Origin of the sequence: Curtobacterium sp. MCLR17_059 (assembly GCF_003234665.1) — a bacterium.
GTDB lineage: Bacteria > Actinomycetota > Actinomycetes > Actinomycetales > Microbacteriaceae > Curtobacterium > Curtobacterium flaccumfaciens.
The window spans coordinates 1-57,671 of record NZ_QKSU01000004.1 but is presented as its reverse complement, the minus strand read 5'-3'; the positions used below and the strand labels follow the sequence as shown (position 1 = coordinate 57,671).

At 71.8% G+C, this 57,671-nt stretch carries 44 protein-coding genes and 2 tRNA genes; 31 read left to right on the top strand and 15 right to left on the bottom strand.

The window, feature by feature from the left end; all coding sequences use genetic code 11:
- The first annotated feature begins 105 nt into the window (after positions 1 to 105).
- Together DEJ12_RS07515 and DEJ12_RS07510 are read left to right on the top strand one after the other, a co-directional pair.
- Positions 106 to 3,261: a UrvD/REP family ATP-dependent DNA helicase gene (locus tag DEJ12_RS07515; protein WP_181433045.1), complete on the top strand. Its 3,156-nt coding sequence runs from the start codon at positions 106 to 108 to the stop codon at positions 3,259 to 3,261.
- Positions 3,258 to 6,539, top strand: coding sequence for an ATP-dependent DNA helicase (locus DEJ12_RS07510; RefSeq protein WP_258370503.1), 3,282 nt, complete (start codon positions 3,258 to 3,260; stop codon positions 6,537 to 6,539). Before DEJ12_RS07515 ends, DEJ12_RS07510 begins: the two co-directional genes overlap by 4 nt.
- Positions 6,540 to 6,744: 205 nt before the next feature.
- Here DEJ12_RS07510 and DEJ12_RS07505 read toward each other — a convergent pair whose 3' ends face one another.
- Positions 6,745 to 7,743 (bottom strand): phosphotransferase, encoded by a 999-nt coding sequence (locus tag DEJ12_RS07505; RefSeq protein ID WP_111029543.1) that lies wholly within the window; start codon positions 7,741 to 7,743, stop codon positions 6,745 to 6,747.
- 116 nt (positions 7,744 to 7,859) lie between these two features.
- Here DEJ12_RS07505 and nudC point away from each other — a divergent pair, with 116 nt between their 5' ends.
- Complete coding sequence (gene nudC / locus DEJ12_RS07500) at positions 7,860 to 8,795, top strand: NAD(+) diphosphatase (RefSeq protein WP_071405456.1); 936 nt, start codon at positions 7,860 to 7,862, stop codon at positions 8,793 to 8,795.
- On the top strand, positions 8,792 to 10,558 hold the full coding sequence (locus DEJ12_RS07495) for an ATP-dependent helicase (protein WP_181433046.1): 1,767 nt from the start codon (positions 8,792 to 8,794) through the stop codon (positions 10,556 to 10,558). The genes nudC and DEJ12_RS07495 overlap by 4 nt, the downstream gene beginning before the upstream one ends.
- Here DEJ12_RS07495 and DEJ12_RS07490 read toward each other — a convergent pair.
- Together DEJ12_RS07490 and DEJ12_RS07485 are read right to left on the bottom strand one after the other, a co-directional pair.
- Positions 10,449 to 11,306 (bottom strand): TOMM precursor leader peptide-binding protein, encoded by an 858-nt coding sequence (locus DEJ12_RS07490; protein ID WP_111029542.1) that lies wholly within the window; start codon positions 11,304 to 11,306, stop codon positions 10,449 to 10,451. The two genes, DEJ12_RS07495 and DEJ12_RS07490, sit on opposite strands and share 110 nt — an antisense overlap.
- Before the next feature lie 60 nt (positions 11,307 to 11,366).
- A complete protein-coding gene (locus DEJ12_RS07485; protein WP_111029541.1) occupies positions 11,367 to 12,785 on the bottom strand; it encodes a zinc-dependent metalloprotease in 1,419 nt (472 codons plus the stop codon).
- A 152-nt stretch (positions 12,786 to 12,937) separates the two neighbouring features.
- Here DEJ12_RS07485 and DEJ12_RS07480 point away from each other — a divergent pair, with 152 nt between their 5' ends.
- The 4 genes from DEJ12_RS07480 (at position 12,938) to DEJ12_RS07465 (ending at position 18,359) form a co-directional block, all read left to right on the top strand.
- Positions 12,938 to 14,047: a PDZ domain-containing protein gene (locus tag DEJ12_RS07480; RefSeq protein WP_111029540.1), complete on the top strand. Its 1,110-nt coding sequence runs from the start codon at positions 12,938 to 12,940 to the stop codon at positions 14,045 to 14,047.
- A 165-nt stretch (positions 14,048 to 14,212) separates the two neighbouring features.
- Entirely contained in the window at positions 14,213 to 17,203 is a 2,991-nt protein-coding gene (locus DEJ12_RS07475) for a UPF0182 family protein (protein WP_181433047.1), read from the top strand.
- 63 nt (positions 17,204 to 17,266) lie between these two features.
- A tRNA-Met gene (locus tag DEJ12_RS07470) sits at positions 17,267 to 17,343 on the top strand.
- Between the two features lie 176 nt (positions 17,344 to 17,519).
- Positions 17,520 to 18,359 carry a carbon-nitrogen hydrolase family protein gene (locus tag DEJ12_RS07465; protein WP_181433048.1) on the top strand — a complete coding sequence of 280 codons (840 nt, stop codon included), beginning with the start codon at positions 17,520 to 17,522 and terminating at the stop codon, positions 18,357 to 18,359.
- Positions 18,360 to 18,391: 32 nt separating this feature from the next.
- Here DEJ12_RS07465 and DEJ12_RS07460 read toward each other — a convergent pair whose 3' ends face one another.
- A complete protein-coding gene (locus DEJ12_RS07460) occupies positions 18,392 to 19,600 on the bottom strand; it encodes an aminotransferase class I/II-fold pyridoxal phosphate-dependent enzyme (protein ID WP_111029538.1) in 1,209 nt (402 codons plus the stop codon).
- A 191-nt stretch (positions 19,601 to 19,791) separates the two neighbouring features.
- On the opposite strand from DEJ12_RS07460, the gene DEJ12_RS07455 reads away from it, so the two are divergent.
- The 5 genes from DEJ12_RS07455 (at position 19,792) to DEJ12_RS07435 (ending at position 25,994) form a co-directional block, all read left to right on the top strand.
- On the top strand, positions 19,792 to 21,747 hold the full coding sequence (locus DEJ12_RS07455; protein WP_258370504.1) for a S1C family serine protease: 1,956 nt from the start codon (positions 19,792 to 19,794) through the stop codon (positions 21,745 to 21,747).
- Between the two features lie 182 nt (positions 21,748 to 21,929).
- Complete coding sequence (locus DEJ12_RS07450) at positions 21,930 to 22,973, top strand: glycosyltransferase family 2 protein (protein ID WP_111029537.1); 1,044 nt, start codon at positions 21,930 to 21,932, stop codon at positions 22,971 to 22,973.
- Between the two features lie 4 nt (positions 22,974 to 22,977).
- The gene (locus DEJ12_RS07445; RefSeq protein ID WP_110864465.1) at positions 22,978 to 23,799 is read left to right on the top strand and encodes a CDP-alcohol phosphatidyltransferase family protein; all 822 of its coding nucleotides are present in this window, start codon (positions 22,978 to 22,980) and stop codon (positions 23,797 to 23,799) included.
- A 44-nt stretch (positions 23,800 to 23,843) separates the two neighbouring features.
- Positions 23,844 to 24,719, top strand: a complete 876-nt coding sequence (locus DEJ12_RS07440) for a glycosyltransferase family 2 protein (protein ID WP_111029647.1) — start codon at positions 23,844 to 23,846, stop codon at positions 24,717 to 24,719.
- Between the two features lie 42 nt (positions 24,720 to 24,761).
- A complete protein-coding gene (locus DEJ12_RS07435) occupies positions 24,762 to 25,994 on the top strand; it encodes a CDP-glycerol glycerophosphotransferase family protein (RefSeq protein WP_111029536.1) in 1,233 nt (410 codons plus the stop codon).
- 47 nt (positions 25,995 to 26,041) lie between these two features.
- Here the strand turns inward: DEJ12_RS07435 and DEJ12_RS07430 are convergent, their stop codons facing one another.
- The 4 genes from DEJ12_RS07430 to DEJ12_RS07415 form a co-directional block, all read right to left on the bottom strand.
- Positions 26,042 to 26,344 (bottom strand): hypothetical protein, encoded by a 303-nt coding sequence (locus DEJ12_RS07430; protein WP_071405447.1) that lies wholly within the window; start codon positions 26,342 to 26,344, stop codon positions 26,042 to 26,044.
- 116 nt (positions 26,345 to 26,460) lie between these two features.
- On the bottom strand, positions 26,461 to 27,231 hold the full coding sequence (locus tag DEJ12_RS07425; RefSeq protein ID WP_111029535.1) for an ABC transporter ATP-binding protein: 771 nt from the start codon (positions 27,229 to 27,231) through the stop codon (positions 26,461 to 26,463).
- Positions 27,231 to 28,055 carry an ABC transporter permease gene (locus tag DEJ12_RS07420; protein ID WP_258370505.1) on the bottom strand — a complete coding sequence of 275 codons (825 nt, stop codon included), beginning with the start codon at positions 28,053 to 28,055 and terminating at the stop codon, positions 27,231 to 27,233. The genes DEJ12_RS07425 and DEJ12_RS07420 overlap by 1 nt, the downstream gene beginning before the upstream one ends.
- 44 nt (positions 28,056 to 28,099) lie before the next feature.
- A complete protein-coding gene (locus DEJ12_RS07415; RefSeq protein ID WP_017887019.1) occupies positions 28,100 to 28,795 on the bottom strand; it encodes an NTP transferase domain-containing protein in 696 nt (231 codons plus the stop codon).
- Positions 28,796 to 29,092: 297 nt separating this feature from the next.
- Between DEJ12_RS07415 and DEJ12_RS07410 the strand changes: the two genes are divergently transcribed.
- The 3 genes from DEJ12_RS07410 to DEJ12_RS07400 all read left to right on the top strand — a co-directional run bounded on the left by DEJ12_RS07410 (position 29,093) and on the right by DEJ12_RS07400 (position 32,301).
- Positions 29,093 to 30,364: an ABC transporter ATP-binding protein gene (locus DEJ12_RS07410; protein WP_258370506.1), complete on the top strand. Its 1,272-nt coding sequence runs from the start codon at positions 29,093 to 29,095 to the stop codon at positions 30,362 to 30,364.
- A complete protein-coding gene (locus DEJ12_RS07405; RefSeq protein WP_111029533.1) occupies positions 30,340 to 31,911 on the top strand; it encodes an ABC transporter permease in 1,572 nt (523 codons plus the stop codon). The genes DEJ12_RS07410 and DEJ12_RS07405 overlap by 25 nt, the downstream gene beginning before the upstream one ends.
- A gap of 129 nt (positions 31,912 to 32,040) precedes the next feature.
- On the top strand, positions 32,041 to 32,301 hold the full coding sequence (locus DEJ12_RS07400; protein ID WP_099051947.1) for a DUF3039 domain-containing protein: 261 nt from the start codon (positions 32,041 to 32,043) through the stop codon (positions 32,299 to 32,301).
- A gap of 170 nt (positions 32,302 to 32,471) precedes the next feature.
- Here the strand turns inward: DEJ12_RS07400 and DEJ12_RS07395 are convergent, their stop codons facing one another.
- The gene (locus tag DEJ12_RS07395; RefSeq protein WP_111029532.1) at positions 32,472 to 33,761 is read right to left on the bottom strand and encodes a nicotinate phosphoribosyltransferase; all 1,290 of its coding nucleotides are present in this window, start codon (positions 33,759 to 33,761) and stop codon (positions 32,472 to 32,474) included.
- Positions 33,762 to 33,876: 115 nt separating this feature from the next.
- On the opposite strand from DEJ12_RS07395, the gene murI reads away from it, so the two are divergent.
- From murI to rdgB, 3 genes are read left to right on the top strand one after another with little or no spacing between them, the layout of a single operon-like run.
- Positions 33,877 to 34,722, top strand: a complete 846-nt coding sequence (gene murI, locus DEJ12_RS07390) for a glutamate racemase (protein WP_111022679.1) — start codon at positions 33,877 to 33,879, stop codon at positions 34,720 to 34,722.
- Positions 34,719 to 35,456 carry a ribonuclease PH gene (gene rph, locus DEJ12_RS07385; RefSeq protein WP_027464601.1) on the top strand — a complete coding sequence of 246 codons (738 nt, stop codon included), beginning with the start codon at positions 34,719 to 34,721 and terminating at the stop codon, positions 35,454 to 35,456. Before murI ends, rph begins: the two co-directional genes overlap by 4 nt.
- Positions 35,453 to 36,046: an RdgB/HAM1 family non-canonical purine NTP pyrophosphatase gene (gene rdgB / locus DEJ12_RS07380; RefSeq protein WP_027464602.1), complete on the top strand. Its 594-nt coding sequence runs from the start codon at positions 35,453 to 35,455 to the stop codon at positions 36,044 to 36,046. Before rph ends, rdgB begins: the two co-directional genes overlap by 4 nt.
- A 95-nt stretch (positions 36,047 to 36,141) precedes the next feature.
- Here rdgB and DEJ12_RS07375 read toward each other — a convergent pair whose 3' ends face one another.
- The 3 genes from DEJ12_RS07375 to DEJ12_RS07365 all read right to left on the bottom strand — a co-directional run bounded on the left by DEJ12_RS07375 (position 36,142) and on the right by DEJ12_RS07365 (position 38,536).
- Positions 36,142 to 36,849 (bottom strand): DedA family protein, encoded by a 708-nt coding sequence (locus tag DEJ12_RS07375; RefSeq protein ID WP_027464603.1) that lies wholly within the window; start codon positions 36,847 to 36,849, stop codon positions 36,142 to 36,144.
- 144 nt (positions 36,850 to 36,993) lie between these two features.
- Positions 36,994 to 37,074, bottom strand: a tRNA-Leu gene (locus tag DEJ12_RS07370).
- Between the two features lie 154 nt (positions 37,075 to 37,228).
- Positions 37,229 to 38,536 carry an MFS transporter gene (locus tag DEJ12_RS07365; protein ID WP_111029531.1) on the bottom strand — a complete coding sequence of 436 codons (1,308 nt, stop codon included), beginning with the start codon at positions 38,534 to 38,536 and terminating at the stop codon, positions 37,229 to 37,231.
- Positions 38,537 to 38,592: 56 nt separating this feature from the next.
- On the opposite strand from DEJ12_RS07365, the gene mnmA reads away from it, so the two are divergent.
- The 9 genes from mnmA (at position 38,593) to DEJ12_RS07320 (ending at position 51,858) form a co-directional block, all read left to right on the top strand.
- Positions 38,593 to 39,699 (top strand): tRNA 2-thiouridine(34) synthase MnmA, encoded by a 1,107-nt coding sequence (mnmA, locus tag DEJ12_RS07360; protein WP_031259645.1) that lies wholly within the window; start codon positions 38,593 to 38,595, stop codon positions 39,697 to 39,699.
- Between the two features lie 66 nt (positions 39,700 to 39,765).
- Positions 39,766 to 42,096 (top strand): NAD-dependent DNA ligase LigA, encoded by a 2,331-nt coding sequence (gene ligA / locus DEJ12_RS07355; protein WP_111029530.1) that lies wholly within the window; start codon positions 39,766 to 39,768, stop codon positions 42,094 to 42,096.
- A gap of 192 nt (positions 42,097 to 42,288) precedes the next feature.
- Entirely contained in the window at positions 42,289 to 43,707 is a 1,419-nt protein-coding gene (locus tag DEJ12_RS07350) for an alpha/beta hydrolase (RefSeq protein WP_111029529.1), read from the top strand.
- Positions 43,708 to 43,967: 260 nt separating this feature from the next.
- The gene (locus DEJ12_RS07345; protein WP_111029528.1) at positions 43,968 to 46,316 is read left to right on the top strand and encodes a transglycosylase domain-containing protein; all 2,349 of its coding nucleotides are present in this window, start codon (positions 43,968 to 43,970) and stop codon (positions 46,314 to 46,316) included.
- Between the two features lie 138 nt (positions 46,317 to 46,454).
- Positions 46,455 to 46,754: an Asp-tRNA(Asn)/Glu-tRNA(Gln) amidotransferase subunit GatC gene (gene gatC, locus DEJ12_RS07340; RefSeq protein WP_017887005.1), complete on the top strand. Its 300-nt coding sequence runs from the start codon at positions 46,455 to 46,457 to the stop codon at positions 46,752 to 46,754.
- Positions 46,755 to 46,765: 11 nt separating this feature from the next.
- Positions 46,766 to 48,313, top strand: a complete 1,548-nt coding sequence (gene gatA / locus DEJ12_RS07335) for an Asp-tRNA(Asn)/Glu-tRNA(Gln) amidotransferase subunit GatA (RefSeq protein WP_111022649.1) — start codon at positions 46,766 to 46,768, stop codon at positions 48,311 to 48,313.
- Positions 48,313 to 49,818, top strand: a complete 1,506-nt coding sequence (gene gatB, locus DEJ12_RS07330; protein WP_035807593.1) for an Asp-tRNA(Asn)/Glu-tRNA(Gln) amidotransferase subunit GatB — start codon at positions 48,313 to 48,315, stop codon at positions 49,816 to 49,818. Before gatA ends, gatB begins: the two co-directional genes overlap by 1 nt.
- Positions 49,819 to 49,927: 109 nt before the next feature.
- Complete coding sequence (locus DEJ12_RS07325; RefSeq protein WP_111029527.1) at positions 49,928 to 51,139, top strand: type III polyketide synthase; 1,212 nt, start codon at positions 49,928 to 49,930, stop codon at positions 51,137 to 51,139.
- Complete coding sequence (locus DEJ12_RS07320; protein WP_111029526.1) at positions 51,136 to 51,858, top strand: methyltransferase domain-containing protein; 723 nt, start codon at positions 51,136 to 51,138, stop codon at positions 51,856 to 51,858. Before DEJ12_RS07325 ends, DEJ12_RS07320 begins: the two co-directional genes overlap by 4 nt.
- 108 nt (positions 51,859 to 51,966) lie before the next feature.
- On the opposite strand, the gene DEJ12_RS07315 is transcribed toward DEJ12_RS07320, so the two are convergent.
- Positions 51,967 to 53,016: a zinc-dependent alcohol dehydrogenase family protein gene (locus DEJ12_RS07315; protein ID WP_111029525.1), complete on the bottom strand. Its 1,050-nt coding sequence runs from the start codon at positions 53,014 to 53,016 to the stop codon at positions 51,967 to 51,969.
- 80 nt (positions 53,017 to 53,096) lie between these two features.
- On the opposite strand from DEJ12_RS07315, the gene DEJ12_RS07310 reads away from it, so the two are divergent.
- The gene (locus tag DEJ12_RS07310; RefSeq protein ID WP_111029524.1) at positions 53,097 to 54,065 is read left to right on the top strand and encodes a DUF3097 domain-containing protein; all 969 of its coding nucleotides are present in this window, start codon (positions 53,097 to 53,099) and stop codon (positions 54,063 to 54,065) included.
- Between the two features lie 70 nt (positions 54,066 to 54,135).
- The gene (locus DEJ12_RS07305) at positions 54,136 to 54,789 is read left to right on the top strand and encodes a hypothetical protein (protein WP_017886998.1); all 654 of its coding nucleotides are present in this window, start codon (positions 54,136 to 54,138) and stop codon (positions 54,787 to 54,789) included.
- Positions 54,790 to 54,923: 134 nt separating this feature from the next.
- Here DEJ12_RS07305 and DEJ12_RS07300 read toward each other — a convergent pair whose 3' ends face one another.
- Positions 54,924 to 55,937 (bottom strand): LacI family DNA-binding transcriptional regulator, encoded by a 1,014-nt coding sequence (locus DEJ12_RS07300; RefSeq protein WP_111022654.1) that lies wholly within the window; start codon positions 55,935 to 55,937, stop codon positions 54,924 to 54,926.
- On the bottom strand, positions 55,934 to 56,356 hold the full coding sequence (locus DEJ12_RS07295) for a DUF3054 domain-containing protein (RefSeq protein ID WP_258367055.1): 423 nt from the start codon (positions 56,354 to 56,356) through the stop codon (positions 55,934 to 55,936). Before DEJ12_RS07295 ends, DEJ12_RS07300 begins: the two co-directional genes overlap by 4 nt.
- A 115-nt stretch (positions 56,357 to 56,471) precedes the next feature.
- Here DEJ12_RS07295 and DEJ12_RS07290 point away from each other — a divergent pair, with 115 nt between their 5' ends.
- On the top strand, positions 56,472 to 57,422 hold the full coding sequence (locus DEJ12_RS07290; RefSeq protein WP_111029522.1) for a hypothetical protein: 951 nt from the start codon (positions 56,472 to 56,474) through the stop codon (positions 57,420 to 57,422).
- Positions 57,423 to 57,671: the final 249 nt, after the last annotated feature.

Below are 57,671 nucleotides of genomic sequence, written 5' to 3'. Positions count from 1 at the left end.
CCCGTGCGGCATCGGGCGTTCGCCGCGGGCGCACTCGACGGCGTGACGACCGGTGCCCCGCGCGTCCGCAGCGGTGCTGTCGGCGGTCCTGGGTACCGTACGAGCGTGCCGCAGACCACGCTGATGCCCGCTCCCGAGGACACCGGGTTCGCGCGCGCACTGGTCGACGACCCCTCGCAGGCCGCGGTGCTCGCGTTGCCGGACGGCCGTCACGCCGCGGTGATCGGTGCGCCCGGCAGCGGCAAGACGACCACGCTCGCGCGGCTCGTCGCCGACCGGCTGACCCGACCCGACGCGATCACCCCCGACGGCCACGCGACGGTGCTCGCCCTGACCTCGGCGCGGACGGCCGCGACGGCGCTGCGCGACCGGCTCGCTCGGGCGGTCGACCGGGTCGTGCCGGGTGCCCTTGCACGCACCGTGAACTCGCTGGCGTTCCAGATCGTCACCCACGCGGCGTCGGTGCAGGGGCAGGAACCCCCGACGCTGCTGACCGGCGGGGAGCAGGACCGGATCATCGCCGACCTGCTCGCCGGCCACGAACTCGACGGAGCCGGACCGACCTGGCCCGACCCCATCACCGCCGTCGTCCGGGAGCGAGCGGGGTTCCGAACCGCCCTGCGCGACGTCATGATGCGTGCCGTGGCAGCCGGCGTCGAGCCCGACGACATGCGGGAACTCGGCGACGAGCTCGGACGGCCCGAGTGGCGGGCCGTCGGGGACTTCGTGGACGACTACCGGGCATCGGTCACCGCGTTCCGGCCGACCGGGCTCGACTCCGGCGAACTCGTGGCGTACGCCACCGCCGCGGTGCTGCGGCACGAGCTCCCCGCGAGCATCGCCGCCCTGCGCCTGGTCGTGGTCGACGACACGCAGGAACTGGTGGAGGGTGAGATCGCGCTCCTCGGGGCACTCGCGCGCTCCGGCGTGCAGGTGGTGGCCTTCGGCGACCCGGACATCGCCGCCTCGGCGTTCCGCGGCGCCGAACCGGACGTGCTCGGTCGGCTGGCCGTGCGACTCGGGGTGGACCGCGTCGACGAGCTGTTCCTCGGCGCCGTGCACCGGCACCCCGCCCCGATCCGTGCCCTGATCACCGGCGTCACGGGTCGCATCGGCACCGCGGCGGCCGGTCGGCAGCGCAGCGCGTCGGCGGGCGACCAGGATGCGCGGCCCGACGCCGTCGTGCACCTCGAAGCCGCCAGCCGGTCCGCGCTCGTCGTGGCGATCGCCCGTCGACTGCGCGAACACCGCCTGCTCGACGGTGTGCCGTGGCACCGGATGGCCGTGGTCACCCGCAGCGGTGCTGCCATCCCCGAACTCGTCCGGGCACTCTCCGTGGCCGAGGTCCCGGCGACCGCCGGTGCCGCGCCCGTCCGTCCGCGCGACGACTCCGCGGCGCGGGCGCTGCTCGACGCGGCCGCGGTGGCGCTCGACGTCCTGCCGCTCGACGCCGCCCTGGCCACCGCGTTCGCCACCGGGCCCCTCGGAGGCCTCGACACCCTGGCGATGCGTCGGCTCCGGCTCGCCCTGCGGCGCGAGGAACTCGCGGGCGACGGCAGCCGCACCGCCGACGAACTGCTGGTCGATGCCCTGGGCGCACCGGAGCGCCTGGCGACGGTGGACGCCGGGTTCGCACGACGAGCGACCCGGCTGGCCCGGAGCCTGGTGCAGGCGCGTGCCGACGCCCAGGCGGGATCGAGCATCGAGGAGATCCTCTGGGGCCTCTGGGAACGCAGCGGTCTCGCGAAGTCATGGGGCGCCCAGTCCGCCGCCGGTGGGGTCGGCGCCGGGGAAGCCGACCGGCACCTGGACGCCGTCGTCGGCCTGTTCACCGCCGCCAAGCGCTTCGTCGAGCGCACGCCGGACGCCCCCGCGCGGGTCTTCGTCGACGACCTGCTCGGCGCCGACCTACCGGAGGACTCGATCGGCCCCGACCGGACCGCCGGCCGGGTGCGGGTGCTGACGCCCTCGGCGACGATCGGGCTCGAGTGCGACGTGGTCGTGGTGCTCGGTCTGCAGGACGGCGTCTGGCCGAACACCCGGGTGCGCGGCAGTCTGCTCGACCCGGACGGCCTGGTCCGCGCCGCTGCCGGGGTCGAGCGATCACCCATCGACGACCGAGCCGCCGTGGTCGCCGACGAACTGCGGCTGTTCGCCCGGGCCGTTTCTCGGGCCACCACTCAGGTCGTCATCGGCACGGTCGCGAACGACGACGAGTCGCCGTCACCCTTCGTCCGGCTCGTCCCGGTGCCGCCGGACCGTCAGCCGACCGTCCACCCGCTGTCCCTGCGTGGGCTCGCCGGGTCGCTGCGCCGCCGCGTGGTGGGCTCCGGCGACCACGAGGCCGCGTCCGCGCTGGCCCGCCTGGCCGAGGCCGAGGTCCCCGGGGCGGACCCGGACGAGTGGTACGGGCTCGCCGAGCCGACCACGGACGACCCCCTGGTCGACCTCGACGCCGAGCCCGCGCCCGAGGTCGAGGGCGGCGAACCCGTCGCTCCGGCAGTATCCGTGTCGCCGTCGCGGATCGGCACCTTCGAGGAGTGCCCGGTGCACTGGTTCGCGCAGACCTTCGGCGGCGGTGCCCCGAGCCCGGCGATGGGCATCGGCACGATCGTGCACGAAGCGATGGAGCACGCCACCGAGATCGACGTCGAGTCGCTGTGGGAGCGGGTCGAGGCGCGGTGGGACGAGCTCACGTTCGAGTCGCCCTGGGTCGCCGACCGCGAACGTGCCCGGACCCGGCGGATGATCGAGGGGCTGAGCGACTACCTCCGCACCTTCGCCAGCGCCGGCCGTCGACTGCTCGGCGCCGAGACCTCGTTCGCGCTCGTGACCGGGCCCGCCCGGATCCGGGGGAGCATCGACCGCATCGAGGTCGACCCCGAGGGGCGCGTGAGCGTCGTCGACCTGAAGACCGGCCGTTCAATGCCCAGCGAGAAGAACGACATGCCGGAACACCCGCAGCTCGGCGCCTACCAACTCGCGGTCGAGGACGGCGCGGTCGAGGGCGTGCCGGCGGGGTCGCCGATGACCGACGCCCGGCTGGTCTTCGTCCAGAACCCCCGCGGCGGACAGGCGTACTCCGAGCGGACCCAGCACGCGTTCGACGCCGAGGCGTGCGAGGCCTACCGCGAGCGGTTGCACGGAGTGGCGCGGGGCATGGCCGGCCGGACCTTCGTGGCGAACGTGGACGACCACTGCGAGAAGGCCCGGACCGGGGTCGAGTGCCGGATCCACGTGGTGGCGGAGGTGACCTGGTGAGCGACACGGCGGACACGACCGACACGGCGGGCACGACCGACACAGCGGGCACGACCGACACGGCTGCCGCTGCACCGCCCGTCATCCGGCACGGCGCCGACGCCATCGCCGACGCTCTCGGCCGCCCCCGTCCCACCGCCCAGCAGCGCGCCGTCATCGAGTCACCGCTCGTGCCGGCGCTGGTCGTCGCCGGTGCCGGCAGCGGGAAGACCGAGACGATGGCCTCGCGCGTCGTCTGGCTGCTGGCCAACGGACTCGTCCGCCCCGACGAGGTCCTCGGCCTGACCTTCACCCGCAAGGCCGCCGGCGAGCTCTCCGTCCGCATCAACGACCGCATCCGTGCGCTCGAGGACGTGGGCTTGATCACCCCCGGGGACGCCTTCGAGGCACCCACGGTCTCGACGTACAACGCCTTCGCCAACGCGGTCTTCCGCGAGAACGCCCTGCTCGTCGGGCGTGACGGCGAGTCCCAGGTGCTGACCGAACCGTCGGCCTGGCAGCTCGCCCGTCGGGTGGTGGTGGCCGCCCGCGACGACCGGCTCGCCGGCCTCGACCGCGACGTCGACACCCTGACCGCAGCCGTGGTCGCGCTCGCCGGTGCCACCTCGGAGCACCTCGTCGAACCGGAGGACCTGCGCCGGTTCGCGATCGAGTTCTCGGAGCTGCTCGAACTCCCCGGCAACCGCGGCAAGCCGTACAAGGCGATCACCGACGCGGTCGCCGCGATCAGCGCCCTCGAACCCCTGGCCGACCTGGTCGCCGAGTTCCGACGACAGAAGGTCGACCGCGGGTTCGTGGAGTTCTCCGACCAGATCGCCCTCGCGCTCGCCGCGGCCGAGTCGGCCCCACGCGTCGTCACGGACCTGCGGAGCCGGTACGGGGTGGTGCTCCTCGACGAGTACCAGGACACCTCGGTCGTGCAGACCCGGTTCCTCGCCCGGCTGTTCCGCGGGCACTCGGTGATGGCGGTCGGCGACCCGCACCAGTCGATCTACGGGTTCCGTGGTGCGAGTGCCGCGAACCTCGCCCGGTTCCCGCACGACTTCGGCGGCGACGAACCCGGCGTGGCCGAACCCGTCACCTTCGCGCTGTCGACCAGCTGGCGGAACCCGGTGGACGTGCTCGCGGGGGCGAACGCGATCGTGTCACCGCTGTCCGAGGCGTCCGAGGTCGACGTCGAACGGCTCTCGCCCCGGCCGGGTGCGGACGCCGGCACCGTGCGGGTGGTGTTCCCCGAGACTCTGCCGGAAGAGGCCGACGAGGTCGCGGCGTGGTTCCAGGACCACCGCAGGCAGAACCCGGCGGGCTCGATGGCGCTGCTGCTGCGGGCTCGGAAGGACCTCGCGGCGTTCACGGCGGCGCTCGGTGCCCGTGGGGTGCCGTACCACGTGCTCGGCACCGGCGGACTGCTCCAGCGTCCGGAGATCGTCGACCTGGTGGCGTGCCTGCGCGTCCTGCACGACCCGGCGGCCGGCAACGACCTGATCCGGCTGCTCGCGGGTGCACGGTGGCGGGTCGGGGCGGCGGACATCGTCGCCCTGCACCAGCTCGCCCGGTGGCTGTTCCAGCGCGACCACACCCAGCAGCGCCTCGACGACGACCTGACCGCGGCCTTCCGTGCATCGGTTGCTGCCGGGGAGCACGGGTCGATCGTCGACGCGCTCGACTTCGTCGCGACCGCACCCGACGAGCACGGCGCGCTCGAGGGCATCACCCCCGCGGGTCGCAGCCGGATGCGTGCGCTCGGCGGGCAGCTCGCGATGCTCCGCTCACGCGCGGGGAGCGACCTGGTCGACTTCGTGACGCTCGTCGTGCAGGAGATGCGACTCGACATCGAGGTCGCCGCGCACGAACAGGGCAGCGGCGCGTACCTCGACGCCTTCATCGACGAGCTCGCCGGTTTCGTGTCGACCGACGACCGCGCCGACCTCGGTTCGTTCCTCGGGTGGATCGACGCCGCAGCCCGACGGGACGACATGGGCCCGCGGTCCGAGGAGCCCGAGGCCGGCACCGTGCAGATCCTGACGATCCACGGGTCCAAGGGGCTCGAGTGGGACGCCGTCGCGGTGCCCCGGATGGTCGAGGGCGGCCTGCCGGCGCGTCCGCAGGAGGGCTCGTCCGGTTGGCTCGGGTTCGGCCGACTGCCGTACGAGTTCCGTGGGGACGCCGCTGAGCTGCCGCGACTCGCATGGCGCGGGCAGGAGACCCAGAAGGACGTCACCGCGGCGATCGACGCCTTCAAGGAACAGGTGAAGGCCCGCAACGAGGACGAGGAGCGCCGGCTGACCTACGTCGCCCTGACCCGTGCCAAGCACGACCTGCTGGTGTCCGGCTCGTTCTGGGCCGGCGGGGTCCGACCCACCGAGCCGAGCCGCTACCTGCGCGACCTGGTGGACGCCGGCGTCATCGACGGTGCGGCGATCCCGGAGACGACGGTGCACGACGAGAACCCGATGGGGGAGAGCGGCGCGACCCAGACCTGGCCGCACGTGCCGTTCGGGCAGCGCGCGCCGCGGGTCCTGGCTGCCGCCGAGCGGGTGCGGAACGCGAACCCCGGTGCTGCGGGGCGCTTCGCAGCCGACATCGACCTGCTGCTCGCCGAACGGCACGCCACCCGGAACGCGAAGCACGCGGTCGCCGTCCCGCACCGGGTCCCGGCGTCGGGCTTCAAGGACTACCTGACCGAACCCGACTCCGTGGCCGAGCGGCTCCGCCGGCCGATGCCGGAGCGCCCGTACCGCGCCACCCGGCTCGGCACGCTGTTCCACCAGTGGGTGGAACAGCGGGCACGGAGCGGCGGCGCGCTCGAGACGCTCGACGTGTGGGACGGCGAGCTCGACCTCGATGCCGACGACCTCGTCGACGCATCGCCGGACGCCGTGGTCACCGACGACGACGCCCGTCGACTCGCGGACTTCCAGGCGACGTTCGACGGCTCACGGTGGGCCGGGCTGACGCCGATCGAGGTCGAGCGCGAGATCCACATCCCGTTCCTCGGCCACAGCGTGGTCTGCAAGCTCGACGCCGTGTACGAGATCGACGGGCGCGCCGAGGTGGTCGACTGGAAGACGGGCAAGGCGCCGTCGGGGGCGGACGACCTGGCCCGCCGAACCCTGCAGCTCGCGTTGTACCGCGTCGCCTACGCCGAGTTCACCGGGCGACCGCTCGACCAGGTCGACGCGGTGTTCTACTTCGTCGCCGACGACTTGGAGGTCCGTCCGACCGAGCTGCTCGACCGCGCCGGACTCGAGCGTGCGTGGTCCGAGGCCATCGGCTGACGTCCTACGGGCGCGCTGCGCCCGTCGCGCGCGCTGCGCCCGTGTCGCGCTGCGCCCGTGTCGCGCTCCGCCCTGGAGGCCCGGTGCCGGTCCGCCGGACCCGCGCCGGGCCTCCAGGCGGTCGCGTCCACGACTCCTGCCGCACTTCGTGAGCAGGAATGGTCGGGTGCGCCGCAGCGACCCGACCATTCCTGCTCACGAAGCGTCAGCCGTGGCGGCGTTCGGTGGAGGACAACAGCTGCTCCACCTCGCCGATCTCCATCGTCTCGGGTGACACGGACTGCAGTGGTTCCGCACTCGGGGCGTGCACCGCGTCGACCAGGCGGTGCATCATCGCGACGGCGTCGTCGACGACCTCGGTGCTCTTCGCCTGGACGCCGTGCAGCAGCCAGTGCGCCGTCTCGAGTTCGTGGTGCACGCGTGCACGCTGTGCGAGCTGGCGGTCGCGTCCGCCGCCGTTCGCCTCGTAGGCGCTGAGGACGGTGTCGAAGGCGTCGCGGCGGCCGGCGAGCACCCAGGCGAGGTCCTTCGCCGGGTCGCCGAGCCGCAGCTCGCCCCAGTCGAGGACCCCGGTCACCGCGTCGCCGTCGACGAGCAGGGCGCCGGTGCCGAGCGAACCGTGCACGACGGTCGGCGTGAACTGCCAGAGCTGCTGGTCGCGGGCGGCACCCTCCCAGCGTTCGACGAGCGCGGCGGGGACGAGCTTGGTCGCCACGGCGCGGTCCATCACCGAGACGGCGGACCGGAGCACCTCGAACGGCGTGAGCGACGGCAGGCCGGCGTCGGAGACGAAGCTCGTCGGCAGCTGGTGGATCGCGGCGAGGGCACGGCCGACGCTGGTGGCGAGGTCGGGGCGCTCGACGAGCGACGCGAGGGTCGGGTGAGCCCCGGCCAGCCGCGTCGTGACGATGGCGCGCGTCGACCCGATCGGCGCCTGGCCGCGGTACTCGGCGACGCCGAACGGCAGGCGTGTGCGGATGCCGGCGCTCAGCGCGCGGATGGCGACGAGGTCGGCCGACTGCCGCGCCTCGGCACGCTGGTTCCGGGGGCGGCGGATGACGATCTCGGTGCCGTCGGCGTCGCGGAGGAGCGCCGACTCGTAGTCGCCGGCCGCGGCCGAGCCGAGCGTGCGCGTTCCCGTGACGAGGAGACCTGGAACGGCCGTCGTCGCCAACGCGGCTAGAGTGAACTGGGATCCCGCCATGCCCCTCAGGGTAGGCGCGTGACGCGTGCACGGCTGCACGCCACGCTGTTCGGCGGCCCGCACGCCCACCGCACGTCTCCTGCACGTCCGCACCCGATCCGAGGAGCTCTCCCGCCGTGACCGTCGAGTTCGCCGCCCGGCTCCCGCTCTCCCGCAACGAACTCGACCGCGACGCCGAGTTCCGCACGACCGACGACGTCGAGCGTGTCCTGCGCGAGGACGAGCACACCCGGTACCTGCCGGTGCGCGGTGCCGAGATGCTCCGGAACGCCGACGGCACCCTGCGCTTCGTGACCGCGACGGAGATCCCGGTCGACACCGTGACCCTGTACCTCGGCCGTGCGGTGTCGGACGCCGCCGATGCCCCGGCGGGTACCCGCTTCGTCGCCGCCCTGATCGACAGCGCGACGGCCACCGCCATCGAACCCGACGACGACGCCTGGCAGAGCCTCCGGATGTTCGGCACCGAGCTCTCGCCGCGCGACCAGGGCCTGGCGGTCGAAGCCGTCGCGATGGCCAACTGGCACGCCGTGCACGGCTTCTCGCCGCGCACCGGCTCACCCACTGCCGTCGTGAGCGGCGGATGGGTCCGGCGCGACCCCGAGGGGCACGACCTCTTCCCGCGCACGGACGCGGCGATCATCGTCGGGGTCGTCGACGCCGACGACCGGATCCTGCTCGGTTCCAACGCCGCGTGGGACGCCGACCGGTACTCGCTGCTGGCCGGGTTCGTCGAGCCGGGGGAGTCGCTCGAGGACGCCGTCCGCCGCGAGGTCTGGGAGGAGTCCGGCGTCCGTGTCGAGGAGCCCGAGTACCTCGGCTCGCAGCCGTGGCCGTTCCCGGCGTCGCTGATGGTGGGCTTCCGTGCCCGCGCAGCCGGCGGTGACCCGACGACCGCCCGCCCCGACGGCGTGGAGATCCTGGACGTCCGGTGGTTCTCGCGCGACGAGATCCGCGAGCGCGCCGGCGACACCCTGCTGCTGCCGGGACGCACCTCGATCGCCCGCGCCATCATCGAGGAGTGGTACGGCGGGCCGCTGGACCTGCCGTGAGCGTCACGGGTCCGCGCGGTGCAACGGGTGCCGGGGCAGTCGAGCCCCGGCCGCCGTCGCCCGACGAACTGCTCGCCGCGCTCGACGCCGAGCAGCGGACTGTCGCCCGCACCCTGCTCGGTCCGGTCGCCGTGCTCGCCGGCGCCGGGACGGGCAAGACCCGTGCGATCACGCACCGGATCGCCTACGGCGTCGCCACCGGGACCTACGCGCCGAACCACGTCCTCGCGCTGACCTTCACGACCCGTGCCGCAGGCGAACTGCGGTCGCGCCTGCGCGCGCTCGGGGCCGGGACGGTCCAGGCGCGCACCTTCCACGCCGCGGCGATGGCGCAGCTCAGCTACTTCTGGCCGGACACCGTCGGCGGGCACGCCCCCAAGATCGTCGAGTCCAAGGGGCGGATGATCGCCCACGCCGCGGACACGGTCGGCATGAACGTCGACACCCCGGTGCTCCGCGACCTGGCCGCCGAGGTCGAGTGGCGCAAGGTGCAGATGCTCTCGCTCGACGAGTACGAGGCCGCCGCCGCCGACCGGGTGATGCCGCGGGACACCACACCGCGCCGGGTCATCGACCTGATGAAGGCGTACGAGCGACTGAAGGACGACCGGCGGCAGCTGGACTTCGAGGACGTCCTGCTGGCGACCCTCGGCATGGTCGAGTCCGAGCCCCGCGTGGCGTCGTACGTGCGGCAGCAGTACCGGTTCTTCGTCGTCGACGAGTACCAGGACGTCTCGCCCGTGCAGCACGACCTGCTGCGGGCCTGGCTGGGCGGCCGTGACGACCTGTGCGTCGTCGGTGACGCCAGTCAGACCATCTACTCGTTCGCCGGCGCATCGAGCGACTACCTGCTCGGGTTCGGGTCGGAGTTCCCGCGCGGGTCGGTCCTGCGCCTCGAGCGGAACTACCGCTCCACCCGCGAGGTCGTGTCCGCTGCCAACACGCTGATGCGCGGCCAGCCCGGCGCGCTCGACCTGGTGGCCCAGAGCCAGGAACCGGGCCCGGAACCGGTCGTGCTGGCCTGCGTCCACGACGGCGACGAGGCACAGACCATCGCCCGGCGCATCGCCGAGCTCGTCGGGGCCGGAGCGTCCTACGGGGACTGCGCCGTGCTCTTCCGAGTCGGAGCGCAGTCCGCTGCGCTCGAGTCCGCGCTCGGACGGAACGGCATCCCCTACCGCGTGCAGGGCGGGACCCGGTTCTTCAACCGCCCGGAGGTCAAGCTCGCCGTCCACCACATGCGCGGCGAGGCGATCCGGCAGACCGACGACGAGCTGACCCGACGGGTCCGGCTGGTGCTGCAGGTCAGCGGCTGGACGGAGACGCCGCCGGAGGGCACCGGCGCAGTCCGCGAGCAGTGGGAAGCGCTGCAGGCGATCATGGGCCTGGCCGAGGACGCCCCCGCGGGTACGACGATGCAGCAGTTCACCCAGGACCTGGTGGACCGTGCGGCGACGCACCACGAGCCCGAGGTCGACGCCGTCACGCTCGCGACGCTGCACTCGTCGAAGGGTCTGGAGTGGCCGCACGTGGTCATCGCCGGCGCCGCCGAGGGGCTCCTGCCGATCTCGCACGCGTCGACCGACACCGAGGTGGACGAGGAACGACGCCTGTTCTACGTCGGGCTGACACGCGCCCGCCGTTCCGTCACGATCACGTGGTCGCAACAGGGCTCCACGCGTGGGGGAGCCCGGGCTCCGAGTCGGTTCCTGGCAGCGCTCGGCACGCGCACCGCGGATGGGGCCGGACCGGCGAACGGCTGACCGACAGGTCGTCGCGCTCGAAGACGAGCTGGTCGGGGTCGGCTCGTTGCGTCCGGAGCGGGAGTCGTTCCAGCAGCATCCGCGTCGTGGCAGCGGCCACCGCCGCCGCCCGCCACGGGGACAGCGGTGTCGGGTGCCGCCCCCACACCTGGGCGGCGATGGCCGGCCAGGCCGGGTCGTCGTCGACGCGTGCGTACTCAGCACACTGGAGGCACGGCCCGGCTCCCGGCACGACGAACGGACCGAGACGGACGCGTCCGTCGCCGACGACGACCGCCAGGTGCGGCACACCCCGGCGGGTCCACGCGGCGCGGAGCGCCGGGTCGACGACGTGGTCGGCCACCACCACGGCCAGGCGTGGTTCGGGCTCGGGCAGCACGATCGGCCCTCCGGCGGGCGCGGTGGTGCGGCTGACCGTCACGCCCTCGCCGGACAGGAACGTCGCCACGGCGTCGGCGAGGACACCGGTGCCGTGCACCTCGATGCGTTCGAGCGGCTCGGGCAGGACCTCGACCACCGCGGGCGACGCGGCACCGAGCACACCCGCAGCACGTTCCGGCGAGCACCCCGACGCGGCCGCCAGGCCTGCCAGCACGTCGTGGCCGGTCTCGCGTCGCAGACCGTTGAGGAACCGTTCTTCCCCCGTGCTGGGCACCGCGACGACGGCGCGTGGAGGATCGACCCCGAGCTGGACCGTGGCGGGGTCACGCCAGACGAACTCGAGCGTCGGATCGATGCGGATGCCCATGACCCCACGGTGCCGGAGTGCGCGGCACGCGTGGGGTCACCAGGGGGATCTGTGGAGAACTCAGCGGGGCTGGTCGCCCGTGTCGTTCCCGGGCTCGTCGCCCGCTCCACCCTCGGGGTCGTCGGCCACGCGGCCGGACTCGTCCTCGTGCGGACGCGCACCGGTCGAGTCGTTCAGCAGGTCCTCGAGGGCCTTGTCGAACGCGTCGTCCTCGTCGGTCTGGGACGGGTTCCGCAGCCGTGCGACGAGGGCGTCGGGTGCGTCGACGTCGTCCGAGGTCGGCACCAGGTCGAAGTGCGACCAGAGGGCGTCACGCTCTTCGGCGCCGAGCTCGTCGGTCACCCGCTGCCACATCGCGGCGGCTTCACGCAGACGACGCGGACGCAGCTCGAGGCCGACGAGTGTCGCGAACGCCGACTCGGCCGGGCCGCCGGCCGCACGGCGACGGCGCACCATCTCGGCGATCGCTCCGGCCTTGGGGAGACGGACCGTGGCCGCGGCGGTGACCGTGTCCACCCAGCCCTCGACCAGGGCGAGCATCGTCTCGAGTCGGGCGAGCGCGGCGTCCTGCTCGGCGGTCCGCGGCGGGATGAGGGCACCCGAGGCGAGTGCGTCGCGCAGCTGCTCCTGGTTGGTCGGGTCGATGTCGGCCGCGAGTTCCTCGACGCGGTCGAAGGGGATGTGGATGCCCCGCGCGTAGTCCGTGATGGACGAGATGATGTGCAGGCGGAGCCACCGTGCCGACCGGAAGAGCCGGGCGTGGGCGAGTTCGCGGACCGCGAGGTAGATGCGGACCTCGTCCTCGGAGACGTCGAGGCCCTCGGCGAACTCGGCGACGTTCTGGGGCAGGAGTGCCGCGACCTGCTCGTCGAGGAGCGGTACGCCGACGTCACCGCCGGACACGACCTCCTTCGACAGCTGCCCGACGACCTGGCCGAGCTGGATCGCGAACAGTGCCCCGCCGATGCCGCGCATCGCCTTCGAGACGTCGCCGAGCATCGCCTTGAGCTGCTCGGGAGCACGCTGGTCGATCGCCTCGGTCAGGGCATCGGCGATGCTGAAGGCCACCGGCTCGGCGATCTGCGTCCACACCGGGACGGTCGCCTTGGCCCACTGCTCACGCGTGTAGAGACTCGGGGTCGCGGTCAGCTCGGCGACGGTCGTGACCTCGTCGAGCCACAGCGCGGCGACCTGGAACGCCTGGTCGGCCGCCTGCGAGGTGGCCGGGTCGACGGGGTGGCCGCCGTCCCGAGCGATCGCGCTGGCGCGTTCCGCGGTGGCCGAGAAGTCGATGCCGTCACCGCCGGACTGCGCGGCACGCTGGAGCTGGCTCATCAGGTTCGCCACGGATGCCGGGTCGTTCGGCAGACCGGCGGCACCGGCGAGCTGCGACGGGTCGATCTGCCCCTCGCCCGAGAGCAGCTTGCGCAGCATCTCCTGGAAGTCGTCGTCCGGCCCCGGCTGTGGTTCATCAGGCATGCCGACTACGCTAATCGCTGCTCACGGGGCCGTACCTGGGATGCCCCCGTGGGAACGCCCGAAGCGCTGCGCCCAGGGCGAACAGCCCCGTCGCGAGACGCGGGCGACCACCCTGCCTCCAGGCGCGGGTGCCCACCTCGGAAGGACCCCGCGTGACCCTCTTCGCCCCCGCGCCCCGTCGTCGCTCGCGTGCCCGGACCGTCGGGTGGGCGTTCCTGATCGGCGCGGTCGTGCTGGGACTGCTGGCGAGCCTGCTGCCCAGCCCGTACCTCATCGAGGTCCCCGGGCCGGTCTACAACACGATCGGCACCCAGGAGCAGGGGACGGGCAAGGACGCGAAGGACGTCAAGCTCATCCAGGTGTCCGGCCACGAGACGTACCCGACGGCCGGCGCCCTCGACATGCTCACCGTTGGCATCCAGGGCGACGCCACGAACCGCCCGTCGTGGACCAGCGTGATCCGCGCGATCTTCACCAGGTCGCAGGCGGTGATCCCGGTCGAGGCGATCTACCCGAGCGGCACCACGACCGAGCAGGTGAACGAGCAGGACTCCGCCGACATGCAGGCGTCGCAGCAGTCAGCCGTCGCCGCCGCGCTCATCCAGCAGGGGAACGACCTGCCCACGGAACTCGAGGTCAGCGCCGTGCAGGAGGGCTCAGCGGCCGACGGCACGATCGAGAAGGGCGACGTCATCACGGCGTTCGACGGCAAGTCGCTCACGACCAACGCCGACGCGGTGAGCCTGCGCGAAGCCGTCGCGCAGCACGGCACCTCGAGCCCCGCGACCGTCACCGTCGAACGGGACGGCGCGACGAAGGACGTCCGGGTGACGCCGCGCAGCGAGCAGGGCACGGCGCTGCTCGGGGTCGGCGTCACCGAGCGCTACGAGTTCCCCTTCAAGGTGTCGATCCGCCTGCAGGACGTCGGCGGTCCGTCCGCCGGCATGATGTTCGCGCTCGGGATCATCGACGAGATCACGCCGGGCAAGCTGAACGGCGGCAAGCACGTCGCGGGCACCGGCACGATCACGGCGGCCGGCGAGGTCGGCCCCATCGGCGGGATCCGGCAGAAGCTCTACGGTGCCGCGGACGCGGGCGCCACGGTGTTCCTCGCCCCCGCGGACAACTGCGACGAGGTCGTCGGGCACGTGCCGGACGGGCTCGACGTCTACAGCGTCTCCACGCTCGACCAGGCCGTCACCGACCTGCAGACGATCGCCGACGGCGGGAGCACCGCGAAGCTCGCCCGCTGCGGGTCCTGACCCGGTCCTGAGCCCCCGTACAGGTTCACGCTCGGTCCGGTCCCATAGGATCAGTGTCACTGACGGCCCGCCGCGAGCCGGGCCCGCCGGTCCGACACGTCTGGAGCACATCAAGTGACGACAACCTCGTCCACCTCGGGGCGGCGTTCGCCGCGGGTCCCCATCGTGGTCACGATCATCGTGCTGGCCGCACTGGTGATCGCCTTCTTCATCTTCGCCAGCCTGTACACCGACTACGCGTGGTTCGCGCAGCTCGGGTTCCAGCAGGTCCTCACCACCCGGTGGATCGCCGGGACCCTGATGTTCCTGGCGGGATTCCTCGGCATGGCGGTCCCGGTCTTCGTGAGCATCGCGCTCGCGTTCCGGTTCCGGCCGGTCTACGCGAAGCTCAACTCGCAGCTCGACCGCTACCAGCAGGTCATCGAGCCGCTGCGGCGCGCCGTGATGATCGGCATCCCCGTGGTCCTCGGCATCTTCGCCGGGCTCTCGACCGCGGGCCGCTGGAGCATGGTCCTCGAGTACTTCAACCGCACGCCGTTCGGCAAGACCGACCCGCAGTTCGGACTGGACATCGGGTTCTACGTGTTCGAGCTGCCGTTCTGGCGCTCGATCGTGGCCTACTCGTCGGCCGTCGTCCTCATCGCCGGCCTCGCCGCGCTCGCTGCGAGCTACCTCTACGGTGCGCTCCGCTTCGGTGGTCGCGAGGTCCGGATCTCCCGTGCCGCGCGCATCCAGCTGGCGGTCACGGCGGCGCTCTACATCGCGCTGCAGGCCGTCAGCCTCTGGCTCGACCAGTACGCGGCGCTGACGAAGTCGAACTCACTCATCACCGGTGCCCAGTACACCGACGTCAACGCGGTCATCCCGGGCCGCGAGATCATGGCGGGCATCGCGGCGATCGTCGCGCTGCTCTTCATCGTCACGGCGGTCATCGGCCGCTGGCGCATCTCGATCGTCGGGACGGGCCTGCTGCTCGTCGCCGCGATCGTCGTCGGCGGCATCTACCCGTGGGTCGTCCAGCGTCTGCAGGTGAAGCCCTCGGAGCGCACCTTCGAGTCCGCCTACATCGAGCGGAACATCAAGGCCACGCGTGACGCCTACGGTGTCGCCGGCGTCGAGGAACAGAACTACGACGCCACGACCGAGACGAGCTCGGGTGCGCTCGCGAAGGACGCGCAGACCACGGCCAACATCCGTCTCATCGACCCGAAGATCGTCTCCGACACGTTCAGCCAGCTGCAGCAGTACCGGCAGTACTACCAGTTCCCGAAGGAGCTGGACGTCGACCGCTACGACGTCAAGGGCGAGACCGAGGACACCGTCATCGCGGTCCGCGACATCGACCTCGCCGGGCTCAGCTCGGCCGCGAACACGCAGTACAACCGGGCGTTCGTCTACACCCACGGCTACGGCGTCACCGCGGCCTACGGCAACCAGCGCGCGAGCGACGGCAAGCCGGTGTTCCTCGAGTCCGGGATCCCGTCGAACGGTGCGCTGGGTGACTTCCAGCAGCGCGTGTACTTCGGTGAGACGTCGCCGCCCTACTCGATCGTGGGTGCGCCGAAGGGCACGAAGGACGTGGAGCTCGACTACCCGTCCGGTTCGGACGACGACAACGGCGGGAACGCGACCACCACCTACGCCGGCGACGGCGGTCCGAGCCTCGGCAACTTCTTCAACCGGCTCGTCTACGCCGCGAAGTTCCAGTCGGAGCAGATCCTGCTCTCGAACGCGGTGAACAAGGACTCGCAGATCCTCTACGACCGCGACCCGATCACCCGCGTGCAGAAGGCGGCGCCGTACCTGACCGTCGACAGCGACGCCTACCCGGCGATCGTCGACCACCGCATCCAGTGGGTGGTGGACGGATACACCACGAGCGACGCGTACCCGTACTCGCAGAGCCAGAGCCTGTCGGACAGCATCGCCGGCGCCGAGTCCTCGACGTACCGCACCGACCAGGTGAACTACATCCGGAACTCGGTGAAGGCGACCGTCGACGCCTACACGGGCAAGGTGACGCTGTACACGTGGGACACGAAGGACCCGGTCCTGAAGACGTGGCAGAAGATCTTCCCGACGTCGATGAAGCCGGTGTCGAGCATGAGCGCCGAGCTCCTCGACCACGTGCGGTACCCGACGGACCTGTTCAAGGTGCAGCGCTCGATCCTCGGTACGTACCACGTGACCAACGCCAACTCGTTCTACTCGGGCGACGACGCGTGGAACACCCCGCAGGAACCGACCAGCACGGCGACGTCGGACAGTGACGCCGACACCGCGGCGACGTCGACGAACGCACTCGGCGCGCAGACGACGACGACCGCCAACAGGGCGAACCTGCAGGACCCGTACTACCTGACGATGAAGGTGCCGGGGCAGGGGACGGCGTACTCGCTGTACACGACCTACATCCCGCAGCAGTCGGCCGGGGCGAACAACCGCAACGTGCTGACCGGCTACCTGGCAGTGAACTCCGACGCGGGTGGTGCCGGCAAGGGCGAGAAGGCGTCGGGCTACGGCAAACTCACGCTGTTGACGATGCCGAAGACCGACAACATCCCGGGCCCCGGGCAGGTGCAGAGCCTCTTCAACGGTGACTCGACCGTGTCGCAGGAGCTGAACATCCTGAAGCGGGGCAACTCGACCGTGAAGCAGGGCAACCTGCTCACGCTCCCGGTCGGCGGTGGGTTCCTCTACGTGCAGCCCGTCTACGTCCAGTCGACCTCGAGTGGTTCGTACCCGCTGCTCCAGAAGGTCCTCGTGGCCTTCGGCGACAAGATCGCGTTCGAGGACACCCTCGACGAAGCGCTGAACTCGCTGTTCGGCGGCGACTCCGGTGCGGCGGCCGGCGACTCCGGCGCAAGCGGCAGCGACAGCGGTTCCGGTTCCGGTTCCGACAGCGGGTCCGGCTCCGACACGGGGTCCGGTTCCGACACGGGTTCCTCGGGCTCCGGATCGACCGGCTCGACCGGCTCGACGGGTTCCGGCTCGACCGACAACGACGCCCTGCAGGAGGCCCTGGCCGACGCCAAGGCAGCCCTGCAGGACCGCCAGGAGGCCTACGCCGACAACGACCTGGTCGCTGCGGCGGAAGCCGACCAGCGCCTCCAGGACGCGATCGAGGCCGCCACGGCAGCCGAGAACGGCAACTGACACACCGTGGCGGGGCACTCGATTTGTGTCCCGCCACGGCCCCGTGTAGGCTTCTAAACGTGCCGCGGGGTGGAGCAGTTCGGTAGCTCGCTGGGCTCATAACCCAGAGGTCGTAGGTTCAAATCCTGCCCCCGCAACCAAGCGTCACATGAAGGCCCCGGTCCAACAGGACCGGGGCCTTCTTCGTGTCTCCGCCGCGAGACGCCCAGCCACGAGACGCGAGACGCGAGACGCGAGACGCCCCGCCACGAGACGCCCGGCGCAGGACGCCCAGCCGCAGGCCCGCCCGCCGCAGACCCCCGGGTACGCTCGCCCCATGGCCACCCTCACGATCGCGGCGGCGCAGTTCGCCCCCGTGGACGACCCCGTCGCCAACCTCGACACCGTGCGCACCGCCGCCGTCGACGCGGCGGCCCGTGGCGCCGATCTCCTCATCACGCCGGAGTACACCTCGTACTTCGCCGCCGACATCGACGATCGGTTCGTGGCGGCCGCGCAGCCCCTGGACGGTCCGTTCGTCTCCGGCCTCCGCGACATCGCCCGCGAGACCGGCATCGCCCTGGTCGTCGGGGTCGCCGAGTCGGCAGACACGCCGGAGCGCTTCCGGAACACCCTGGTCGCGGTGCTCCCGTCGGGCGACCTGGCGGCGACGTACCGGAAGGTCCACCTCTACGACGCCTTCGGCTCGCGGGAGTCGGACCGCATCGAGTCCGGCGACCCGGAGCAGCTGCCGGTCTTCGACCTCGGCGGGGTCCGTGTCGGGCTCGAGACCTGTTACGACCTGCGATTCCCCGAGGTCACGCGACGGCTCGCCGCTCCCGAGACCGGCGCGGCCGACGTCGTCGTCCTCCCGGCGGAGTGGGTGCGCGGCCCCGGCAAGGAGCACCACTGGCGCACGCTCCTCACCGCCCGCGCGATCGAGAACACCGTCTGGGTCGTCGGGGTCGGGCAGACGCCGCCGATCGGGATCGGCGGCTCGGTCGTCCTCGACCCGTCGGGCGTCGCGGTCGCCTCGGCCGGCGCTTCGCCGACCACGCTCACCGCCACGATCGACACCACCGTCACCGACGCCGTCCGACGGGTGAACCCGTCGCTGTCGCTGCGGCGCTACGACGTCGCACTGCGCACCCTGCCTGGAGGCCCGGGGCAGCCCTGACGCGTCGGTCGCGTCCCCGACGCGGTCGCGTCTCAGGCGCCGGGGCGCGCTCCGAGGGTCGCCAGGCGTGCGGTGGCGTCCTCCAGGACACTCCGGCGCTTGCAGAACGCGAAGCGCACCAGGGACCGGTAGCCGGAGACCCGGTCCGGGCGGACGAACGCCGAGACCGGCACGCCCGCGACACCGGCCAACGCGGGCAGTTCGAGGCAGAATGCACGGGCGTCGTCGTACCCGAGCGGCGCGGCGTCGGCGAGCACGAAGTACCCGCCGTCGGGCCGCATCACGTCGAAGCCCGCCGCCGTCAGTCCGTCGGCGAGCAGTTCGTGCTTCGCGCGCAGGTCGGCGGCGATGCCGGTGAAGACCGCGTCGGGCAGGCGGAGTCCCACGGCGACGGCCGGTTGGAAGGGCGCGCCGTTCACGAACGTCAGGTACTGCTTCACCGTCGTGATCGCGTCGACGAGTGCCGGGGGAGCGGTGAGCCAGCCGACCTTCCACCCGGTCGTGTTGAAGGTCTTGCCCGCGCTCGACACCGACACCGTCCGCTCGGCGGCGCCGGGCAGGGTCGCGATGGGCGTGTGCGGGACGTCGAACGTCAGGTGTTCGTAGACCTCGTCCGTGATGATCACCGCGTCGCGCTCGGTGGCCAGGTCGACGATCGTCTGCAGCACCTCGGTGGGCAGGACCCGGCCGGTCGGGTTGTGCGGGGTGTTCACGAGCACGGCGCGGGTGCGGTCGGTGAAGGCCGCGCGGAGCGTGCGCTCGTCGGGCAGGAAGTCGGGCGCGGTGAGCGGGACTGTGACGTGCACCCCGCCGGCCAGCCGGATGAGCGCGCCGTAGGCGTCGTAGAACGGCTCGAAGGTGATCACCTCGTCACCGGGTTCGACCAGCGCGAGGATCGTGGCGGCCAGCCCCTCGGTGGCACCGGCGGTGACGAGGACCTCGCGGTCGGGGTCCACCTCGAGCCCGTACCACCGCTGCTGGTGCTCGGCGATCGCCGCCCGCAGGTCAGGGGTGCCCCGGCCCGGCGGGTACTGGTTCACGCCGTCGCGGATCGCCTGCACCGCGGCCTCGAGCACCTCGGCCGGCCCGTCCTCGTCGGGGAAGCCCTGCCCCAGGTTGACCGCGCCGGTGCTGGCGGCGAGGGCGCTCATCTCGGCGAACACCGTCGGTGCGGGGACCCCGTCCGGTCCCAGCAGCATCGCTCCGTCGGCGGCTCGCAGCCACGGTCCTGCCTGGCGCATGTGGTTCCCTCCCGTGCGGGCGACGACGTGTCGCGCTGAACGGACCCCAACCTAGCTGTCCGTCCCGCGGCGGACCGGGCCACCGTGTACAGCGCACGCATAAGATCGCCAGGGGTGGCTCGCAGCCTCGCCAGAAGGACCGCTCAGGTGCTTGCGACAGACTGCACGAGCTTGAAAGGAGCACGTCCAGCATGACCGACACCACGCCCAGCGGGCAGGGCGACGACCGCCGTCCGGACGATGCGGCTCCGCCTGCCGCCAGTGAGGACGCCGCAGCAGCGGCCACGAGAGGGAACACGTCGATGCCGAACGACTCCGACCAGCCGGACGAGACCCCTCGCCCGAACCAGAACCAGAACCAGAACGACGAGACGACCCCGGACCACACGGACGTGATCCCGTCGTCGACGGACCACCCGACCGACCGCTACACCGCGCCGTACCCCGCCGTCTCGGGCGACTCCTCGGGTGCGCAGCAGGGCGGCTACGGCCAGCAGACGTCGCCGTACGGCCAGCAGTCGCCGCAGAGCCAGAACCCGTACGGCCAGCAGTCGCAGCAGAGCCAGAACCCGTACGGCCAGCAGCCGCAGTACGGCCAGCAGACGCCGCAGGCCCAGAACCCGTACGGCCAGCAGAGCCAGTACGGCCAGCAGCCCCAGAACCCCTACGGCCAGCAGAGCCAGTACGGCCAGCAGCCCCAGAACCCCTACGGCCAGCAGTCCCAGTACGGCCAGTCGGGCGGCGAACGCCCCCGCTACGGCGAGTACGCCCAGCCGACGTCCTCGACCGCTCCGAGCTCGTCCTCCGAGTACGCGAACGCGTCCGCGCAGGCTCCGCAGTCGGCCACGAGCGGCTTCGGTGACGTCGACGGCGCGAACCAGCGCAACGGTCACTACTTCAGCGACGACGCCTCGGGCGCCGCGGCGACCACGACGACCAAGGACCGCTCGGGCCGCAGCAAGCTGCTCCTGCCGGTCATCGCCGCGGTCATCGCCGGCGGTCTGGTGGGCGGCGGTGCCGGTTGGGCCGTCTCCTCGGGCAACGACGGTGGCAGCGTGGTGTCCTCCGGTTCGTCGCAGGGCGGCAACCTGACCGTCAACGACTACGACTCCGCCACCGTGGTCACCGCCGTCGCGGCACAGGCGACCCCGTCCGTCGTCACGATCAACGTGTCCGCGAGCAACGAGGCCGGCACCGGGTCCGGCGTGGTGATGAGCAAGGACGGCTACATCGTCACGAACACCCACGTGGTCACCCTCGACGGTGACAGCTCGAACGGCCGGATCACCGTCACGACCTCGAACGGCAAGATCTACGCGGGCAAACTCATCGGCACCGACCCGACGGTCGACCTCGCGGTCATCAAGATCGACGCGACCGACCTCAAGCCGATGGAGTTCGCGGACTCGTCCAAGCTCAACGTGGGCGACACCGCGGTCGCGATCGGCGCGCCCCTGGGCCTGTCGAACACCGTCACCGACGGCATCGTCTCGACGCTGAACCGCAGCATCCAGGTCACCTCGAGCGCCCCCAGTGAGGGCGGCGACTCGAACGAGGGCGGCAACGGCGGCTCGGGTCCCTTCGACTTCTGGGGCAACGGTGACAACGGCAGCAGCTCGTCCGCGAACACCACCGTCTCGCTCCCGGTCATCCAGACCGACGCATCGATCAACCCGGGCAACTCCGGCGGTGCGCTGCTCGACTCGAAGGGCCGACTGATCGGCATCAACGTGGCCATCGCCTCGGCCGGCAGCTCGTCGTCGGAGTCGGCCGCCGGCAGCATCGGCGTCGGCTTCTCGATCCCGGCCAACCTGGTCAAGCGGGTCGCGAACGAGATCAAGGACAACGGGTCGGCGACCCACGGGCTCCTCGGCGCAACGGTCGGCGACGCCACCGAGGACGCCAGCGCCACCCAGGTCGGCGCCCTCATCAAGTCGGTGTCCAACGGCGGTGCCGCGGCGAAGGCCGGTCTGCAGAAGGGCGACGTCGTCACGAAGATCGGTTCGGCGTCGGTCTCCGACGCCACCGACCTGACCGCGCAGGTGCGCTTCTTCGCGGGCGGCGCCTCGACGACGATCAGCTACGTCCGCGACGGCCAGACCCGCCAGGCCGACGTGAAGCTGGGGACGTTCGACAGCAAGGGCTGACGCCACCACACGACGGACAGGAGGCCCGGGGCACGACGTGCGCCGGGCCTCCAGTCCGTCACGGGGCGCGTCCCGCGTCGACGCAGGTGGGCGGTTCGGCCTCTTGATAGGCTCATGGTCGCTCTGCGGGGCGGCACCGCCCCGGTGCGTCCCGTGCCGCCAGCCAGCACCCCGAGGTACGCATGCAGTCAGACGGACAGCCCCTGCCGGGCGTCTCGTACGTGATGCCCGTGCTCAACGAGGTCACCGAGGTCCGGGCCGCCGTCGGCAGCCTGCTCGACCAGGACTACACGGGCCCGTTCGAGGTCATCCTCGCGCTCGGGCCGTCGATCGACGGCACGAACGAGCTCGTCGCCGAGATGAGCGCTGCCGACCCCCGGATCCGCGCGATCGACAACCCCGTCGGGTCGACGCCCGCCGGGCTGAACGTCGCGATCCGTGCTTCCGTGCACCCCGTCGTCATCCGGGTCGACGCGCACTCGGTCCTGCCCACCGACTACACGCGCATCGCGGTGCACACGCTCCTCGAGTCCGGTGCGGACAACGTCGGCGGCATCATGCGCGCCGAGGGCCGGACCCCCTTCGAGCGGGCCGTCGCCCTGGCCTACGGCAGCCGTGTCGGGCTCGGTGGCACCCCGCACCACGTCGGCGGCACCGCGGGCCCGGCCGAGACCGCCTACCTCGGCGTGTTCCGACGCGAGCGGCTGTTCGACGTCGGACTCTTCGACGAGGGCATCAAGCGCGGACAGGACTGGGAACTCAACCGGCGGCTGCGCCAGACCGGTGGGACCGTCTGGTTCACGCCCGAACTCGTCGTCACGTACCGCCCGCGGCCGAGCCTGAAGCGCCTGGTGCGGCAGTTCGTCGCCACCGGGCTGTGGCGCGGCGAGCTCGCCCGTCGGTTCCCGGCGAACAACGGCCTGCGCTACTTCGTGCCGCCGGCCATGGTGGCGGCGATGGCACTGGGCATCGTCGCCGGGCTCGTCGGCGTCGTCGGCGCCGTGCTCGGTACGCCGCTCGCCTGGGCGCTGCTCGGGTTCGTGGTGCCCGTCGTCTACCTGCTCTTCGTCGTCCTGGGGTCGATCGCCGTGGCGCGCCGCTCCGGGCTGCCGACGCTCCTCTGGCTGCTCGTCGTGCTGCCCTGCATCCACGTGGGCTGGGGGCTCGGGTTCATCATCGGGTTCCTGACCCGCACGTCCGAGCTGACCACCCACACGGGACGGTGACCGAATGACCGACCAGCCCACGACCGGCCGCGGATCTGCACGGCCGACCTCGATCGCCGAGCTCCGGGCCGTCGCCCAGCCGGACGAGGTCCGTGCCCGCGCCAACGCCGAGCACTGGACGGCCTCGCTGTACCTGCGCGACGTCTCGCCGTACCTGACCTGGGTGCTCCTGAAGACCCGTGTCAGCGCGAACCAGGTCACCGGCCTGATGATCCTGGTGGGCTGGAGCGTCGCTGCCGCCCTCCTCATCCCTGGCATCTGGGGCGCCGCGCTGGCGCTCGTGCTCGGCCAGCTGCAGATGCTCGTCGACTGCTCCGACGGCGAGGTCGCCCGGTGGCGCGGCACCAAGTCGCCCGCCGGGGTGTTCCTCGACAAGGTGGGGCACTACACGACCGAGGGCCTGATCCCGGTCGCGCTCGGCATCCGGGCAGCCACCTGGCCGATCCACGACGCCGACTGGATGTGGACCACGATCGGCTGCGCACTCGGACTGGTCATCGTGCTGAACAAGGCCCTCAACGACATGGTGCACGTGGCCCGCGCGAACGCCGGGCTCGACAAGCTCGTCGACCGACGGGACGCCTCCACCGCGCCGTCGGGTCGGAAGCTCGCCTCGCTCCGCCGTCTGGCGAAGTTCCTGCCGTTCCACCGCCTGTACCACTCGGTCGAGCTGAGCATGCTCGCGTTCGTCTTCGCCCTGCTCGCCCTGGTGATCGGCGACCCGCTCGCCAGCCGGATCCTGGTCGGTGCGCTGTTGCCGCTCGCCGTGCTCGCGACGGTCGGGCACTTCCTGGCGATCATCGCCTCGAAGCGGGTCAAGGCGTGACCGAGGACACGACCGTGCCCGGAACGCTGCGCCGCCACGCGGTGGTGCACCGCGGACGACCGCGCGTCGCCGTCGTGAGCCTGTCGCAGGGCACCCGGCCGGACGACCTGCGCCGCGGGCTGGACAGCGTGCTCGCGCAGCAGGACGTCGAGCTCGACGTCGTCTGCGTCGGCAACGGCTGGGCGCCGACCGGGCTGCCGGACGGCGTTCGGGCGCTGGCCCTGCCCGAGAACGTCGGGATCCCGGCCGGGCGCAACGCCGGGGCCGAGGTCGTCGACGGCGACTACGTGTTCTTCCTCGACGACGATGCGTCGGTGCCGTCGCCGACGTTCCTGCGCGACGCGATCGCGGTGTTCGAGCACGATCCGTCGCTCGGCCTCGTGCAGCCGCGGGTCGTCGACCCCACGGGCGCCGCGAACCCCCGCCGGTGGGTGCCGCGGATCCGGAAGGGCGAGCCGGACCACTCGTCGCCGGTCTTCTCGGTCTGGGAAGGCGCCGTCGTGCTGCCGATGGACGTGTACCGGGCCGTCGGCGGCTGGGGTGCCGAGTACTTCTACGCCCACGAGGGCATCGAGCTCGCCTGGCGCGTCTGGGACGCCGGCCGTCGGACCTGGTACGCCGGGGACCTCGTCGCGCACCACCCCGCGATCGACCCGGCGCGGCACACCGAGTACTACCGGTTGAACGCCCGGAACCGGGTGTGGCTCGCTCGGCGCAACCTGCCGACGGTGCTGCGACCGCTGTACGTGGGGTCGTGGGCCGCGATCCAGATCGCGCGCTGGTGGCGTCACCCCCGCCGACTGGCCACCTGGTTCGGTGGGATCCGTGAAGGATGGACGACCGACTGCGGTCCGGTCCGCCCGATGGGCTGGCTCACAGTCGCACGGATGACCATCGCAGGGCGGCCGCCGGTCGTCTGACCCGCCCGCCCCGTACCGCCCGAGCAGACCCGGAGAAGGACCATGTCGATCATCAGCGACCTGCGGACCGCACTGCGGCTCGTCGAGCGACTCCTGACGTCGCGCCGGAGCCGGCGGCAGCTCGCGCAGCGACTGCCATCCGCGCCGAAGCCGACGCCCGGTTCGGTCGAGATCGCCGTGTACTTCGCCGACGGTCCGGTCAACATGTACCAGGTGCGCCAGTGGTACGCGCCGCTGGCCGAACTCGCGAAGACGCACCCGGTGGCGATCGTCTCGCGGAGTCCGGGCACCATGCTGACCCTGCTCGACGAGTCGCCCGTGCCCGCGGTCTACGCCCGGCAGGTGGTCGACCTCGAGCACTTCGTCGACACCCAGGCGCCGAAGGTGGTGCTGTACGTCAACCAGAACGCCCGCAACTTCCAGATGATGCGGTACGGGCGGATGTGGCACGTCTTCGTCAACCACGGCGAGAGCGACAAGATGTACATGACCACGAACCAGTTCAAGGCGTACGACTACGCCCTGATCGCGGGGGACGCAGCGCGCGATCGTCTGGCCGAGGCGCTGTGGGACTACGACCTGGACGCCCGGACCATCGCGATCGGACGCCCGCAGGCCGACCACTTCGCCGGAGCGGCCCCGTACCCGGACGACGACCGGACCGTCGTGCTCTACGCCCCGACGTGGGAGGGCGACCGCGGTGCCGCAGCGTACGGGTCGATCGCGTCGCACGGCACGGTCATCGCCGAGCAGGTGCTGGCGTCGCCCCGCCACCGGCTGGTCTACCGCCCGCACCCGCGCAGTGGTGTGCTCGACCCGGCGTACCGCGCGGCGCACGAGCGCATCGTGGCGGCGATCAGCGCGGCCAACGCCGCCGATCCCGCCGCGCACCACCTGTACGACGACGGCGGTGACCTCGGCTGGCAGCTGGCGGACGCTGACGTCGCGATCACGGACATCAGCGCGATGATCTACGACCGGCTGGCGGTCGGCAAGCCGCTCATCGTCACGCGGCCGGTCTCGCCCGAGGCCGACGTCGACGAGCGGGGCTACCTGAGCGACGCGAACTGGCTGACCGCGGCGGACGCCCCGTCGGTGCTCGCCCGGGTCGACGCGGCCGCGAGCGACGCCGAGGAGCTTGCACGCCTGCAGCACTGGGTCGCACGGTACTTCGGCGACACGACCCCGGGTGCCGCCACCGAGCGGTTCCACGAGGCAGTGGAGTGGTTGCTCGAGCGGTGGCGGACCGTCGCGGCCGAACGCGACGGGCGCTGACGGCCGGTCGTCACCCCGGTTGCTCCGTGGCGCAGGTCGGCGCAGGGTCACGGCTGGAGCCCCGGCCCGACGAGTGACATCCGCCAGAGGTACTCGGACCGGTCGGGCCGACGCCACCGCACGATGACGACCCCCGTGTCCTCGGGGTCGGCGCCGAACACCGCCAGCGACAACGACCTGCCCGGGTCGAGGCGGCGCACCGCGAGCGGCGGGCAGTAGCCGTTGCCCAGATGGGTGAGGGAGAGCCCGTCGACCGGCTCGGGGCCGGTGTTGACGAGGTCGTACCGACGCGGTGCGTGCGATCGGTCGACGGCGAACGGGACGGCGTACGCGGTTGGTGGGTGGTGCATGGGTGGAACGTTAGGGGGAGGGTCCGACGGCGGGACCCCGGGGGCGCTCACGAGGGCCGGGGCTGTGGAGGGAGCCAGCGATACCGGTGTTGGTGCAGGGGGAGTACCCCGGCCGGTCAGGAGCCGTAGTCGGCCGCGTACCGGGCCAGCGCGGCCTCGATGGTGCCGTCGAGCTGCAGACGACCCTTGTCGAGGTAGAGCCCCCGGTCGCAGAAACGACGGAGGTCCTTGTCGCTGTGGGAGACGAAGAACAGCGTCCGGCCGCCGGCCAGGAGCTGCTCGATCCGCTTGTAGCACTTCTCGCGGAAAGCCTTGTCGCCCACCGCCAGCACTTCGTCGACCAGGATGACCGGTTCGTCGAGCCGCGAGATCACCGCGAACGCGATGCGGACCTTCATGCCGCTCGACAGGTGCTTGTAGGGGGTGTCCACGAAGTCGGCGATCTCGGCGAAGTCGATGATCTCGTCGAAGGCGTCGCGGATCTCGGCCCGCGACATGCCGTGCAGACCCGCCGTCAGGTACACGTTGTCGCGCACCGTGAGGTCCCCGACGAAGCCACCGGTGATCTCGATGAGCGGGGCGACGCCGGCACCCACGTCGACGCGGCCCTCGTCGGGCAGCATGACCTGCGCCACGAGCTTCAGCAGGGTCGACTTGCCCTGGCCGTTCCGCCCCACGACGCCGATCGCCTCGCCCGGGCGGACGTCGAACGACACGTTGCGGAGCGCCCAGAACTCATCGGCACGCTTGCGGCGCCCGCGTCCGGCGAACAGGTCCTTGAAGTTCCGGCTCGCGCGACGGTTGCGCTTGAAGCAGATGCCGGCGTCGCGCACCGAGATGACCGGTGCGACGGTCTCGGTGCGACTGGTCTGGTCGGTCGCGGTCATCACAGCTCCTTCAGCACGCGGTGCTCGCTGCGGCGGAACACCGCGAACCCGATCACCAGGACGATGCCGGTCACGATCACCGAGGCGCCGACCTCGAGCCAGTCGAGCTGGCCGGGGAAGAACGCCGCGCGGTACATGCCGAAGATGCCGGTGAGCGGGTTGATCGCGGCGATGTCGCGCAGGGCGGAGGGCAGCGCGTGCGTGCCGTAGATGATCGGGGACGCGTAGAACAGGAACCGCAGCACGAGCTTGGTGGCGCGCTCGAGGTCACGGAAGAAGACCACCAGCGGGGCGACGATGAGGCCCAGGCCGTAGACCAGCGCGCACTGCAGCACGATCGCCAGCGGGAAGAACACGACCTGCCAGTGCAGGTGGGCACCCGTCGCGATCGCGAAGGCCGCCAGGACCGGCAGGCTCAGCAGGAACTCGATGCCCTTCGACGCGATGATCCGTGCCACCCAGATGGTGCGGGGGATGGTGGTCGAGCGGATGAGCTTCGATTCCTTGATGAACGCCCGGGTGGAGTCCGAGACGCCGCCGGTGAACCACATCCACGGCAGCAGCGCGGACAGCAGGAACACGATGTACGGATCCTCACCGACCGAGCCGCGGTGGAAGACCTGCGTGAAGACGAACCAGTAGATCCCCGACATCACGAGCGGGTCGAGGATCGACCACACGTAGCCGAGCGCCGACGTCGAGTAGCGGACCCGGAGGTCGCGGACGGTCAGCAACCACAGGGCCTGACGATAGCGCCGACCGGCGCTCCGGGCCTTCGCGGGTGCGGGAGCCACGGGCGCGGTCGGCGCACTCGCTGTGGTCACGGTTTCCCTCCGGGCGGAACCGCCGAGGGGGTCCTGACGGTGGTTCAGGCGAACAGGTTGTTCGCGCGCTCGAGGTCCTCGGCGAAGTCGATCTCGACCGCGTACAGGTCGGAGATGTCGATCGGCGTCCAGCGTAGCCCGTCCTCGGCGATGGCAGCCTCGATGCCGCCCTCGAAGTACTCCTGGTCGTCGACGCGCCCGAGCTGGCGGATGAGCGCCTGCTTGTCGGCGGCGGAGACGTAGTTGATGCCGACGGCTTCGCCGAGACCCCCGACGACCTGCTTGGAGAGCTTGTGGATGAAGCCCTCGGCGTCGACGGTGTACTTGACCTCTTCGTCGGAGACCTTGTCGGTGTTGACGCTGACGAAGGAACGGCCCTCGTCGATCATGTCGGCCGCACGGACGAGCGCCATCGGGTCGAAGACCACGTCGCCGTTCATCCAGAGGACACCGCTCTTGCCGGTGGCCTTGAGGGCACGCAGCAGGCTCTTCGAGGTGTTGGTGGAGTCGTAGGACTCGTTGTAGACGAAGTTCGCTTCGGGGAACGCCTCGACGATGTGCTCCGACTTGTAGCCGACGACGATCGTCACGCGGGCGCTCGAACCGAACGCGGCGCGGATGTTGTCGAACTGCTGCTGCATGATGGTGCGGCCGTCACTGAGCTCCGTGAGCGGCTTCGGCAGGCTGCGGCCGAGACGGCTGCCCATCCCCGCTGCGAGGATCACGATCTGCGTGGTCATGCTGGTCCCTTCTGGTGTCCGCCCGCGCACCCTGGGGTACGGGCGGGCCTCGTCGAGTCTGCGCTTCCAACGTCCGAGTTGCCCGAGAACCGGTCGCGTCGACGTGGTCGTCGCAGCGAGGAGGCTGCCGGGATCGCCTGCTGGAGCAGGTTTCCAAGTGGTGAACACTCCTTCGTGCCCTGGTGAATGATACGGAAACACCCCCTCGCGGGGTACGGGTCTGCGCGCTTCGTACTCAATTCGTGACCCTGGCCGAGACGGTTCCCGACGGTCGGAGAGCGTTGGTACGGTGGGTCGATGCCAGCGCGAGCAGAGAACGAGGACGTGTACGCCACGGCCGACGCTGCCTGGATGACCGAGGCGGGGGACGCCGACGACGCGGACGCCGCCGCGGCTGCTGAGGACGACGCAGCCGACGACGACACGGGGGACACTGATGCGGACGACGCCGCCACTGATGACGCGATGACCGACGGGACGGCCGTCCGCACCGACGCGACGACGGAGACCCACCCGGACGACGCGACGACCGGCACCGACGCGACGACCGAGACCCGCACCGACGACACGACGACGGACAACCGCACCGACGACGCGACGGCCGCAGCGCCCCGCCCCGCGAAGGCGCGCAACGGCAAGGGACGCACCAAACGCCCGACGAAGGCCGCCCCGCGGACCGACGCCGCGCCTCCCGTCCCGACCGACGCGGACGACGCGACGGACGTCGCTGACCCGGCGAGCACCGCCGCGCCTGCGGCGAAGAAGCGTGCGCCCCGCACCGCCGCCCCGAAGCAGCCGCAGACGCTCCAGCCCGTCGTGCTCGCAGCGAGCGGCCTGGTCAAGCGGTACGGGCAGACCCTGGCCGTCGACGAGGTCGACCTCGAGATCCGGCAGGGCTCCATCTTCGGCGTGGTCGGCCCGAACGGCGCCGGCAAGACGACGACCCTCTCCATGATCACCGGACTCCTGCGCCCCGACGCCGGCTCGGTGACGGTGCTCGACCACGACGTCTGGGCCGACCCGACGGCGGCGAAGCGCAGTCTCGGTGTGCTGCCGGACCGGCTCCGCCTGTTCGACCGGCTGACCGGCGCGCAGCTCCTCTACTACTCGGCCACACTCCGTGGGCTCGACGGTGCCACCGCCCGGAAGCGCAGTGCCGACCTCGCGGAGGCCTTCGGGCTGGGCGAGGCGCTGGGTCGCCAGGTCGCCGACTACTCCGTCGGCATGGCGAAGAAGATCGCCCTGGCCGCGACCCTGATCCACTCGCCGCGGGTGCTCGTGCTCGACGAGCCGTTCGAGTCGGTCGACCCGGTGAGTGCGGCGACGATCACGGACATCCTGCGCCGGTACACCCGGGGTGGCGGCACGGTCGTGCTGTCCAGCCACTCGATGGAGCTCGTGCAGCGCACCTGCGACTCGGTCGCCATCATCGTCGGCGGCAAGGTCCTGGCGTCCGGCACCATGGCCCAGGTCCGCGGGCGCAAGAGCCTCGAGGACAAGTTCGTCGAACTCGCCGGCGGTCGTGTCGTCGCGGAGAGCATGGAATGGTTGCACAGCTTCTCCGGCTGAGGGCGGACCTGCTCGCGGGCGAGGTCCGCGGCACCGCCCGCCGGTCCGTCGCCGTCGTGCTCGGGAGCCTCGCCGGGCTCCTCGCCGCCGTGTTCGTCGCGGCGCAGACCATCGCCCTCGGTGACGCCGACCCGGAGGTCGCGCGTGCCGTCATCGTGCCCGTCGGCACCCTGATCACCTTCGGCTTCACGGTCGTGCCGCTCGTCGTCGGCCGGAGCGACCAGCTCCACCCGCGGCGCTTCGCGGTCTTCGGCATCGAGCGCCGTCGCCTGGCGATCGGACTCGTCGTCGCCGGCCTCGTCGGCATCCCGGTGATCGGTGTGGTCGTCGTCGCGGTCGGCCAGGTCGTCGCCTGGGCTCGCGACCCCGGTCTCGGGCTGCTCGCGGTGCTCGGCGGGCTGCTCGGCGTCGCCACGTGCGCGCTCCTCATCCGGGTCTGCTGCACCGTCGGCTCCCGGCTGATCGGGCCGGACCGCTCCCGCGACGCCGGGTGGCTGGTGGCGCTCGTCATCATCGCGCTCTCGATCCCGACGGTGGCGCTGCTGCTGCGCGTGGACTGGCTCGACCCGCAGGGCGCCGAGATGCAGCGCGTCGCGGACGTCGCCGGGTGGACCCCGTGGGGTGCCGCGTGGGCCGTGCCCGCCGAGGTCGCGAGCGGCCACGTCGGCGCCGGTGTCCTGAAGCTCCTCGTCGCGGTCGCCGTAGTCGCGCTCCTCGCCTGGGCGTGGTGGGCACTCGTCGGCCGTGCGCTCGAGACCGTCGACGACCGGGCCCGAACCCGTCGCTACCAGGGCCTGGGCTGGTTCGACCGGTTCGGTTCGGCTCCGGTGTCGGCCGTCGCCGCCCGGGCGCTCACCTACTGGGTGCGCGACCCGCGGTACCGCACGTCGTACCTGATCATCCTGCTCGTGCCGATCGTCGTCATCCCGCTCGGTGTCGCCGGGGTGCCGTGGCAGTGGACCGCCCTCGTGCCGCTGCCGCTGATGGCGCTGATCGCCGGGTTCCTGCCGCACAACGACGTCTCGTACGACAACACCGCCGTGTGGCTGCACGTCGCCTCGGGTGCGCCCGGGTGGAGCGACCGGCTCGGCCGTGTCGTGCCCGTGCTGGTCGTTGGGGCGCCCGCGATCGTCGCCGGGGCCGCACTGTCCGCCCGGCTGTTCGGAGACTGGGCCGTGTTCCCGCTGCTCATCGGCGTGAGTGCGAGCGCGCTGCTGTCCGGGCTCGGGTTGTCGAGCGTCCTGTCCGTGCTCATGCCCTACCCGACGGTGCGGCCGGGCGACCACCCGTTCCAGCAGCCCCAGGCCGCCGGCGTCACCGCCACGGTCGCGCAGGCGTCCATGGTGATCGGCATCGTGCTCTGCACGGTCCCCGCTGCCTGTCTCGCGGTGCTCGCCGTCGTGCAGGGTCCGGAGCCCTGGTCGGTGCTGACGCTCCTGGTGGGCATCGGGGTCGGTGCCGTCGTGCTCGTGATCGGTGTCTCCGCTGGCGGACGCCTGTTCGACCGCCGCGGCCCCGACCTGCTCGCCGCGGCGCAGCGCAACTAGCGGCACAGCGCAACGAGCGACACAGCGCAACGAGCGGCGCAGCGCACCGGGCACCGAGCGACTCCGCGAGACGATCGCCCAGCGCGGACGAGCGGCGCGCCCGAGGGCGGACCGTCGTACCCTGGACCCATGAGCATGACGGAACCAGGCGGCGGCCTCGACGTGATGGACCGGGAGCTCGAGAAGCTCCTCGAAGACGAAGCGATCGAACCCGGTGACCACGAGCGGTTCTCGCACTACGTCAAGAAGGACAAGATCCTGCAGTCGGCCCTGTCCGGCAAGCCGGTCAAGGCCCTGTGCGGCAAGAAGTGGATCCCGGGTCGCGACCCGGAGAAGTTCCCGGTCTGCCCGGACTGCAAGGCCATCTACGAGAAGATGAAGGCCGAGTAGCCGCGACCAGCAGACGGACGGGAGGCCCGTGGCGACGCCGCCACGGGCCTCCCGTCCGTCCGTCGGTCGCTTCGTGAGCAGCAATGGTCGCGTCCCTCACGCAGACCCGACCATTGCTGCTCACGAAGCGGCGTCGCGTGACGCGCGCGCCACGCGCGCGTGCGTGCGCCCTAGATCACCAGGGTGGGGATGGCGGGGTCGCCGCGCCCGATGCGCGACGCGTCTGCGGGCAGCTCCGCCTTCGCGCGCTTGTGGTGCGCGCGTGCGGCCTCGACGCCCTGCGTGCCGAGGAACGCCGGGTCGACCTCGCCGCCGGTGACCACGGGGACCAGCAGTGGCCGCTCGTCCGGGCCGACCTGCGCACCGGTGAGCACGATCTCGGCGGTGGCGACGCCGTTGCGGAGTCGTCGGCCCGCTTCCTTCCGGCCGCCGATCGACGCCTTGTCGGCCGACTTCTTGGCGACGGGGACCCAGTCGCCGCCGTCCGTGTCCCGGTGCGCGACGAGCTTGAACACCATGCCGGCGGCCGGGTGCCCGGAGCCGGAGACGACCGAGGTGCCGACGCCGTACGAGTCGACCGGGGCGGCTCGGAGCGCCGCGATCGTGTACTCGTCGAGGTCGTTCGTCACCGTGATCTTCGTGCCCGTCGCGCCGAGGCGGTCGAGCTGCGCCCGCACGGCGGCGACGACGGACGGCAGGTCGCCGCTGTCGATCCGGACGCCGCCGAGCTTGCCGTCGGTGAGCCGGACGGCCGTCTCGACCGCGGCCTCGATGTCGTAGGTGTCGACGAGCAGGGTCGTGCCGTTGCCGAGCGCGCCGAGCTGCGACCGGAACGCCTGCTCCTCGGAATCGTGCAGCAGCGTGAAGGCGTGCGCGGCGGTGCCCATCGTGGGGATGCCCCAGGTGCGCCCGGCCTCGAGGTTGCTCGTCGCGCCGAAGCCGGCGATGTACGCGGCACGGGCGGCAGCGACGGCGTTCCACTCGCCGGTGCGGCGGGAGCCCATCTCGGCGAGTGGTCGGCCGTCGGCGGCGGACACCATCCGGGCGGCGGCCGAAGCGATCGCGGAGTCCGCGTTGAAGATGCTCAGGGCGAGGGTCTCGAGCACGACGGCCTCGGCGAAGGTGCCCTCGATCTGCAGGATGGGGGAGTTCGGGAAGTAGACCTCGCCCTCCCGGTACGCGCGGACGTCGCCGCTGAACCGGTAGTCGGCGAGCCACGTGGCGGTGCCGGCGTCGATGACGCCGCGGTCGCGCAGGAACCCGATCTCCTCGTCGCCGAAGCGGAAGTCCCCGAGGGCGGTGAGGAAGCGTCCGAGCCCGGCCGCGACGCCGTAGCGGCGGCCGTCCGGCAGCCGCCGGGCGAACACCTCGAAGACGCATCGGCGGTCGGCGGTGCCGTCCTTCAGGGCGGCGTCCACCATGGTGAGCTCGTACTGGTCGGTGAGGAGCGCGCTGGTCACGTCTCCGACACTAGTGACGTGACCCTCGGGAGGCCCGGATCACCTCGGCCGCCCGGCGCGCGTGGCGCGCGTGGCCGCGTCGGTGCTGGTCGGCCTGCGTCGGTACGCTGGTGCCGTGACGGATGCACCGATCGGAGTCTTCGACAGCGGGGTCGGCGGCCTCACCGTGGCCCGCGCCATCATCGACCAGCTCCCGCGCGAGAGCATCCGGTACGTCGGTGACACCGTGCACTCGCCCTACGGCCCGAAGCCCATCGCCGACGTCCGCCGCTACGCGCTCGAGGTCATGGACGACCTGGTCGAGCAGGGTGTGAAGGCCCTGGTGATCGCGTGCAACACCGCCTCGTCCGCCGTGCTCCGCGACGCCCGCGAACGGTACGAGCAGGCGTACGGCATCCCCGTGGTCGAGGTCATCCAGCCCGCGGCCCGCGCAGCCGTCAAGCAGACCCGCACCGGTCGCGTCGGGGTGATCGGCACCGTCGGCACCATCGCGTCGCGTGCCTACGAGGACGCCTTCGCGGTCGCCGCCGACGTCACGCTGACCACCGCCGCCTGCCCCCGGTTCGTCGAGTTCGTCGAGGCCGGGGACACCTCCTCGCCGTCGCTGCGCGAGATCGCGGCCGGCTACCTCGACCCGATCCGTGCCGCCGACGTCGACACCCTCGTGCTCGGCTGCACCCACTACCCGCTCATGTCCGCCGCGATCCAGTTCGTCATGGGTCCGGAGGTCACGCTCGTCTCCAGCGCCGAGGAGACCGCGAACGACGTCTACCGCCGGCTCGTGGAGCACGGGCTCGAGCGCACCGCGACCACCGCCCCGACCTACTCGTTCGAGGCGACCGGCGACGACAAGAACGGCTTCATCCGGCTCGCCCGGCGCTTCCTCGGTCCCGAGGTCTCGAGCGTCGGCCACCTCCAGACGGGGGCCATCACGCTGCCCCGCACCGAAAGGACCCCATGACCGACAACCTCCGCGTCGACGGCCGTACCGCCACCGACCACCGTCCCGTCACCATCGAGCGGGGGTGGAGCACGCAAGCCGAGGGCAGCGCGCTCATCTCCTTCGGCAACACCAAGGTGCTCTGCACCGCGTCCTTCACCAACGGCGTGCCCCGCTGGCTCGCCGGCAAGGGCACCGGCTGGGTCACCGCCGAGTACTCGATGCTGCCGCGGTCGACGAACGAGCGCATGCAGCGCGAGTCCATCAAGGGCAAGGTCGGCGGCCGCACCCACGAGATCTCCCGCCTGATCGGTCGTTCGCTCCGCGCGGTCGTCGACACGAAGGCCCTGGGTGAGAACACCCTGGTCATCGACTGCGACGTGCTGCAGGCCGACGGCGGCACCCGCACGGCGTCGATCACGGGCGCGTACGTGGCGATGGCCGACGCCATCGAGTGGGGCCGCGCCAAGGGCTTCATCGCGAAGAAGGCCACCCCGCTCACCGACAGCGTGCAGGCGATCTCGGTCGGCATCGTCAAGGGGGAGCCGATGCTCGACCTGGCCTACACCGAGGACTCCGCCGCCGACACCGACATGAACATCGTCACGACGGGGTCGGGCAAGTTCATCGAGGTGCAGGGCACCGCCGAGCACGCGCCGTTCGACCGTGACGAGCTGAACGTCCTGCTCGACCTCGGCCTGGCCGGCAACCAGTCGCTCGCGGCGATCCAGCGTTCGGTCCTGGGTCTGGCGTGACGTCCCGCGAGGTGGTGCTGGCCACCCACAACCAGGGCAAGGTCGTCGAACTGCGCGAGATCCTCGGGTCGGCGCTGGGCGAGGGTGTCGAACTCGTCGGCTACGACGGCCCCGAGCCGGTCGAGGACGGCGACAGCTACGCCGCGAACGCCCTGATCAAGGCGCGTGCCGCCGTCGCGCACACCGGGTTGCCGGCGCTCGCCGACGACTCCGGGATCGCCGTCGACGCCCTCGGTGGTGCACCGGGCATCCACTCGGCCCGCTACGCCGGTACCCGCTCGGACGCCGACAACATCGCGCTGCTGCTCACGAACCTGCAGGGCGTCGTCGAGCGGACCGCCGCGTTCGTGTGCGCTGCCGCCTTTGTGACGCCCGACGGTCAGGAGCACGTCGTCGAGGCGGTCTGGAACGGGGAGGTGCTGACCGAGCCCGTCGGTGACGGCGGGCACGGCTACGACCCGGTGTTCCGGCCGGACGACGCCGACCGCTCGTCGGCGGAGCTCACCCGCGACGAGAAGAACGCCCTGTCGCACCGCAGCAAGGCGTTCCGCGGGATCGCACCGATCGTGCGGGAGCACTTCGGCGTCTGAGCGCCGGCGCTCTCTTCGTCCCGCACAACCGAAGTCGCCCCGAACCACGTGATCACGTGGTCCGGGGCGACTTTGGTTGTGCGCCGGTGCTGCGGCTAGAGCGTCGGGTCGACGGTCGGGGCCGTGGTGGCCTCGGCCTCGTTCGTGTGCTTCGCCTTGCGGGCGTTGCGCAGGTACGTCAGCGCCATCGGCACGACGGTCACGACGACCGCGGCGAGCAGGATGATGTCGATGTACTCGCGGACGATGTGCGCCACGAACGGGATGTGCCCGATGAAGTACCCGAGGAACGTCACGCCGACGCCCCAGACCACGGCGCCGATCGCGTTGTAGAGCGAGTACTTCTTGTAGTCCATCCGGCCGACGCCCGCGGCGATCGGGGCGAAGGTGCGGACGACCGGCACGAAGCGCGCCAGGATCACGGCCAGGGGGCCGAAGCGGTGGAAGAACGCGTTGGTGCGCTCGACGTTCGCCTTCGAGAAGAGCCCGCTGTCCTTCCGCTCGAAGATGGGTGGCCCGGCCTTCTTGCCGATGTAGTACCCGAGCTCGCCGCCGAGGAACGCGGCGGCGCCGATCATCAGCGCCGCGACCCAGATCGGGATGCCGCCGATCTCGCCACCGCGGTCGAAGGCGAACAGGCCGGTGATGACCAGCAGGCTGTCGCCCGGGAAGATGAAGCCGATGAGCAGACCGGTCTCGGCGAACACGATCGCGCAGACCACGAGCACGGCGATGGCCCCGAAGTGGTCGAGGATGTACTGCGGATCGAGCCACGGGATCAGGGCGAGTGCGACGGAGTGCATGGTTCTTCCGGTCGTGGAGCGGGAGTCACGGGGAGGACTCCCGCGGGATGAGGGTACCGCCCGGAAGTGACCGGGCCATCCCTCGCAGGGTTGACCTGCACGAGGCGTGCGGATGACCGCAACGGTGCGCCAGGACGGACTCGGTGCGGAAGGAGGGACTCGAACCCTCACGCCTGGGGCACAGGAACCTAAATCCTGCGTGTCTACCGATTCCACCACTCCCGCGAGCAGCGGCAGTCTACCGAGCGCGGGGTGCAGGGCGGACGTGCGCCGGGCCTCCAGGCCGTGGGACGCACCGTGCGCACTCCGTGACCCGGTGCGAGGAACCGTACGTGGTGCGGGGTGGGCCGAGTGCCACCGAGTACGGAACGGCAGCGCGTCAGCGCAGCGGACGCGGCAGGTACCGGGGCACGTACCGGAGCAGGATGCCCGCACCGACCAGGCCGAGCACGCCCATCACCCCGCTCGCGACGGCGATGGACGCGACGGCGGTCACGCCGGAGATGAGGAGCGGTGCGGCCGCCGACCCGAAGTCGCCGGTGAACCGCCACGCCCCCAGGAACGGTGCCGGGGCGTCGCGCGGTGCGAGGTCCGCGCCGAGCGTCATGAGGATGCCGGAGCCGACCCCGTTGGCCAGGGACATGCCCATCGCGATCGCGACGAACCAGCCGACCCGTGCGTCCAGGTGGCCGCTCCAGGCGAGCAGGAAGTAGCTGATGCTCAGGCCGAGCATGCAGGGCAGGGCGCTCGCGAGGCGTCCCCACCGGTCCATGATCTGCCCGCTCGTGTAGAACAGCGCGAAGTCGACGGCTCCGGCGATGCCGATCACGAGTGCCGCGGTCGAGTCGTCGAGGCCGACGCTCACCGCCCAGAGCGGCAGGATCACCTGCCGCCCGGCGCGCATCGCACCGATCAGGCCGGCGCCGCTGCCGAGCCGCAGCAGGACCGCCCCGTTCGCGCGGATGGTGCGGAAGAGCCCCTGCGCCTCCTGCTGGACGAACTGCGCCCCGGTGTCGGCGGGTGGTTCGGTCGCGTGGTCGCTCGCGTCCGTCGCGTGGTCGGCCGACAGCCGGGAGGCCCGTGGCGGCAACCGCAGACCGCGTGTGCCCGTCGCGGGGTCGCGCAGCACCAGGAGCACGGTCGCCGCCGCCAGACAGCAGACGACGTGGATCCAGAAGGCGCTGCTGGTGGTGCCGGTCAGGTGGATGACGCCGGCGGCGATGAACGGGCCGACGAAGTAGCCGAAGCGGAAGACGCCGCCCAGGCTCGACAGTGCCCGGGCCCGGATCCGCAGGGGGATCGCGGTGGTCATGTAGGCGTGCCGGGCGAGGGCGAACACCGCGGTGGAGACGCCGACCAGGAACACCCCGAGTGCCAGGACCCAGGCGTTCGCGGCCGTCGTGGCGACGATGAGCCCGACCACGGACACGAGCGCGGCGCCGATCATGGCGTTCCGCTCGCCGATGCGGGCGACGACGATGCCGGACGGCACGTCGCCGATGAGCTCCCCGACCAGGATGAGCGAGGCGACGAAGCCCGCGAACGCCAGGCTGGCACCGAGCGAGTCGGCCGCGATCGGGATGATCGGGATGATCGCGCCCTCACCGATCGCGAAGAGCGCAGCGGGCAGGAACCCGGACAGCAGGACGGACCGGAAGTCGAATGAGTCGTTCCCCGTCGTGGCCATCGCCCGACCAACGGTACGCCAGCGGTACCGCTTCGTCGGCGGGTTACCCTGGACGCATGCGTGTTCTTGCGGCGATGAGCGGTGGTGTCGACTCGGCGGTGGCCGCAGCCCGGGCGGTCGACGCCGGCCACGACGTGGTGGGTGTGCACCTGGCCCTGAGCCGGATGCCCGGCACCCTGCGCACCGGCAGCCGCGGGTGCTGCACCATCGAGGACTCGATGGACGCCCAGCGCGCCGCGTCGGCGCTCGGGATCCCGTACTACGTGTGGGACTTCTCGGCCCGGTTCAAGGAGGACGTCGTCGACGACTTCGTGGCCGAGTACCAGGCCGGCCGCACCCCGAACCCCTGCATGCGCTGCAACGAGCGGATCAAGTTCGCGGCGCTGCTCGAGAAGGCACTGGCCCTGGGCTTCGACGCCGTCGCGACCGGGCACTACGCCTCGATCGTCACCGGTCCGGACGGCTCCCGCGAGCTGCACCGGTCGGCCGCGTGGGCGAAGGACCAGTCGTACGTGCTCGGGGTCCTGACCGCCGAGCAGCTGCAGCACGCGATGTTCCCGCTCGGCGCGACGCCGTCGAAGGACGAGGTCCGGGCCGAGGCCGCCGAGCGCGGGCTGACGGTCGCCCAGAAGCCGGACTCCTACGACATCTGCTTCATCCCGGACGGCGACACCCGCGGCTGGCTGGCGGACCGCGTCGGCACCGCCCCCGGCGAGGTCGTCGAGCGTGACGGCACGGTCGTCGGCTCGCACGAGGGCGCCACCGGCTACACCGTCGGACAGCGCCGCGGCCTGGCCCTCGGTCGCCCGGCACCGGACGGCAAGCCCCGGTTCGTGCTCGAGATCCGCCCGAAGGACAACACCGTCGTCGTCGGCCCGAAGGAAGCCCTCGCCGTCACCTCGATGTCCGGCTCTCGGTTCACCTGGGCGGGCACTGCCCCGGCCGACCCCGCGACGCCGTTCGCCTGCGACGTGCAGATCCGCGCGCACGCCGACCCGGTGCCCGCGACCGCCCGCGTGCAGGACGACGTGCTCGTGATCGACGTCGACGAGCCGCTGCACGGGGTCGCTCCCGGCCAGACGGCTGTGGTCTACGTCGGCACGCGGGTGCTCGGCCAGTGCACGATCGACACCACGGTCAGCGCCGTCCCCGTCGACGCCTGACCCCGCCGCCCCCGGGGCACACGCTCGCTGCACGCCGCGTCGGTGGTGCACGGTAGAACTGATGCCATGAGCGAGACCGACGCGACGTTCGAGACCATCGACCCCGACGGGCTCGATGCCGCCCAGGCCGCGCGCGAGGTCGACCGGTTGCGCGCCCGCGTCACCGAGCTGCGCCACGACTACTACGAGGGCAACGCCTCGCCCCTGTCGGACGCCGACTACGACGCCCTGGTGCACCGCCTCGACGCGATCGAACGGCGGTTCCCGGAACTCCTGACGCCCGACAGCCCGACGCAGACCGTGGGTGGGCAGGCGCAGACGACGCAGTTCGCGCCGGTCGAGCACGCCGAGCGCATGCTCTCGCTCGACAACGTCTTCAGCCCCGACGAGCTGACCGAGTGGGCCCTCAAGGTGCAGCGGGACGCCGGTGCCGAGCGGGTGCGGTTCCTGACCGAGCTGAAGATCGACGGCCTGGCCATCAACCTGCGGTACGAGCACGGTCGGCTCGTCTCGGCCGCCACCCGCGGTGACGGCGTGGTCGGCGAGGACGTCACCGGCAACGTCCGCACGATGGGCACGATCCCGGACCGCCTGTCCGGCACCGGTCACCCGCCCCTGGTCGAGGTCCGGGGCGAGATCTTCTTCCCGGTCGCCGAGTTCGACGAGCTCAACGCCAACCAGCGCGAGGCGGGGGAGCGCGTGTTCGCCAACCCGCGCAACGCTGCCGCCGGGTCCCTCCGCCAGAAGGAAGAGGGCAAGTCCGAGGCGAAGCGGGCACTGATGGTCGACCGGCTGCGGCGTCTGCGGATGCTCGTGCACGGCATCGGCGCGTGGCCCGTCCGTGAACTCGAGCAGGGGACCGACGTCCGCAGCCAGTCCGAGGTGTACGAGCTGCTGCAGACCTGGGGGCTCCCGACGAGCAGCCACTACCGGGTGTTCGACACCATCGACGAGGTCAACGGCTTCGTCCGGACCACGGGGGAGCGCCGTTCTTCGGTCGAGCACCAGATCGACGGCGTCGTCGTGAAGGTCGACGACCTCGCCCTGCACGAGGAACTCGGGTCGACCTCGCGGGCGCCGCGGTGGGCGATCGCGTACAAGTACCCGCCGGAAGAAGTGCACACGACGCTCACCGACATCGTGGTCAGCGTCGGCCGCACCGGCCGTGCCACCCCGTTCGCGGTGATGGCCCCGGCCGAGGTCGCCGGGTCCGTCGTCCGCCAGGCCACGCTGCACAACCAGCAGGTCGTCAAGGCGAAGGGCGTGCTGATCGGGGACACGGTGGTGCTGCGGAAGGCCGGCGACGTCATCCCCGAGGTGCTCGGCCCGGTGGTCGAGCTCCGTGACGGCTCCGAGCGCGAGTTCGTGATGCCGACGAACTGCCCCGAGTGCGGCACCGAGCTCGCCCCCGCGAAGGAAGGCGACATCGACCTGCGCTGCCCGAACGCGAAGAGCTGCCCGGCGCAGGTGCGCGGTCGGGTCGAGCACATCGCCTCGCGCGGGTCGCTCGACATCGAGGGCCTCGGCGAGGTCGCTGCCGCGGCGCTCACGCAGCCCCTCCGCCCGGAGACCCCGCCGCTCGTCACCGAGGCCGGACTGTTCGACCTGACGATGCAGGACATCGTCCCGATCGAGGTCATCGTCCGCGACGCCGAGACCGGCATGGAGAAGGTCGACGACGACGGCACCCCGAAGCGCGTCACACCGTTCAGCCGGGCGCGCAAGAAGACCGACCCGCCGTTCGACCCCGAGGCACGCGGCGCCGACTACACCGGTGAGCCGAGCCGCTACCCGTCGAAGAACGCGTTCGAGATGCTCGCGAACATCGACGCCGCGAAGACGAAGCCGCTGTGGCGGATCCTGGTCGGCCTGAGCATCCGCCACGTCGGACCCGTCGCCGCCCGGGCCCTGGCGAACCACTTCGGGTCCCTCGACGCGATCCGGTCGGCATCGCGCGAGGACCTCGCCGCCGTCGACGGGGTCGGCGGGATCATCGCCGACGCCCTGCTCGCCTGGTTCGACGTCGACTGGCACCGCGAGATCATCGACCGCTGGACCACGGCCGGCGTGCAGTTCACCACCCCGGGCCACCCCGGCCCGGGCAGCGCCGACGTCGAGGGCGGCGTGCTGAGCGGCGTCACCGTCGTCGCCACCGGGTCGCTCGAGGGCTACACGCGCGAAGGTGCACAGGAGGCGATCATCACCGCCGGTGGCAAGGCGGCCTCGAGCGTGAGCAAGAAGACCGACTTCGTGGCGGCCGGTCCGGGTGCCGGTTCGAAGCTGACGAAGGCCGAGCAGCTGGGCGTCCGGATCATCGACGCCGAGCAGTTCCACCTGCTCGTGACCGAGGGGCCCGCGGCGCTCGCCGAACCGGAAGCGCCCACGACCGAGGACTGAGGACTGAGGACCGACCGGGCGCACAGCACGCCCGGTCGCATCCGCTGAGCGCGGCGCGCCGCCGAACGCGCCCAGTTCGGGGGACAAGTTGCATCGCGCATGGATGATCCGCGGACATCTCCATAGACTCGACCGAGCATCACCCGTCGTCTGCAGGGGGACGTCGGGACGGCCTTCCCGGGGGAGACCCGAATGCTGCTCATCGCTGCGGCTCTGCTCACCGCCTCGGTGCACTCGCTCGGAGTGATCGAGGCCCCAGGCATGCCCCCGGCGCACCAAGTCACGGTCGCCAGCACCACCACGACCCGCATCGTCCCGGTCGACGACGTGCTCTCGTCGGCGTCGGCGTCGGCATCCGTGTCGGCTCCCGTGGCGACGCCGGTGGCGGCAGGGGCGTCGTCCACGACAGCGGTGCGGGTGGACGACCTCGCCGCCGCACACGGACGCGCCTTCGTCGAGGACCTCGGTGCGCTCGGTGCCGCCGACCTGCGGAGCGCGGCCACCGACCGTGGCGTCGTGGCGACGGTGCAGGACGACCCGCCGCCCGCGCAGACCGTCGCGCAGTGGTGGTCGCACCTGCCCGCCGACGAGCAGGACCGACTCCTCGTGCATGCGCCCGCCCTGGTCGGGAACCTCGAGGGCGTGCCGTACGCGGTCCGTGACCAGGCCAACCGCGCGACGCTGACGTCCGGCCTCGCCGACGCCGACCTCGGAGCAGCCCGGGCCGCGATGCTCGGGCAGGTCCGGGACTCCCTGGTGCAGCAACCCGGCGACCCGCGGCGCTTCCTGGTGGCGCTCGACACCCGGGGGTCGGGCCGTGCGGCGATCAGCATCGGCGACCTCGACACCGCGGCCGACGTCACCGTCGTGGTGCCGGGCATGTTCTTCACGGTCACCGGGCAGATGACCGACTTCACGAACACCGCCAACGACCTGTCCCGTGAGCAGGCCACCCTGGCGCCGCTCGCCGCCACGGGCAACGGGTCGGGAGCCGCCGTCGTCGCGTGGATGGGGTACCGCACGCCGGACCTGTCCAACATCCTGTCGCTCGGGCTCGCACGGACCGGGGCCGAGCGGCTCGAACGGACCGTCGCAGGGCTTCGCGTGATCCGGGCGGGCGACCAACCGCGCGTGAACATCGTCGCGCACTCGTACGGGTCGACCACGGCGATGACGGCCCTGGCGTCCGGCCGGATGACCGCCGACACCCTGACCGTGCTCGGATCGCCGGGCAGCGACGTCCGGACGGCGGACGACCTCGCCGTCGCCACCGGGCAGGTGTTCGTCGGCGGTGCGCACAGCGACCCCATCGCGGGCTCCGGGTACTTCGGCACCGACCCGGGCGGGGCGTCGTTCGGGTCGACCGTGCTCGACCTGGCCGGTGGCGCCGACGCGCTGTCGGCAGGTGACGTGTTCCGCCGCCCCGTGGGCCACAACGACTACCTCAAACCGGGCACGGCATCGCTGCACGACGTCGCCCTGATCGGCATCGGACGCGGCGACCTGGTGCGCGAGCAGGTCCGACGCGGCAAGTCGGGTGGTGACGGCATCGTCGGCGCCTCGCCGGACATGTACCTCGTGCGCCCGCAGGACCTGCAGCCCCGTGACTGACCGGCCGTGACCGACGGGCGGTGGGCGGCCGGCCCTGACCGACCGGGCGGACCCGCCGGTCGTGGCGACGCGGTGGACGTGACCCGATCGTGACCGGTGGCCGACGTGGCGGAGCCGTTGCGGGCCTCCCGGGCGGATCGGTGCGCCCGCGCGGATCGCGACGCGTCCTCGGAACCGCCTGGGTGGCAACCTGAACGCGACCGCAGCCTGCACTCGTTCCAGGGCAGAACCAGTACAGCCCTGCTGCCTACGGTGCCGTCATGCGTGTGGTGCGATGGCCTGGTGCTCTCCTGATGTTCGTGGTGATGTCCGTGCTCGCCGGCATGCTCGTCGCCGTCGCGGTGACCCCGGCGGTCGCCGTCGCGGGTGAGGGGACCTCCGGGGCGGTCTCGTTCTTCGAGGACCTGCCGACGTACCTCGACGTGCAGACCCCGCAGCAGGTGTCGTCCGTGTACGCGGAGCAGGGCGGGAAGCAGGTCAAGATCGCCTCGTTCTACGCCGAGAACCGCACGAACGTGACGGCCGACCAGATGGCGGACTCGCTCAAGCAGGCGGCGATCGACACCGAGGACCCGCGCTACTACGACGAGGGCGGCATCGACGTGCTCGGGACGCTCCGCGGGGTCGCCGCGACCGTCGTCGACGGGGACGTGCAGGGCGGCTCGAGCATCACGCAGCAGTACGTCAAGAACGTCCTGGTGCAGCAGTGCGAGGAGCTCACGGGCAAGGACCAGGCCGCCACCGAGAAGAAGGTCGAAGCCTGCTACCAGGACGCTGCCGGCGTCACGCCGCAGCGCAAGCTGCAGGAGATGCGGTACGCGATCGCGGTGAACAAGAAGTACTCGAAGGACGAGATCCTGACCGGGTACCTCAACATCGTCGGGCTCGGCGGTCGGGTCTACGGGGCCGAGGCCGGGGCCGAGTACTACTTCGGCGTGCACGCGAAGGACCTGTCGCTCGTGCAGTCGGCCACGCTCGTCGCGATCCTCAACAACCCGTCGAACCTGCGCATCGACGTGCCGAGCGACAAGGACAACGGCAAGACCAACGGGTACGAGCTGACGAAGGAGCGCCGCGACTACGTGCTCCGCCGGATGCAGGCGCACGGGTCGATCACGAAGGCCGAGATGACGAAGGCCATCGCGACCCCGGTCGCACCGAAGATCACCGAGACCGCGAACGGCTGCTCGACCGCGGCGACGCACTACGACGCCGGCTACTTCTGCGACTACGTCCGCGACCAGGTGCTGCAGGACCCGGCGTTCGGCAAGACCGCCGCGGCACGCATCGCGACGCTCGACACCAAGGGCCTGCAGATCCACACCTCGCTCGACCTCGACCTTCAGGGCCAGGCACAGTCCGCCCTGTCCACCTACGTGCCGGCCACGATGGCCGGCGTCGACGTCGGCGGCTCGAACGTCACCGTGGAGCCCGGCACCGGCCGGATCATGTCGATGGTCCAGAACACCACGTACACGCAGGGGGACAACGCCGCCGCCGGGGCCACGGCGGTGAACTACAGCGCCGACTCCGGGTACGGCAACTCGGGCGGGTTCCAGACCGGCTCGACCTACAAGGTGTTCACCCTGGCCGAGTGGCTCGCCAGCGGGCACACCCTGTCCGACTCGGTCACCACCTCGGAGCACCAGTTCGCGAACGCCGAGTTCACCAACAGCTGCCAGAACGTCGCGGGTGGCACCTGGAACGTCGCCAACGCCGAGAGCGTGCCGTCGTCGATGTCGGTCGAGGCGGCGACGGTCGAGTCGATCAACACGGCGTACGCCCAGATGGGCAAGCAGCTCGACCTGTGCAAGATCGCCCAGCTCGCGCAGTCGATGGGCATCCACCGCGCCGACGGCGGGGACCTGACGCAGACGCCGTCGTCGATCCTCGGCGTGAACGAGCTGTCGCCGATCGACCTGGCCGAGGCCTACGCGGGCTTCGCCAACGGCGGCATCGTGTGCACGCCCACCGCGATCGACTCGGTGACCGAGGCGGACGGCACGAAGATCACCCCGACGCCGTCGTCCTGCACGCAGGGCGTCTCCGCGGACGTCGCGGGCACGGTCGACTACGCGCTGCAGGGCGTCCTGTCCGGTTCGGGCACCGCGGCGAGTGCGAACCCCGGGGACAGCGTGGCGAAGTTCGCGAAGACCGGCACCACCGACGGTGACGTGCAGAACTGGCTGGTCGCGTCGTCGACGAAGTACACGAACGCCACCTGGGTCGGCAACGTGCAGGGGAGCGTGAGCCTGGCGAACTGGCCGTTCCTGCAGGGCACCACCGGGTACAGCGCGAAGTTCGGGGTCGGGAAGTCGATGATGACGTACCTCGACCAGACCGTCGGCGGGGGAGCGCTGCCCGCGCCGAGCCAGGCGATGATCGGGCAGGCGAGCAAGTCGTCGTCATCGTCGTCGTCGTCGTCTTCGTCTTCGTCCTCGTCGGGGTCCTCGTCCGGGCAGGGAACGGCGCAGGACGACCAGACGACGCCGACGGCTGCTCCGGCTGCGCCTGCCGCTCCGGCCGCACCCGCTGCCCCGGCTGCGCCGGCGCCCGCCGCGACGGTGGCCCCGGCGGCACCGGCTGCGAGGGGCCAGAACGGGAAGTGACCCGCTGACCCCCTGGAGGCCCGGTGCCGGTCCGGCGGACCGGCACCGGGCCTCCAGGGCGTTGTCCACAGCCGCGCCTGCGCGCCCGACGCAGCCAATAGACTGTGGGGCATTCCACGAACCGATCGACGGAGCACCATGCCTGACATCACGAGCGAGCAGGTCGCACACCTGGCGAACCTCGCACGTATCGCACTCACGCCCGACGAGATCGAGAAGCTGACCGGGGAGCTGTCGCACATCGTCGAGAGCGTCGCCAAGGTCGCCGAGGTCGCGACCGACGACGTCCCGGCGACGAGCCACCCCGTGCCGCTCGGCAACGTCACCCGACCCGACGTGGTCGGCACGACGCTGACGCAGGAGCAGGCGCTCTCCGGGGCGCCCGACTCCGACGGCGAACGGTTCCGCGTGACCGCCATCCTCGGCGAAGAACAGTAGGGCGAAGAACAGTGACTGACGACATCACGAAGCTGAGCGCCGCGGCGCTCGCCGACGCCCTCGTGGCGCGCGACGTCTCGAGCGTCGAGGCCACCCAGGCCCACCTCGACCGGATCGCCGCCGTCGACGGCGACGTGCACGCGTTCCTGCACGTCAACCAGAACGCCCTGGCGGTGGCGAAGTCGATCGACTCCCGCCGCGCCGCGGGCGACGACCTCGGGCCGCTCGCCGGTGTGCCGATCGCCGTCAAGGACGTCCTGTGCACGCAGGACATGCCCACCACCGCCGGGTCCAAGATCCTCGAGGGCTGGGTGCCGCCGTACGACGCCACCCCCGTCGCGAAGCTCCGCGCCGCCGGCCTCGTGCCGCTCGGCAAGACCAACATGGACGAGTTCGCGATGGGCTCGACCACCGAGTTCTCGGCCTACGGGCCGACCCGCAACCCGTGGGACCTCGACCGGATCCCCGGCGGGTCCGGCGGTGGCTCGGCCGCTGCGGTCGCCGCGCACGAAGCCCCGTTCGCCCTCGGTTCGGACACGGGTGGCTCCATCCGCCAGCCGGGTGCCGTGACGGGCACGGTCGGTGTGAAGCCGACCTACGGCGGGGTGAGCCGCTACGGCGCCATCGCCCTGGCATCCAGCCTCGACCAGATCGGCCCGGTGTCCCGCACCGTCCTCGACGCCGCGCTCCTGCACGACGTCATCGGCGGGCACGACCCGAAGGACTCCACGTCCATCCCGGACGCCTGGCCCTCGATGGCCGCGGCCGCACGCGAAGGGCTGCAGGCGGACACGCTCCGCGGCCTGCGCGTCGGCGTGGTGAAGGAACTCGCCGGGGGTGACGGGTTCCAGGCCGGGGTCACCCAGCGCTTCCAGGAGACGGTCGCGCTGCTCGAGTCGGCCGGTGCGGTCGTCGTCGAGATCGACGCCCCGTCGTTCGCGTACGCGATCAGCGCGTACTACCTGATCCTCCCGGCCGAGGCGTCGTCGAACCTCGCCAAGTTCGACTCGGTGCGCTTCGGCCTCCGGGTCACGCCCGAGAACGGTGCCACCGTCGAGGACGTCATGGCCGCCACGCGTGAAGCCGGCTTCGGCCCCGAGGTCAAGCGGCGCATCATCCTCGGCACCTACGCCCTGAGCGCCGGCTACTACGACGCCTACTACGGCTCGGCGCAGAAGGTCCGCACGCTCGTGCAGCGGGACTTCCAGGCCGCCTTCGAGCAGGTCGACCTGCTCGTCAGCCCGTCGGCGCCGACGACCGCGTTCCCGATCGGTGAGCGCATCGACGACCCGCTGGCGATGTACCTCAACGACCTCACGACGATCCCGGCGAACCTCGCCGGCGTGCCCGGCATGAGCATCCCGAACGGCCTCGCGCCCGAGGACGGCCTGCCCGTCGGTGTGCAGCTGATGGCGCCCCAGCGTGAGGACGCCCGGCTGTACCGCTACGGTGCCGCCCTCGAGCGTCTGCTCGAACAGCAGTGGGGCGCGCCGCTCATCGCGTCCGTCCCGGACCTCGACCAGAGTCAGCAGTCCGCTGCGCAGGAAGGTGTGATCTGATGGCGCAGAAGGACGCGCTGATGGACTTCGACGAGGCGCTCGAGCGCTACGAGCCGGTGCTCGGCTTCGAGGTCCACGTCGAACTCGCGACGAAGACCAAGATGTTCTCGGACGCCCCGAACTTCTTCGGCGGCGAACCCAACACGAACGTCACCCCGGTCGACCTCGGGCTGCCCGGGTCGCTGCCGGTCGTGAACGCACAGGCCGTGCGGTACTCGATCCAGCTCGGGCTCGCGCTCGGTTGCTCGATCGCCGAGTCCTCGCGGTTCGCCCGGAAGAACTACTTCTACCCGGACAACCCGAAGAACTACCAGGTCTCGCAGTACGACGAGCCCATCGCCTACGAGGGCGAGGTCGAGGTCGAGCTCGCCGACGGGACGATCTACAACATCCCGATCGAGCGCGCCCACATGGAAGAGGACGCCGGCAAGCTGACGCACGTCGGTGGTGCCACCGGCCGCATCCAGGGCGCCGAGTACTCGCTCGTCGACTACAACCGTGCCGGTGTGCCCCTGGTCGAGATCGTCACGAAGCCGATCTTCGGCGCCGAGCACCGTGCCCCCGAGCTCGGTGCCGCCTACGTGCAGGTCATCCGCGACCTCGTCCGGGCGCTCGGCGTCTCCGAGGCGCGCATGGAGCGCGGCAACCTGCGGTGCGACGCGAACATCTCGCTGCGCCCCCGCGGGCAGGAGAAGCTCGGCACCCGCACCGAGACCAAGAACGTCAACTCGTTCCGCGCCGTTGAGCGTGCGATCCGCTACGAGATCCAGCGTCAGGCCGCGATCCTCGCCGCCGGTGGCACGATCACGCAGGAGACCCGCCACTGGCACGAGGACACCGGTCGCACGTCGGCCGGTCGTCCGAAGTCGGACGCCGACGACTACCGGTACTTCCCGGAGCCCGACCTGCTGCCCGTCGTGCCGGACCCGGCCGTCATCGCGGAGCTCCGCGCCTCGCTGCCCGAGGCACCGGTCGCACGTCGCCGTCGTCTGAAGGGTGACTGGGGCTTCGCCGACCTGGAGTTCCAGGACGTCGTGAACGGCGGGCTGCTCGACGAGGTCGAGGGCACCGTCGCCGCCGGCGCCGCACCACAGGCCGCCCGCAAATGGTGGACCGGTGAGATCAGCCGCGTCGCCAACGCGCAGGACGCCGCCCCCGGTGACCTGGTGTCGCCGAAGCACGTCGCCGAGGTCATCGCGCTCGTCGAGTCCGGCGACCTGACCGACCGCCTGGCACGCCAGGTGCTCGAGGGCGTCATCGCGGGCGAGGGCTCGCCGGCGCAGGTCGTCGAGGCCCGCGGGCTCAAGGTCGTCTCGGACGACTCCGCCCTGACGGCCGCGGTCGACGAAGCACTCGCGGCGCAGCCCGACGTGCTGGCGAAGATCCAGGACGGCAAGGTCCAGGCGGCCGGCGCGATCATCGGCGCGGTCATGAAGGCCATGAAGGGCCAGGCCGACGCCGCACGCGTGCGGGAACTCGTGCTGGAGCGCGCGCAGCAGTCGTAGGCAGTCCCACCTCGGAGGGCACGGCACCGGTCGGTGCCGTGCCCTCCGTGCGTCCCGGTCGCCGTGTGCATCCTGGGGACGCGTCAGCGATCCGGTGACAGGATGAGTCGTGTCCGCAACGATCCGCGCCATCGGAACCGCCGTCCCCGAGACGACCCTCGACCAGCCCCGGGTGCGTGACCTGTTCTCCGCCCAACCCGACCTCGGGCGGCTCGGCAGACGGCTCGTCCCCGCCGCGTTCGACGGGTCGGCGGTCGACCAGCGGCACACCGTCCTCGAGGAACTCGACTCCGCGCGTGCCGGTGGGGCCTTCCGTGACGACGACGGCACCCTGCGCTCGCCGTCCACCGGCTCACGCAACGACCGGTACCGCGAACTCGCCCCGCCGCTGTTCGTCGCCGCCGCCCGCGACGCCGTCGCACGCGCCGGCATCGCGCCGGAGTCCGTCACGCACCTGGTGACCGTGTCGTGCACCGGGTTCACCCAGCCTGGGCCAGACATCGACGTCGTCGAGCAGCTCGGGCTCCCCGGGGGCGTCTTCCGGCACCACATCGGCTTCATGGGGTGCTGCGCCGCGTTCCCCGCGCTCCGGATCGCCGCGGCGTTCGTCGACCAGGACCCGGACGCCGTCGTGCTCGTCGTCTGCGGTGAACTCTGCACCCTGCACGTCCGCGCATCGAACGACCCCGACCAGATCGTCGCGAACAGCGTCTTCGGCGACGGTGCGGCCGCCGCGGTCGTCGCCCGGGACGGAGCCGGTCTGCGCTTCGACGACTTCACGACGGCCGTGGTGCCCGAAGGAGCGTCCGAGATGGCGTGGAACATCGGGGACGAGGGCTTCGAGATGGTCCTGTCCACCGCCGTGCCGAAGCTCGTCGGCCTGCACGTGCCGAGCGCCGTGCAACCGCTGCTCGACGGCGGGCCAGCGTCGGACGTGCCGGTGTGGGCGGTGCACCCGGGCGGCCGGGCCATCCTCGACCGCACGCAGGAGTCGCTCGGCCTCCCCGACGGCGCCATGGAGTCGAGCCGGCGGGTGCTGCGCGAACACGGGAACATGTCGAGCGCCACCGTGCTCTTCGTGCTGCGCGACGCCGTCGACGCCGGTCTCGAGGACGGCAGTGCCGTCGTCGCGCTCGCCTTCGGCCCCGGCCTCACCGTCGAGAGCGCACGGCTCACCGCGGTGCGGACCGAGGCGTCGCCCGCGGCAGAACCCGCGGCAGAACCCGCGGCAGAACCCGCGGCGGAACCCGCGGCGGAACCCGCGGCGGAACCCGCTGTCGCACCCGCCCGCGTGCCCGTCGCGACCACGGGCGCGGCGTGAGCCGTCAGGACGGCGGCACCACGGGCCTCCCGGCCGTCGACCTGCGCACCCGCGCGCTCGACCTGACCGAGCTGATGGACGACCCGGACTGCGACCCGCGTGCGCTCGCGCGCACGTTCCGGCGCTTCGCCGTCGTGAACGCGCTCGTGAGCGGCTGGCGCGCGGCCTGGCGCTCGCACGTCGTGCCGGCCCTGCCCGCCAGCGGGCGCGGCCGGGTGCTCGACCTGGGCTGCGGCGGCGGCGACCTGGCCCGCTCGCTGGTGCGGTGGGCGGCGAGCGACGGATTCGACCTCGAGGTCGTCGGGGTCGACCCGGACGAACGTGCCATCGCCGCGGCACGGCGGTCGTCCCCGACCGGCGTGACCTTCAGGCAGCAGTCGAGCGGTGACCTCGTCGCGGCGGGTGAGCGGTTCGACGTCGTCGTGTCGAACCACGTGCTGCACCACCTGGGCGACGAGGAGCGGCGGGGGTTCCTGGCCGACTCCGAGCTGCTCGCGAGCGGGCGCAGCCTGCACTCGGACATCCGTCGGTCGCCGGCGGCCTACCGGGCGTACGCGCTGGCGTCACCGCTCGTGGCGGCGGGGACGTTCATCCGCGTCGACGGCCTGCGGTCGATCCGCCGGAGCTTCACGGTGCCCGAACTCTGCGACGTGCTGCCCGGCGGATGGCGGGCCGAGGCGGCTGCGCCGCACCGGGTGCTGGCGATCCGCGACGCCTGAGCGGGCGGGCCGCCGGTTGTCGACGCGACCAGACGACGGACGGGAGGCCCGTGGCGACGCCGCCACGGGCCTCCCGTCCGTCTGCCGGTGCGTCCACGACGCGCGCCGCTACGGGCGCAGCAGCACCTTGATGGCCCGGCGCTCGTCCATCGCACGGTAGGCCTCGGCGGCCTCGTCGAGCGGCAGCTCCAGGTCGAAGACGCGACCGGGGTCGATCGCGCCGGACAGCACGTCGGGCAGCAGCTCGGGGATGTACTTCCGGGCCGGGGCCATGCCGCCCGCGATGGCGATGTTCGTGTCGAACAGGTAACGGGTGCCGATGGTCGGCACCCCGTGCGGGACCCCCACGAAGCCGACGTTGCCGCCGGGGCGGACCGAGTGCAGCGCCTGGTCCATGCTCTCCTCGGTGCCGACGGCCTCGACCCCGCAGTCGGCCAGGTCGCCGCCGAGCAGCGCGCGGACCGCCGCGACGCCCTCGTCGCCGCGCTCCGCCACGATGTCGGTGGCACCGAACTCGCGGGCGAGCGCCTGGCGGTCGGCGTGCCGGCTCATCGCGATGATGCGCTCCGCCCCGAGCCGCTTCGAGGCGAGCACGGCGGACAGGCCGACCGCGCCGTCGCCGACCACGACGACGGTCTTGCCGGGGCCGACCGCTGCCGACACGGCGGCGTGGTGACCGGTCGAGAAGACGTCGGACAGGGTGAGCAGCGACGGCACCAGGGCCGGGTCGACCGGGCCGGGGACCGCGACGAGCGTGGCGTCGGCGTCCGGGATCCGCACGTACTCGGCCTGTGCGCCACCGACGGGGTCGCCGTACGCGTCCGTGCTGCCGAACCCGGACAGGTGGTCGCAGCCGGTGGTCATGCCGTTGCGGCAGGCCTGGCAGGTGCCGTCGTTCATGGTGAAGGGGGAGATGACGAAGTCGCCCTCGTGCAGGCCGGTGACGTCGTCACCGACGGCGACGACCTCGCCGACGAGCTCGTGGCCGATCGGCCGCGGCTGCTTCGTCTCGGTGACGCCGCGGTAGGGCCAGAGGTCCGATCCGCAGACACAGGCCGCGAGGACCTTGACGACGACGTCCTTGCCGGACAGCAGCCCGGGTCGGTCGCGCTCCTCGACGCGGATGTCGTTCGGGGCGTGGATGATCGCTGCGCGCACGGGCGGGCCTTCCGTCGAGATGATGGGGAACCGGCGCGGTCGACGTCGTCCGGGCCGTCGTCGACAGTACCCTCGTGCGGGTGGACGACGACCGGTACGGCGGCGATGTGCTCTCGGGGGACTGGCGCTCGCGCGGGGTGAAGAAGGTGCGGCAGGTGCCGCTCGAACGGGACATGGTGCTCGAGGACCCGGACTCCGGGTGGGCCGGTGCCGTGGTGGGGCTCGAGGCGGGCAACATCGCGCTCGAGGACTGGAAGGGCCGCACGCGCTCCTTCCCCTTCACCGGGCAGTTCCTGCTCGAGGGTGAGCTGGTGACGCTGGGGCGGCCGTCGGCGCCGGTCGGGCGGTCTGCCGGGGGTGCTGTTGGGGCTGGTGCTGCTGGCCGTGCGGGTGCCGCTGGTTCCGTCGGTTCCGTTCATTCGGACTGGAGGCCCGGGGGCGCGCCCGCCGTGCGGCAGGCGTCCGACGGTGGTCGCCTCCGCACCGCGTCCGGATCGTTCGCCGTGGAGTCGCAGCGTGCTCGGGTGGCGCTGCCGAGCCGCATCATGGTCGAGGGCAAGCACGACGCGGAACTCGTCGAGAAGGTCTGGGGCGCCGACCTGCGGGTCGAGGGCGTCGTGGTCGAGGAACTCTCCGGCGTCGACAACCTGGCCGCGGTGCTCGACGAGTTCCAGCCGACGCGGGAGCGCCGGGTCGGGGTCCTGGTCGACCACCTGGTGCCCGGGTCGAAGGAGTCCCGCTTCGCCGACGCCGTGATGCGTGGCAAGTGGGGCGCGCACGTGCTCGTCGTCGGGCACCCGTTCGTCGACGTCTGGCAGTCGGTCAAGCCGGCGCGGGTGGGGCTGCGGGCGTGGCCGACGATCCCGCGCTCGATCGAGTGGAAGGCGGGCATCTGCCAGGCACTCGGCTGGCCGCACGCCGAGCAGGCCGACATCGCCAGGGCATGGCAGCGGATCCTCGGGCAGGTGCGCACCTTCGCCGACCTCGAGCCGGAGCTGCTCGGCCGTGTCGAGGAGCTGATCGACTTCGTGACGGAACCACAGGCCTGAGAACCGGCGGATTGCCCGACCGGCGCGGTGTGCCGGGGGTGATCCGCGCCTCCAGGCCTACTGTTGAGGGATGGACGGCATCGACGGTCGCGTGCGGGGCGCGGTCGACCTGTGGCTGCGCTGGCTGCCGCGCTGGCAGATCGGGACCGCCCGCCCGCGCACGCGCATCTGCCGGAAGTGCACCGGGTCCCCGATCGCCGCGGCCGCGGGGTTCGGACCCGACGTGCCGCACGCCGTCCAGCACGCGCTGATCGGTCGGATCTCGACGATCGTCGAGGACGCCGTCGACGACTACACGGCGAAGAACCTGCCGCTGCTGCAGCGTGAACTCGAGCGGGCGGCGGCCCGGAAGCGGCATGCCGGGTACCAGCCGGCCGAGGGGTTGTCGCCGGAGTTCCAGGGCCTGGACGTGGACCCCGAGCCGTCGCCGGGGTCGCCGTTCCTGTTCACCCTCGGCGAGCTGGCCGGGACCGGTGCGGGGGAGCAGACGCCGCGCGAGCCGCTGTCCGACGAGGCGAAGGCCGCGCTCCGGCACGAGATCGCGCTGTCCGACGAGTGTGCGCGGTCGACCGGCACCGCGGTGTGCCTGGCGCTCATCGACCACCGGCCGCGGATCGCCGAGGCCGTCGAACGCCTGGTGGAGCCGCAGATCGAGGCGCTGGTGTCGGACATGTTCCGCGGGTTCGACGGGCCGGAGGACGGGCCGCGCAGCGGGCTGTTCTAGGCGCGGGTGCGGGTGCGCGGGTGCGTTCGGTGCGAGGTTCCGTACTCGGTGCGAGGGTCGTCCGGCCGCACCGAGTACGGAACCTCGCACCGATCGCGTGGCGCCTCGCACGGTGCGAGGTCGCCGGGTCGGACTCAGCGGGGGAGCAGGGTGCGGCCGGGGATCACGGTGCCGCGCAGTGAGCGGTGCTCGACCGGGCGCGTGGGGTCGTCGATGCGGCCGATGACCAGGTCGATGGCCTCGCGGCCGATGCGCTCGATCGGTTGCTCGAGTGTCGTGAAGCCGATCCAGTCGCTCGCCAGTGGGTAGACGCCGTCGAACCCGGTGACGGAGAGGTCACGCGGGACCTCGACACCGCGGCGGGCGAGCGCCTCGCACACGTCGAGCATGAGCCGGTCGGTCGGGCACATCACCGCGGTCACGCCCGACTCCTGCACGGCGTCCACCAGGTCGGCGGCGAGGTCGTCGGGTGGCCGCACGAAGCTCGCGTCGATGTCGATCACCCGGATGCCACGTGCTCGGAGTCGCTCGAGCATCGCCGACGACCGCGCGTGCTGCGTGATCGCGTTGTCGAGCGGGACGGTGAACACCACGGCGGTGGTGTGGCCGGCATCGGCGACGGCGTCCGCGATGGAGGCCCCACCGTCGACCTCGTCGCAGTAGACGCTCGAGAGCGCCGGGTGCAGCTCGGGCCGACCCGCGACGACGGTGGCGATGCGGGGCGCGAACTCGGCGATGTCGGCGGACGGCATCAGGCCGCTGCACACGACGAGCCCGTCGACGCGCATGGACACGAGTGCGGCGAGGGCGGACTTCTCGTCCTCGACCCGACCGACGCCCGTCGTGGTGACGACGCGGTAGCCGAGCTCCGATGCGCGGCGCTCCATCACGGCGTGCAGTGCGGTGTAGACCATCGACGATGCATCCCGGACGAGCATCCCGATCGTGTTCGTGCGACCGCTGACCAGCCCGCGAGCCATCGCGTTCGCGACGTACCCGAGCTCGGCTGCCGCTCGTTCGACGCGTTCGCGGGTCTCGTCCGAGAACCGTCCGGTCCCGGAGAGCACGCGGCTCACCGCCGACTTCGAGACCCCCGCACGTGCGGCGACGTCGAGGATGGTCGGCTGGGAACCGCGGCTGCCGTTCACGCGTCGGACGCTGCGGCGTCCCGTCGCGACCGCGACGCGGTGAACCGGAGCACACCGCGGGCGATCGCGCGCCAGCCGAGCAGGAACACCCCGAGCACGATCGTCGCGACGATGACGAACGAGATCGGCAGCGGGTTGCCGTCGACGTCGCCCTGGCCGGTGGCGACGCGGATGGCCAGACCGACGAAGACCGTGAGGACCCAGACCACGACACCGGTCGGCCAGAAGCGCAGCGGTCGAGCCCAGGCACCGCTCGTCACGTACCCGATCGCCCAACCCGCCAGGAACGGGTAGGCGGTGGTCCAGAGCGCCAGTGCCGTGTTGGCCTCACCGTGCGACGAGCGCCCGATGAGCGCGAAGACGACGATGAGGACGACGTCGATGACGGCTGCGAGCCAACCCCAGGTGCGTGCGTTCACCCGCTCATTCTCGCAGCTGCTGATTCATCCGCTTGCGACTGTGGACGGATGCGCCTGTCCACAGTCTGATCCGGCTGCACTCGCACCGTGCGAGGTATCCGCCAGCATCCGATGCATGGCTGCTCATCCCCGTTTCCCCGCCGTCCCCGACTGCACGGTCCTCGTCGCGCACGAGTCACGGCCCGACGAGGCCGCGGCGATCCGGGTCCGGGCCCGCGCTGGGGAACTGGTCCGCATCTCGCACGGTCGGTACGCCGACACCGAGCGGTGGAAGGGGCTCCGCCCCGAGCAGCGGCACCACGTGCTCGTGCGATCACTCGTCGACCGGATCAGACCCCGCTTCGTCGTGTCGCACCTGTCGGCGGCGGCGGTCATCGGTGTGCCGTACGTAGGCCGGTGGCCGGAACGAGTCCACCTGACCAGCCCCGGGCGCGATGCGCGGACGACCAACGCGACGTTCGTCGTGCACGCCGACTTCGACCCGTCGATGGCGGGCACGTGGCGGTTCCGCGCGGACGACCTGACCTTGACGGGGTTCGACAGGACGGCCGTGGACCTCGCCATGACCTTGCCGATGACGGAAGCGGTGGTGTCCATCGACCGGCTCCTCGCCCTCGGCGCGGACCGCGACGCCGTCCTGGACGGGGTCGCGCGGCGGGGACGGAAGGGCCGGCGCCGTGCCCTGCGGTCCGTCGGTTTCGCGGACCCAGCCGCTGACTCGGTGGGGGAGTCGCTGGTCCGAGTCCGCCTGGACGAGTACGGCGCTCCCACCCCGGTGCTGCAACGACGCTTCACCACCCCGGGCGAGTCGGACATCGTCGTGGACTTCTGGCTCCCGGACCAGGGCGTGGTGATCGAGTTCGACGGTGAGGTGAAGTACCGCGATGCAGCGCTGCGAGGAGGGCGGTCGGCGGAGGACGTCGTCATCGCGGAGAAGTACCGCGAGGACCGCTTGCGCTCCTTCCCCGAGGTGCGCGGGGTGATCCGGTACGGCTGGAAGGACGTGTGGGACGAGTCCGCGTTCCGCGCGAAGCTCCGGAATGCCCGGGTACCGATGTCACGGTGACCTCGCACGGTGCGAGGGGCGGCGCGAACGGTGCGAGGTTCCGTACTCGGTGCAGGGCTCCAGGGCGGGCACGGAGTACGGAACCTCGCACCAGAGCCCGCACCGCACCCGGAGTTCACCCGGCGGCGACGCCGGAGGCACCCGGAGTTCACCCGGCAGCGCCACACTCGACCCCGGCGCGGGAACGTTCCCACACGGCCCGCCCGCACGAACCCCGCCCGCCCGCACGAACCCCGCACGCCCGCACAC

Bases quoted from the DNA above. Each gene is read 5' to 3' on its own strand.
- DEJ12_RS07505 (WP_111029543.1), bottom strand. From the start codon at position 7,743: ATGGCGGGATCCCAGTTCACTCTAGCCGCGTTGGCGACGACGGCCGTT.
- DEJ12_RS07490 (WP_111029542.1), bottom strand. From the start codon at position 11,306: ATGGGCATCCGCATCGATCCGACGCTCGAGTTCGTCTGGCGTGACCCC.
- DEJ12_RS07485 (WP_111029541.1), bottom strand. From the start codon at position 12,785: ATGCCTGATGAACCACAGCCGGGGCCGGACGACGACTTCCAGGAGATG.
- DEJ12_RS07465 (WP_181433048.1), top strand. From the start codon at position 17,520: ATGGCCACCCTCACGATCGCGGCGGCGCAGTTCGCCCCCGTGGACGAC.
- DEJ12_RS07460 (WP_111029538.1), bottom strand. From the start codon at position 19,600: ATGCGCCAGGCAGGACCGTGGCTGCGAGCCGCCGACGGAGCGATGCTG.
- DEJ12_RS07455 (WP_258370504.1), top strand. From the start codon at position 19,792: ATGACCGACACCACGCCCAGCGGGCAGGGCGACGACCGCCGTCCGGAC.
- DEJ12_RS07450 (WP_111029537.1), top strand. From the start codon at position 21,930: ATGCAGTCAGACGGACAGCCCCTGCCGGGCGTCTCGTACGTGATGCCC.
- DEJ12_RS07445 (WP_110864465.1), top strand. From the start codon at position 22,978: ATGACCGACCAGCCCACGACCGGCCGCGGATCTGCACGGCCGACCTCG.
- DEJ12_RS07435 (WP_111029536.1), top strand. From the start codon at position 24,762: ATGTCGATCATCAGCGACCTGCGGACCGCACTGCGGCTCGTCGAGCGA.
- DEJ12_RS07430 (WP_071405447.1), bottom strand. From the start codon at position 26,344: ATGCACCACCCACCAACCGCGTACGCCGTCCCGTTCGCCGTCGACCGA.
- DEJ12_RS07425 (WP_111029535.1), bottom strand. From the start codon at position 27,231: ATGACCGCGACCGACCAGACCAGTCGCACCGAGACCGTCGCACCGGTC.
- DEJ12_RS07415 (WP_017887019.1), bottom strand. From the start codon at position 28,795: ATGACCACGCAGATCGTGATCCTCGCAGCGGGGATGGGCAGCCGTCTC.
- DEJ12_RS07410 (WP_258370506.1), top strand. From the start codon at position 29,093: ATGCCAGCGCGAGCAGAGAACGAGGACGTGTACGCCACGGCCGACGCT.
- DEJ12_RS07405 (WP_111029533.1), top strand. From the start codon at position 30,340: ATGGTTGCACAGCTTCTCCGGCTGAGGGCGGACCTGCTCGCGGGCGAG.
- DEJ12_RS07400 (WP_099051947.1), top strand. From the start codon at position 32,041: ATGAGCATGACGGAACCAGGCGGCGGCCTCGACGTGATGGACCGGGAG.
- rph (WP_027464601.1), top strand. From the start codon at position 34,719: ATGACCGACAACCTCCGCGTCGACGGCCGTACCGCCACCGACCACCGT.
- DEJ12_RS07375 (WP_027464603.1), bottom strand. From the start codon at position 36,849: ATGCACTCCGTCGCACTCGCCCTGATCCCGTGGCTCGATCCGCAGTAC.
- DEJ12_RS07365 (WP_111029531.1), bottom strand. From the start codon at position 38,536: ATGGCCACGACGGGGAACGACTCATTCGACTTCCGGTCCGTCCTGCTG.
- mnmA (WP_031259645.1), top strand. From the start codon at position 38,593: ATGCGTGTTCTTGCGGCGATGAGCGGTGGTGTCGACTCGGCGGTGGCC.
- ligA (WP_111029530.1), top strand. From the start codon at position 39,766: ATGAGCGAGACCGACGCGACGTTCGAGACCATCGACCCCGACGGGCTC.
- DEJ12_RS07350 (WP_111029529.1), top strand. From the start codon at position 42,289: ATGCTGCTCATCGCTGCGGCTCTGCTCACCGCCTCGGTGCACTCGCTC.
- DEJ12_RS07345 (WP_111029528.1), top strand. From the start codon at position 43,968: ATGCGTGTGGTGCGATGGCCTGGTGCTCTCCTGATGTTCGTGGTGATG.
- gatC (WP_017887005.1), top strand. From the start codon at position 46,455: ATGCCTGACATCACGAGCGAGCAGGTCGCACACCTGGCGAACCTCGCA.
- gatB (WP_035807593.1), top strand. From the start codon at position 48,313: ATGGCGCAGAAGGACGCGCTGATGGACTTCGACGAGGCGCTCGAGCGC.
- DEJ12_RS07305 (WP_017886998.1), top strand. From the start codon at position 54,136: ATGGACGGCATCGACGGTCGCGTGCGGGGCGCGGTCGACCTGTGGCTG.
- DEJ12_RS07290 (WP_111029522.1), top strand. From the start codon at position 56,472: ATGGCTGCTCATCCCCGTTTCCCCGCCGTCCCCGACTGCACGGTCCTC.